The following is a 56,397-nucleotide window of genomic DNA, read 5'->3' on the forward strand; positions in this document are numbered from 1 at the left end:
CAGCGTCTTCGCGGCGGAGCGGGCGAGGCGCGGCGAAAGCTCGAGCGCAAGGACGTAAATCGCGGCGGCGGCGATTGAGAACAGAAGCGTCGCATTCGGGTTGGCCTCGATGCCGCCCGGAAACGGCATCATGCGCTTGCTCCGCCGGTCGCCGGCTTGCGCAGCAGGAGCGACTTCGCGGCGAGCGCCGCCCCGCCGGTGATGAGCACGCAGGCCAAAAGGATGCGGAGCGACGGCTCGGCTACGCCGGCCGCGATCAGCACCAGCGTCGACAAAAGCGGCGCGGCATAGCTTGCCGCCCCCAGCACCTGGATGTTGCCGCGCTTGACGCCGATATCCCAGGCATAGAAGGCGGCCCCCACCGGCATCAGGCCGAGCCCGACGACCGCCAGCCATTGGCCCGGGCCGTCGGGCAGCACGGTTTTTTCGAGCAGCAGGTGGCAGGCGAGCGAAAGCACCGATGTCGCGGCACAGAACCAGGTGACGATGGAGGTCGGCACCGACGGGAAGCGTCGCGACAAGAGCGAATAGGACGACCACAGCAGCGCGCAGACGCCCGCCACCGCATGGCCGAAGGCGTAGCGCGCGTCGAAGGCGAGCCCGCCGCCCTTGGTGACGATGAGGAAAGTGCCGGCAAGGCCGAGCAGCGCGCCGACGACATGGTTCCAGGCGAGCCGCTCGCCCGGCATCAGCGCCGAGCCGAGCACGATGAGCAGCGGCCACAGATAGGCGATCAGGCTCGCCTCGACCGCCGGCGCGTTGCGCAGCGCCGTGAAGTAGAAAAAGTGGTAGCCGAACAGACCGGCAATCCCGATCAGCCACACCTGCGGCGGAATCTTCTGGCTCTTGTCCGGAGCCGGCATCATCAGCCTGGCGGCAAGCCCGACGCAGGTGCCGATGGCGAAGGTGATGGCCGACAGCAGGAACGGCGGCACCTGCCCGGAGGCGTCGGTGAGCAGTGCAAGCAGCGCCCACATGGCGACCGCCGAGAAACCGATCAGTGTTGCGCGCCCCATACTTGTCCCCGGCGGCGCGCCGCGGCGCCCTTAGCAATTCCAGGTGCCTGGCGGTTTTCCGTCCAGAATTGCGTAAAAACAAACTAGTTCACTGCTTCAAACCGTCTCGCGCTTATGGTCAGCGGACCGATCTGGGTCCCGACCGTGGCGCGGATCGGCGCATATACGCCGGATTGGCCGAGCGGTGCAAATGTCACCATCATGCGGCTCTTGTTCTTGAGGAACTCAAGCGCCTTGCGGCCCTTGCGATAGCCCGCCACCGGCTCGAAGCCCATCTTGCAGGTAACGGTGTCGCCCTTGTAGCCGGGCACCGAGATCGAGCCTTTCGAGGCATAGGTCAGCGACAGGTTGGCGCGCATCTCGCCATCGTAGAATTTGACGGTCCGGCCGCAGACCTTGTCCAGGCTGTCGGCATGGATGACGGTGGCCGCCATCGGATCGAGCACCGATTTCAGGTCGCCGGCGCCGACCGGCACCCAGCTCTTGGGATCGCGCTTGCCCGGCCCTGGAAGGACCTTCGTCGAGGAGACGTCGCCACCGGCGAAGCGTATGTCGACCACCGATGCCTTCTTGCCGGAGGTGTAGTCTGCCCGGAAGGCCTGCGGCCGCATCTGCTGGCCCGAAATCGTGCCTTTCGACGAGATCGTGCCCTTGGTGTCGTCGAACAGCTTGGCAATGCCCGCGGCGGAGACCGTGCCGTTGATGGCGTAGTTGTCGCCGTCGTAACGGCTGGAAAAAGTCGCCCTGGCGACCGAAAGGCCAAGGAAAGACACCGTATATTCGCCCTTGAAGGACTGCGGCGAGGCTGCGGCAAAACCCGACGTCGGCACGGTGACGGCAAGCAGGGCGGCAAAGGCTTGGGATGATCGAAGCATGGCGGGCAGTAAGTCCTTGATACGGCCGGAAACGCAAAGGTTCCAGCTTGGCAATCCCTTCGCGAAGGGCTTATAGGGCGAAATCCGGCCTTTATATGGAGCGCGCTTCGCCATCCCGCACTTGCCGGAGCTTGACGCCGTGGCGAAATGCAACTATGGAACGCCAACTTTTCCAAAGGCCGCCTGACCGAGACCGCGCGCCGCCTGGCGCGGGCAGAATGGTTTGGCAGGTTAGAACTGAAGGTTAGACAAGATGTCCCGCACCTGCGAGCTCACTGCCAAGGCAGTCCAGACCGGCAACAATGTGAGCCATGCCAACAACAAGACCAAGCGTCGCTTCCTGCCGAACCTGGTCAATGTGACGCTGATTTCCGAAGTGCTGAACCAGAACGTTCGCCTGCGCATTTCGGCCAACGCGCTGCGTTCGGTCGAGCATCGCGGCGGCCTCGACGCGTTTCTGGCCAAGGCCGACGCCAAGGAGTTGTCGCAGCGCGCCCGCCTGCTCAAGAAGCAGATCGCCAAGAAGCTCGCCGAGCAGTCGGCCGCCTGAAGCGCCCTTTTCAGGCGGGGACGACCGCCTCGAGCACCGGCCCCAAACTGGTGCTCTAATGAGCGAGCGTCGACATGACGCTCAGCTGGTTCCATTACCCAGGATAAAAAAATGACCTTCCTTTCACGATACCTGCCCTTCGTGGCCGCCATGGCGCTCGTTGTCGTGGCGTCGAATATTCTTGTCCAGTTCCCGATGCAGGGCCAGATCGGCGGCCTGTCGCTGGCCGACCTGCTGACCTGGGGCGCCTTCACCTATCCTTTCTCCTTCCTGGTCACCGACCTCACCAATCGCCGCTATGGCCCTGCCGTGGCGCGCAAGGTGGTGTTCGTCGGCTTCATGACAGCGGTGGTCTGCTCGATCCTCGTTCCGCCCTTCCTGTTCCGCCACGGCCTGATCGAATTCGAGACCGCCGCCGACCGGCTGGTGCGCATCGCCGCAGCTTCCGGCGCAGCCTTCCTCTGCGCGCAATTGCTTGACGTGACCGTCTTCAACCGGCTGCGCCGGCAGAGCTGGTGGCGCGCGCCGATCGTCGGCACGCTGGTCGGCTCCGTGTTCGATACGGTGATCTTCTTCGGCGTCGCCTTCTCCGCCGCCTTCGCCTTTGTCGGACCCAATGACAGCTTCGCGCTGGAAACGGCGCCGCTGATGGGCGTGCTGCCTGTCGAGGCCATGCGCTGGGTCTCCTGGGGCCTCGGCGATCTCTCGGTCAAGCTGATCATCGCGGTGGTGGCGCTGATCCCCTACCGGCTACTTGCCGCCCGCTGGAGCCAGCCAGCAGTCGCGGTCTACCCATGATCCCGCAAAGTGAGGCCCGGTTTGCGGAAAAGATCATGGCCAGACAAAGCGCGCGCCCGTGATCCCCTGGGTTCAGCTTGATTCAGCCCGCACGCCCGACGGCGCTCAGGAACTTCGCCTGAAGCGGCGCGGCGCCGAATTCTCGATCATGCTGGGCACCAACGAGCTGATGAACAGCCGCCTCAGCGGCTCCGAGGAGGCACTGGCCAGGCTTTCCTGTGAGCGGATCGCCGGCCGCAGGCAGCCAAAAATCCTGATCGGCGGGCTTGGCATGGGTTTCACGCTGCGCGCCGCTCTTGCCGCGCTTGGCGGCGACGCCGCTGTCACCGTTGCGGAACTGGTCCCAGAGGTCGTCGCCTGGGCGCGCGGCCCGATGGCCGAGATCTTCGACGGCTGCCTTGACGATCCCCGCGTTACCGTTCGCGTGGCCGATGTCGGGCACGCTATCCGCTGGGACGTGTGGGACGCCATCCTGCTCGACGTCGATAACGGTCCGGAAGGCATCGTCTACAAGGGCAATGACGCGCTCTACGGCACGGCCGGCCTGGCTGGTGCCCGCGCGGCACTCAAATCAGGCGGCGTGCTTGCGGTATGGTCGCAGGGACCGGATAGCGGCTTCACGCGGCGGCTGAAGCAGGCGGGCTTCGTGGTCGAGGAGATCAAGACGCGCGCCCACGGCAAGCGTGGCGCTCGTCACGTCATCTGGATCGCCACCAACGGTTAATGCATGTCGCCCAAAAGTGTGCAGCGGTTTTGGGCGACATGCATTAAAACAAAGACTTAAAGCGCGTCGCTCGAATCCGTTTCGACGTGACGCGCTTTAGTCACGGGCGACAGCAGGGCGATAAGCCGCCCGACGCACGTCATTCCAGCGGCTTTACCCTTTGTTACGGCCGATGATGCAGGATCGCCAAAACGATCCAGGACAGCGCCGCCAGCATGACCACCCAGGGCACCGGTTGGAAACATGACCTCCTGCTCGCGCTTTGCGCGACGCTGCTCGTGCTGGCGATCAATGCGGTCTCCGGCTTCCCGACGATCGCGGATCTTGGCGCCGACAACGACAGCATGCTGCGGTTGGTCGAGGTCCGCGACCTGCTGGCCGGCCAGAGCTGGTTCGATCTTCACCAATACCGGATGGGCCTGGCAGGCGGCTTCTCCATGCACTGGTCGCGGCTGGTCGACACGCCGATCGCGCTGATCATCCTCGCCTTCCATGCGCTGGGCGCCAGCACGGCCGCCGCCGAAAGAGCGGCGCAGATCATCTGGCCGCTCTCGCTCCACGGGCTCACCATATTCGTCATCCTGCGCGCCTCGCGGCGCTTTGCCGGCGCCGACGTGGCGATGCCGTCGCTGGTGCTCGCGACCGCGGCGCTGTTCTTTCTCGGCATTTTCAACCCTGGCACGCTCGACCACCACAATGTCCAGCTCCTGCTGACGGCGGCCAGTCTCTGGTTGCTGATGGAGGCTCCCTTCTGGCGGCCAGCCGCCCTTCTGTCCGGCCTGTGCGCGGGCCTCACGCTGGCTGTCGGCATGGAGACCGCGCCTTACGTGGCCGCGCTTGGCGCTTGTGCCGCGGTGCTCTTCATCCTCGACCAACGGGAGCGCCTGATCGCGCGCGGCTTCGGCATCGGATTTGCCGCGACAGGTTCGGTGGTCCTCGTTGCCACCATACCGCCGGCGGCCTGGGGCGTGGCCCAGTGCGACGCCTTCTCGGCCTTCCAATTCGTCATCGCGGCGCTGTCGGGCTTCGGCCTGGCGGCGATTGCCGCTCTGTCCGGGCAATCGACGGCCAGGACACGGTTCGTCTCAATGTCCGTCTTGGCCCTGGCGGTCGGGGCCGTTGCGATCGTGCTCTTCCCGCAATGCCTGGCATCGCCCTATGCCGGCATGGATGAGCGCGTTCGCACCTATTGGCTGAACGACGTCGTCGAGGCGCAGCCCTTCCTCAGTGTGGCCGTCAATCAGCCGAAGCTGATGGCGGCGCGCTATGTGACGCCCTTCATCGCGATCCTGTTGATCGGCCTTCGGCTGCGCGGCCGCCGCCTGCGCCGCGAGGAAGCCCTTGCCGCCGTGCTGTTGATCCTTGCCTTCGTCGTCAGCCTCTGGCAGGTGCGCGGCTCGACCTTCTCGGTCGCCTTGGCTGTGCTGCCGCTCTCGACCTGGATCGCCGGGATCCGCATGCAGGCAAGCGCCGCGCAGTCATGGCGCGTCTCCACCCGCATCGCGGCGGCATGGCTGGTGTCGCTCAACGCGACCTGGGCCGGCGTTGCGGTCGCCGCGCAGTCCGTGGTCCAAAAAGGGCCCAGGGAGATCAACTCCGACGCGGACCATGCGCTGACCTGCGGCAAGGCCGCAGACTTCAGCGAGCTGGCCGCCATGCCTGCAACCACTGTGCTTGCCTCTTCCAATCTGGGCTCCGCCATAGTGATGTTTACCGGCCACAGGGCGTTGGCCGGCCCCTACCATCGCAACGTCGGCGGCAATCTCGCCATGCTCGACGCCTTCATGGGAACGCCGGACGCCGCCCGCGCCATCGTCGAGCGCGAACATGTCGGGCTGGTCGCCATATGCCGCGGCAATTCGGAAGAGCTGTCGCTCGCCGCCGAGGCTCCCACAGGCCTGGCCGCCCGACTGTTGAAGCGGGACGTTCCCGACTGGCTGGAATTGGTGAGCTCTTCGGCGAACAAGCCGGTCGAGATTTACAAGGTCCGCTGAGGATCACGGCAATTTCAGGAAAAGCGTAGCGGTTTTCCGCCCGGAATTGCCCAAAAACCAAGCCTTGCTCAGTCCTGATGCAGGATGAATTCCAGGTAGAGGTTTCGCTGCAGGATCGACTGGTTGTCGTCCGACACCAGCGACACCATCAGCGCACCGTCGTCGCGGGTCCAGACGTCGAGCCCTTCCATATTGTCGATCTGGTAGCCCATATCGGCTTCCATCAGCACCGGGCCGTCGGCGACCGCGCCCTTCTCGACGCTCTCGCCATAGATGCGCCGCAGCCGCATCTTCACCCCGCGCGCCATCGAAAAGCTGCGTTCCAGCAGAAGCAGGTCGCCATCGGGCAGGAAGGCGCCATCGGTGATGTCGAAATCGCCGTTGCGCTTGACCGTGAAGACGCCCCTCCTCGGTCCCTCGATGATGGCGGCATAGATGTTGCCGGCCTTGTCGAGGCTCTTTTCCGAAACCACGACCAGGCCGCCCTCGTGCTGGCCGTGGGGATTGGCATGCGTGACCGTCTCGAAGCCGCGGTTCTGGCGCAGCTCCCGGGCCGGGACAAGATAGTCGAGCGTCTCGAACGGCGCCTTCATGTCGTCGGGGTCGATCTTGAACTGGACGACGCGCTGTTCGCGCTCGAAGCCGACGGTGGCGATGCCGTTCTTCACCGCCAGGCCTTCGGCGTCGACCTCCCATTTCTTGTCGATCGGCTGGCCCGAAGCGTCGACCATTTGCTGCATGCGGAAATTCGACACGCCCGAGGGGCGCTTGTCGGCATCGTGAGTGACGGTGCCGAAGAACCAGAAGCCGGTGTCGGCGACGCCGATGAAGTCGCTGCCGGGCTTGAGGAAGCGGAAAGCCGACAGCGCGCCGAAATCGCGCGACGGCGAGGTCATCTCCAGCCCGCCGACAAACTCAAGCGGCCCGAACTGTTTCTGGTCGCGGCCGACGCGGAACTCTGTGATCGGCCGCGCCGAAATCTCGATTGCCTCGACCGGAGCTCGCTGGGTCGCAATCGCCGGCGAAACAACCGCGCAGGTCAGCACGCTGGCGAAAACCGTCCGCCGGAATCCGCCTCGCGAAAAGGTCATCCGGCGCGCCGCAAGCCGCCGCGCCGCGTGTCGCGCGCGCTCTCCTCGCCGAACAGCGATGCCAATTGCTCGGTCATGGCGCCCGCGAGTTCCTCGGCATCGACGATGGTGACGGCGCGGCGATAGTAGCGGGTGACGTCGTGGCCGATACCGATCGCAAGGAGCTCCACCGGCGAGCGCGTCTCGATGAGATCGATCACCGCGCGCAGGTGCCGCTCCAGATAGTTGCCGGGATTGACCGACAAGGTGGAATCGTCGACCGGCGCGCCGTCCGAGATCATCATCAGAATCTTGCGCTGTTCCGGCCGGCCGATCAGCCGGTTGTGCGCCCAAAGCAGCGCCTCACCGTCGATGTTCTCCTTGAGCAGGCCCTCGCGCATCATCAGGCCGAGATTGCGCCGCGCGCGCCGCCACGGATGGTCGGCGGACTTGTAGATGATGTGGCGCAGATCGTTGAGCCGACCCGGATTCGGCGGCTTGCCATCCTTCAGCCATTTCTCGCGCGCCTGCCCGCCTTTCCAGGCGCGCGTGGTGAAGCCGAGGATTTCCACCGAAACGCCGCAGCGCTCCAGCGTGCGCGCCAGAATGTCGGCGCAGGTCGCGGCAACCGTGATCGGCCGCCCGCGCATCGAGCCCGAATTGTCGAGCACCAGCGACACCACCGTGTCGCGGAACTTGGTGTCGCGCTCCTGCTTGAAGGACAGCGGCTGCATCGGATCGATGACGACGCGCACCAGTCGCGCCGGATCGAGATAGCCTTCCTCCAGGTCGAAATCCCAGGAGCGGTTCTGCTGCGCCATCAGGCGACGCTGCAGCCGGTTGGCCAGGCGGCCAACGACGCCGGAGAGATTGGCGAGCTGCTTGTCGAGGAAGGCGCGCAGCCGGTCGAGCTCCTCTTCCTCGCACAGGTCCTCGGCGCCGACCGTCTCGTCGAAAGCGGTGGTGAAGACCTTGTAGTCGATTTCCTTCGGCAGGTTGAGGAAGGGATTGTCGTTGCGGCGCGCTTCGCCCGGCGTCTCGGCGTCGGAATCGTCCTCGTCGGAGAGATCGTCCGATGTGGCGTCGGTCGCCTCCGTCTCGGCAGAGTCTTCCTCGTCGGCAGAGGCTTCGGCATCTTCGGACTGCGACTGCTCCGAGCCGGAATCGTCCTCGCCGCCTTCCTCGCTCTGCTCCTCGCCCTGCTGCTCGTTTTCCTCGTTGTCCTCGGAGTCTTCCGTCTCCTGGTCGTCGCCGAGTTCCTCGGCCATTTCCATGGAGACTAGCATGTTGCGCACGACGCGCGCGAAGGCCTGCTGGTCGTCGAGCTTGGACGACAGGCCGTCGAGGTCGCCGCTGGCCTTCTCCTCGACCCAGGGGCGCCACAGATCGACCAGCCGCTCGCCACTCTTCGGCACGGCGCGGCCGGTCAGCTTCTCGCGCACCATCAGCGCCACCGCCTCCTCGAGCGGGGCGTCGGCCTTGTCCTTGACGTCGACCAGGTTTGCCTTGGCGTATTTGTCCTCGAGCATCGAGCCGATATTGTCGGCCACGCCCTGCATGGCGCGGCTGCCGATCGCCTCGACGCGCGCCTGCTCGACGGCATCGAAAATAGCTCGCGCGAGCTTGCCTTCCGGCGCCAGCTTGCTGTGGATGCGTTGATCGTGGCAGGCGCGCTTCAGCGCCATGGAATCGCCGATGCCGCGGGTGATCGCGATGTCGTTGCGGGAAGCCTTCTTGGGCAGTTCCGGCAGGCGGGCGCGGTTGCCGGCCAGCGCCGGCCTGTCCTTGGCGAAGCCGACCTCGAGGTCCTTGTCGCCGGCGACGGCGCGCATGCAGACGGTGACGGCGCGCTTGAAGCTGTCCGCTTCAGACCCGTTCTTCGGCTTGTTGCGCGTGTTGTCGCCCGGACCCGCCATCGATCATTCCCTGCGCGTTTTGGCCCGAAAGGCCAAGCCTCCCGGCACGCGCTACCCCAGCACCACGTTGGCGGCGCTCTCCGGCAGGTCTTCGCCAAAGGCGCGCTGATAGAATTCGGCCACCACCGAACGCTCCAGCTCGTCGCACTTGTTGAGGAAGGTCAGCCGGAACGCCATGCCGATATCGCCGAAGATCTCGGCGTTCTCGGCCCAGGTGATGACGGTGCGCGGGCTCATGACGGTCGAGAGATCGCCATTGATGAAGGCCGAGCGCGTCATGTCGGCGACGCGCACCATCTTGTTGACGATCTCCTTGCCCTTGCTGTCGCGATAGTGCTTGGCCTTGGCCAGAACGATCGAGACCTCGTTGTCATGCGGCAGGTAGTTGAGCGTGGTGACGATCGACCAGCGATCCATCTGCGCCTGGTTGATCTGCTGCGTGCCGTGATAGAGGCCGGTGGTGTCGCCGAGGCCGACCGTGTTGGCGGTGGCGAACAGGCGGAAGGCCGGATGCGGACGGATGACGCGGCTCTGGTCGAGCAGCGTCAGCCGGCCCGAGGATTCCAGCACGCGCTGGATGACGAACATCACATCCGGGCGGCCAGCGTCGTACTCGTCGAAGCAGAGCGCCACATTGTGTTGATAGGCCCAGGGCAGGATGCCGTCGCGGAACTCGGTGATCTGCAGGCCTTCCTTGACGACGATGGCGTCCTTGCCGACGAGGTCGATGCGGCTGACATGGCTATCGAGGTTGACGCGCACGCAGGGCCAGTTGAGCCGCGCGGCGACCTGCTCGATATGCGTCGACTTGCCGGTGCCGTGATAGCCCGCCACCATGACGCGGCGGTTGTAGGCGAAGCCGGCAAGGATCGCCAATGTCGTCGCCTTGTCGAACAGATAGTCCGGGTCGATGTCGGGCACATGCTCGGTCGCTGCCGAATAGGCGGGAACCACCATCTTGGAGTCGAAGCCGAATTTCTCCTTCACCGACACGGTCGTATCGGGCAGGTTGGCGATGTCGCGATCGACCTTGTTCATCACTATCAACGTCTCCACGGGCGAAACGCCGCGTTTCGCCGGCAATCGATTTTGTTCGGGGGCGGTCTTAGAGCCTTTTCCAACCTTATGAAAGTTGGAAAACGACACGGACCGTAGGGCCGCTCAGCACAATCCTGCTTGCTTGAGCACGCGATAGGCCTGCAGCACATCGCGGAACCGGTCTTCCGAACCTCTGTCGCCGCCATTCGCATCGGGATGGTGGCGTTTAACCAGTTCCTTATAGCGCGCCTTGATATCCTTGCCAGTCGCCTTTGTATCAAGGCCAAGCGTTTCCAGCGCCTTGGCCTCAAGCGGCTTTGCCTTGCGCTCGCGCACTTCCCGCGTTCCGCCGCCGAACAGGTTGAAGGGGTCGCGCATGCGGTTGTAGTAGCCGGCGCGCCCCGAACGCTGCTGCGCGAAATCGGGCGCCGAACGCATCCCGCCGCCATTGGCACCCATGCGCCAGGTCGGCCGGTGGCCGGTCAGCGCCTCCTTTTGGAAGCGGGCGATCTCGCTGTCCGACACGCCCGAGAAATAATTGAAACCCTTGTTGTATTCGCGCACATGCTCGAAGCAGAAGCGGAAATACTCGCCCTCCTTCAGGCGCCCGACCGGCGCGCGATGCGTGCCGGCCTCGCTGCAACCGTCCCACTGGCAGATCGGGGCGCGCGACTTCAGCTCGGCGTCCTTTTCCGGCCGGATGCGAATTTTCTCGAAATATTTGGGATACGGTTTCATCTCACCCATTTATGGGCTGTTCGCTGGTGCGAAACAAGAATTGACATTTCGCCGATGATCGCTCTAACCGCTGAATCACGGCTTAAAAGCGGTCGAAAGTGCAGATTTTGCGGCGGTGCCGCAGATGTGGTGAAGGAAAGCTCCGATGTCCATACAGTCGACGATGGAAAACAAGCTGAAGGCGGCATTTTCGCCGGAAAGGCTCACCGTCATCAACGAAAGCCATCTTCACGCCGGCCATCACCACGTCGAGCACGGCCACGAGGCCGTCTTCGACGGCACCGGCGAGACGCATTTCCGTGTCCGCATCGTCTCGCCGGATTTTGCCGGCATGAGCCGCATCGAACGCCACCGCGCCGTCAACCGGCTGCTTGCCGACGAACTCAAAGCCGGCGTGCACGCGCTGGCGATCGAGCCGGCCGCGCCTGGCGAAAAGACGCGCTGGTAACTACACGACCGTCGCCTTCAGGAAAGCCATGACCGCGGCGGTCAGCGCGTCGCCGTCCTCGCCGAAGCGGCGGTTGATCGCCATATGCGAATAGGCGCTGCCGTCGAACAGGGTGACCTTGGTGCCCCCTGCCCGTAGCCGGTCCGTTAGATCGCGGGCCGCGGCCGCGCGGATCGGCGCGTTCGAATAGGCGACGAACACGGGCGGATGGTTGGCCGTCCCGATATAGGTCGCGGGCGACAGCGCCCGCCACTGGCCTGGATCCGAAAACGCCTGCGCATAGACCGGACGCAGCTTGCCGCCCTGCGCCTTGGCCAGGGCCTCGATGTCATAGGCCTCGGTATCATCGAGCACCAGCGCGGCAACGCCGGGCAAGCCGCCGCGAAACCCCGTCAGCGCCGCGAGATGGCAACCGGCCGAGTGCCCCATGACCGCGACACGGTCGGGATCGCCGCCATATTTGGCGATATTGGCCCGCACATAGCAGTATGCCTTCTCGACGTCGCTCGCCTGGGTGGCGACATCGGCCGTGGGCAGCATGCGGTAGTCGATCGAGACGAACAGGAAGCCGTTGGCGAGCAGGAAGCCCGGCTTGGCATTGACGTTGTTGCGGTTGCCGAGCCGCCAGGCGCCGCCATGGATGAAGAAGACGACCGGATCGCCCTTGGCGCCCTCGCGCGCGTAGATGTCGAGCTTGGCCGGGCCATAATCGAGCGTCCGCGGCGCCGGCTGGCGCGGGCGCCAGGCCGAGGACGCAGCTGTCGGCAACAGCGCAGCAATGGACGCAAGGACAAAATGCCGCCGATCGATCATGATCATCTCCTGACCGCCCCTCTGCCCGACTGCCCTTCCGCAAAGCCGCCCTTCCGCAAAGAGTGCATGCGAGCGCGGCGGGCGTCCAGTTAAGGATTGTTCATCGGCCGCGCGGTTGGCTCGTCAACGGCGAGCCGGCAACCGCTTTCACGCCGTCAAATGCGCCGGCGCGCAACGCAGCCGCGTCAGCAGGACCATGGAACATTTCCCTGGTCTGGCAGTTTGATTGAGGCCCCGGCCCTGGAGGAAGCCCTCATCCATGCCGGGCGGATTATTAGTCGGACCGGAGAGCCGACGCCCTCGGCCGGCGCCTCCGAAGGGTGACCACCAATGACGATGACGTATCGAGCTCCAGCCGTGCGTGCCAACGGATGCTCAGGCCGTTTGCAGCGGCTGCGCCTGTTCCCGGCAATTGCGCTGGCGGCCTTCCTTTCGGCTCCGGCCGCCGCGCATCAGGCGCCCAAGGGCTGGCAGTATGACAGCTCATGCTGCTCGGGAATGGACTGCTACCAGGCACCTACCGCCGACGTGAAGGAAACGAAATATGGATACCAGCTCTCCACCGGAGAGCTAATTCCCTACTCCGACAGTCGGATCAAGCGCTCGCGTGACGAGTTCTTTCACGAGTGCAAGCCCGGCGGCGACGCGAAGTCTCAGCATTCGTTTTGCCTCTATGTCCCCGACCACGGCATGTAAGCGGGGGAAAAACTAAGATTCTTCTTGAAGCTCTCCCGGCTATCACCACCTTAAAGATTATGGGTGAGCATTCCGTCCGCATCGGGTGCTTTGAGACGTCGATGCCCGATTGCAGGCGCTCTCCTTCATGTGAGGGAACCACAATGCTTTCCGGCAGTTGAATACGAGACGAGCCGACTGGCCGACTGGAAGCCCGAGCGGCTCTGAGGGCAGAATATCATGCGAGAGAACCAATCCGACGTCTTCGATCTGTTTTCGGAGATTTACGCCAACGCGGCCCAGGAAGAGATCAGCCTTCAGCAATATCTGCTAGCCTGCCGCGAGGACAAATCCATGTATGCCTCCGCGCCTGAGCGGATGGTCGAGGCAATAGGCGAGCCGAACCTGGTCGACACCAGCAAGGATGAGCGGCTCGGGCGCATCTTCTCGAACCGTACCATCAAGGTGTACCCCTCCTTCTCCGATTTCTACGGAATGGAGGATACGATCGAGCGCATTGCCGGATATTTCCGCTATGCCTCGCAGGGTCTCGAGGAGCGCAAGCAGATCCTCTATTTGCTCGGGCCGGTCGGCGGCGGCAAGTCCTCGCTTGCCGAACGGCTGAAGAAGCTCATGGAACAGCGCCCGATCTACACGCTGAAGGCCGGCACTCAGATCAGCCCGATTTTCGAATCGCCGCTCGGCCTGTTCCACCCCGATCGGATGGGCGATCTGCTGGAAGACAAGTACGGGATAGCCCGCCGTCGCCTGAATGGGCTCATCTCGCCCTGGGCGGCCAAACGGCTCGACGAACTGTCCGGCGACATTTCCAAATTCAGCGTGGTCAAGCTGTCGCCGTCGCGTCTGCGTCAGATCGCCATCGCCAAGACCGAGCCCGGCGACGAGAACAACCAGGACGTCTCGGCCCTGGTCGGCAAGGTCGACATCAGGCAACTGGAAAATTTCAGCCAATCCGATCCGGATGCCTATTCCTACAGCGGCGGCTTGAACCGGACCACGCAGGGCCTGCTCGAATTCGTCGAAATGTTCAAGGCGCCCATCAAGGTCCTGCACCCGTTGCTGACGGCAACCCAGGAAGGCAGCTACAACGGCACCGAGAATTTCGGCGCCTTCCCCTATCAGGGCATCGTCGTTGCCCACTCCAACGAATCGGAATGGCAGCAGTTCAAGAACAACAAGAACAATGAGGCCTTCCTCGACCGCATCCTCGTGGTCAAGGTTCCGTATTGCCTTCGCATCACTGAAGAAAGGCAAATCTACGAGAAGCTGCTGCGCGAAAGCGATCTGGCAAACAGCCCCTGTGCGCCCGAGGTGCTGGACATTCTCAGCCGTTTTACGGTCTCGACCCGCCTTGCCGAGCACGAGAATTCGCCGCTCTACACCAAGATGCGCGCCTATGACGGCGAGAACCTCAAGGAAATCGACCCGAAGGCGAAATCGGTCCAGGAATATCGCGATGCCGCGGGCGTCGACGAAGGCATGACCGGGGTCAGCACGCGTTTCGCCTTCAAGATCCTGTCGCAGACTTTCAACTACGACACCAAAGAGGTCGCCGCCGATCCCGTGCACCTGATGTACATCCTCGAGGAGGCGATCAAGCGCGAGCAATTCCCCAAGGAAACAGAAGCCGCGTACCTCGAGTTCATCAAATCGGAACTTGCAGCGCGCTACGCCGAGTTCATCGGCCACGAGATCCAGAAGGCCTATCTGGAATCGTATAGCGAGTACGGCCAGAACCTTTTCGACCGCTATATCGCCTACGCCGATGCCTGGATCGAGGACCAGGATTACAAGGATCCCGATACTGGCCAGATCCTCAATCGCGAGGTTCTGGACAAGGAATTGTCGCAGGTCGAAAAGCCGGCCGGCATCGCCAATCCCAAGGATTTCCGCAACGAAGTGGTCAAGTTCACGTTGCGCGCCCGCGCCCGCAATCATGGCCGCAACCCGTCCTGGACGAGCTATGAAAAGCTCCGCGAGGTGATCGAGAAGCGCATGTTCGGCCAGGTCGAGGATCTGTTGCCGGTGATCAGCTTCGGCTCCAAGCAGGACAGCGTCACGGAGAAGCGGCACAACGAATTCGTGCAGCGGATGGCGGAGCGCGGCTATACCCAGCGCCAGGTGCGCCGGCTGGTCGACTGGTATATGCGCGTGAACAAGGCTGGCTGAGCAAAGCCCGAACGGTTCCATGCCGATCTTCATCGACCGCCGCCTGAATCCGAAGGACAAGAGCCTGAGCAATCGTCAGCGCTTCCTCCGGCGCGCCCGGGAAGAGCTCAAGCGCAGCATTCGCGACCATGTCCGGACAGGCCGCATCGCCGAGGTCGACCGCGAGCATGCCGTGCCGATGCCCCGGAAAGGCACCAGCGAACCGACCTTCGGCGACGCCAAGGACAGCGGCCAGCGCCAGCACATCTTGCCCGGCAACAAATCGTTCAGTCCCGGCGATCTGATCCCCAAGCCTGGCGGCGGCGGCGCGGGCTCTTCGGCGCCGGGAACCACGGAATCCGAAGACGATTTTCGCTTTGTGCTGTCGCGCGAGGAAGTGCTCGACCTCTTCTTCGAAGATCTCGAACTGCCCGATCTGGTCAAGCTCAATCTCAAGCAGATACTGAGCTTCAAGCCAAGACGGGCAGGCTTCACGGCAAGCGGGGCGCCGACCAACATCAATGTCGGACGCACGATGCGAAACAGTCACGGGCGCCGCATCGCGCTCAGGCGTCCCAAGCAGGCGGAACTGGACGCGATCGCCAAGCTGATTGCCGAGCTGGAATCGAAGCCGGCAAGCCCGGCAATACGCGAACGCGCCGCGGCTCTACGCAAGGAGCTTGACCTGCTTGAGCGCCGGCGCAAGCGAATTGCCTTTGTCGACCCGGTCGACATCCGTTTCAATCGCTTCGACCCCCAGCCAGTGCCGAATGCGAGCGCGGTCATGTTCTGCCTGATGGACGTCTCTGGGTCGATGGGGGAGCGCGAGAAGGATCTGGCCAAACGCTTCTTCGTGCTGCTGCATCTATTCCTGACGCGACGTTATGAACGCACCGAGATCGTCTTCATTCGCCACACCCACGAGGCCAAGGAGGTGGACGAGCATACGTTCTTCTACCATACCCAAAGCGGCGGCACCGTCGTCTCCACGGCGCTCGAGGAAATGCATCGCATCATCGAGCAGCGCTATCCGGTCGCCGAATGGAATATCTATGCCGCCCAGGCTTCCGACGGCGACAATTTCGCCACCGATTCCGAGCGCTGCATAGAACTCCTCGACCGCAAGCTCATGCGCCTTTGCCAGTATTTCGCCTATGTGGAAATCATCGACGAGCGCGAAAGCCACATTTTCGGCTCGACCGAGAACGGAACGTCGCTCTGGCGCGCCTACAACGCCGTCGACGGGAAATGGCCGAATTTCCAGATGAGGCGCATCGCCGCTCCGGCCGATATCTATCCGGTCTTTCGCGAGCTCTTCGCCAGGCAGCCTGCGCTGCGCAAGAGTGCGTGAGGACACTGGGTCGATGGGATAGGAGCCGATGGTCAGTCAAGCGCGCAAATCCGAACTGCTGTTTTCCGGGTCGGACTGGGATTTTGCGAAACTGTCGCGCGTCTACGAAGAGATCGAGGCGATAGGGGTCGAAGAGCTTCGCCTCGACATCTATCCGGTGCAGATGGAGGTCATTTCCTCCGAGCAGATGCTCGACGCCTATTCCTCGGTCGGCATGCCGCTGATGTATCGGCATTGGTCGTTCGGCAAGCATTTCCTTTACAACGAGTTTCTCTACCGCAAGGGCGCGCGCGGTTTGGCCTATGAACTGGTCATCAACTCCAACCCCTGCATCGTCTACCTGATGGAAGAGAACACCATGGCCTTGCAGGCCCTGGTGACGGCCCATGCCGCGCTTGGCCACAACCATTTCTTCAAGAACAATCATCTCTTCCGGCAATGGACGGACGCGGGAGGCATCCTGAGCTATCTGGACTTTGCCAAAAGCTACATCGCCCGATGCGAGGAACGGCACGGCCTGGCGGCCGTGGAGGCGGTGCTCGATTCCGCCCACGCGCTGATGGAGCAAGGCGTCTTCCGCTACCATCGTCCGCCGAAGCTGTCGTCGGAGCAGCAGCGCGAAGGGCTTCGCGAGCGCCTCGAATATGAGGAGCGCTCCTATAATGATTTGTGGCGCACGCTGCCGCCGTCGCAGGGAAGGAACAAGCCAGAGGCAGCGGACGAAAGCCTTGCCGAGCGGAAGAAATCGCTCAATCTGCCCGAGGAGAACCTGCTCTACTTCCTGGAGAAGAACAGCCTGGTGCTCGAGCCCTGGCAGCGCGAGATCATCCGGATCGTGCGTGTGATTGCGCAATATTTTTACCCGCAGCGGCAGACCCAGGTGATGAACGAGGGCTGCGCCACCTTCGTGCACTACACGCTCATGTACATGCTTTTCGATCGTGGCCGCATCAGCGAAGGCGCCATGCTCGAGATCCTGCGCAATCATTCGAACGTGGTTTTCCAGCCTGCCTTCGACGATCCGCGTTTTTCCGGCATCAATCCCTATGCGCTGGGTCTCGGCATGATGCAGGACATCCAGCGCATCTCGACCGAGCCGACCGCGGAGGACCGCGACTGGTTTCCGGACATCGCCGGCCGCGGCGACTGGCGCGACACCTTGCTCGATGCCTGGGCCAACCACCGTGACGAATCCTTCGTCCGCCAGTATCTGAGCCCCGCCCTGATCCGGAAATGGCGGCTCTTCGTGCTGGCCGACGGCGCGGACGAGCCGCACTACGAAGTCGCCTCGATCCACAACGAGCGCGGCTACAGCAAGATACGGTCCGCGTTGGCCCAGAGCTACGACGTGGGTGCGAGCCGGCCCGATATCCAGGTGGTTGACGTCGACCTTCTGGGAGACCGGCATCTGCGGCTGCGGCACAATGTCAAGGACGGCATCCTGCTCGAGGACGAAAGCCGCGACGCGACCCTGCGCCATATCCGACGCCTATGGGGCTACGACGTCAGCCTGGCGGCAATGGATGCTGAAACCGGCGCGACGCTCAGCGAGCGCTCGACAAAGGAACTTTGAGATGGTTCCCGGTTGCACCAAGGCGCCCGGCAAGTTGCGTCTCAAGGAGCCACCTACAAATTCGTGCAGGCGATCTGCTATCCCGGCTTGACGATTGGCGGATTTGCCGGGATCGGCGGCGTCGTCGCGCTCGCGGTCCTGCTCTACGTGACGCCGCAACCCTCTAAAGGCCGAACGGATAGGTATCGGGAACGCCCGCCACTGCATGCTCCGGTCCAAGCGGCGTTACCGCTTCTGTTTCGTCGAACCAGACGAAGGCATCGAACTGCTGTGCAAGCGACACATCCGCATAATGGCTGCGCAATTCGGTTTCCGACCGATAGATCACGCCAATAAAGCGCTCCAGCCGGCGCTCGAGAAGCCGGCTCCGCAAGGGTTCATCGCGCCTCAGGTCGAGCAGGAAGCGCGCGACGCCGCAATCGTGGCAGAGCCGCTCGTAGCTGTCGCCATGCGAAGGCCGCACTGCTTTCACTTCCATTTCGCCGTCCCAGTCCGAGGCTGCGGCAACGGTCCCGGAATGGGTGCCAAAGCCGATCAGGGCCACCTCGTTGCCGAATTGTTGCCGGCAGAGCTGGCCGATGTTCACCTCGTCCCGGACGATCCCCATTTCGGTGTAGCGGGCATCGCCGATGTGGGAATTGTGTGCCCATACCACCGCCCTGGCATCCGGGCCACGCGCCGCCAGCAGATGCTCCAGCGTCTCGAACATATGCGTATCGCGCAGATTCCACGATTGCGGGCCGCCATAGTACATGATGCGATAGTAACGCTCGGCCGAAGCGATGAGCCGGGCGTTTTGCGTAGCGTCGAACAGATCGGCGCCATCGCGCTCGGCGTGTTCGAGCTGCCTTGCCAGCAGGTCGCGGCACTGTTGCAGCACGGCCTCTTCGCATTTCTGATAGCCTTCGGTCAGCGCGGCGCGGCCATAAGTGGAAGGTTCACTCTGCCACGGCGTCAGGCAGCCATAGCGTTCACGGGCGACGCCTGCCGCTTGCGGATCGACGCGATCGAGGTATTTCAGGACCGCTGCGATGGATCCGCTCATGTTGTAGATATCGAGGCCATAGAAGCCTGCCTGACGGGACGATAGCCTGACGCGGCCGTTGTATTCTCGCTGCCACGCGACAAAGGCCGCGACATCCGTGTTGCGCCACATCCAGGTGGGAAATCTCTGGAATGGCGTATCTGGGCTGGCTGAAGCGGCGCGGTGGCGGACGTAACGGTCGATCGCCGCGGCATCGGGCCAGTCGGCCTCTACGGCCACAACAGTGAAGCCGTGCTTTTCGATGAGTCTGCGGGTAATCGCGGCGCGGGCCCGGTAGAACTCGGACGTACCGTGGCTGGCCTCGCCCAGCAGGACAACGCGCCGATCGGCAAACCGGTCGAACAACGCGCCGAATGCCGGATCATCGAATTCCGGGAGCGGCTCGGCCGCCGCGGCGATCATCTCCGGCAGGCTTCGGGCGCGGGCACGGCCGACAAGATGGCCGGTCGTGGCGAAGTTGCTGCCTTCAGGCCAGCCCTGCTCGCCGATCAGGGGAACAAATCTTACGCCGCCGAAATCCTCTTCGCTGTAAGTCGCGGCTCCTGTTCGCACGACCTTCAGAAGCCGCTGCTCATCCGGCTCGTCGCCGATTGGAATGACCAGCCTGCCGCCGACGTCGAGCTGTTCCTGCAGCGCAAGCGGTGCGCCTGGTCCGCCCGCCGCGACCAGGATGGCATCGAAAGGAGCTGCTTCGGGCCAGCCCTTGGTGCCGTCGCCGGTCCGCACCTCGATATTGCCGTAACCCAGCTTTTTGAACCGTTGCCTAGCCGTTTCAGCCAAGCCGGGGTGACGCTCGATCGTATAGACATGGTCGACGATGCGGCTCATCACGGCGGCCGCATAGCCGGAGCCCGTACCGACCTCAAGGACATGGTCCCCCGGCTCGAGCCCGGCCATGTCGATCATGAAGGCGACAATATAAGGCTGCGATATCGTCTGGCCGTCGGCGATCGGCAATGGCCCGTCTTCATAGGCGAATTCTTCAAAGCCAGGCTCGACGAACGCTTCACGCGGAACCTCGCGCATCGCGTGCAGAATCTCCCGATCGTGGATGCCACGGCGGCTGATGTGGACGTCGACCATTCGATTGCGTTCACGAGAAAGATCGAGCATTTTTTGCCTCCTTGGGGAACGCCGAGGCACTTGACCGCTATGTTTCCCGGGCTTGCGGCGGCGTCTTGAACGCGCTTCTCACGGATTGCCTCTCCAACTCATGCGAGGCCTCATGGTTCCGCGGCGGAGCCAGCGCTTGCCGCGCACCAAATCCGTTGTCGGCTCAATCCGGGGGGCTCAGTTGGACCGGATGATCCTAGCCGGTCGTCAATGAGCTCGTTGCCCTTCGGCAGGCTTTGCGGAAAATGGCGTAACGCAAGGCGAAGATCGCCATTTGCAGGCCGGTATCACCTGAGTATCAACGCGCCTTAACCCTCGCCGGCGGGACGGATCCTCAACCTCGCAATGCGGTTCTTGTCGCGCTTCATCACGACGAAACGCTTGCCGTGGAAGGTGAAGGCCTGCTTTTCCTCGGGGATCGTCTGCGTCTCGTGGATGACGAGGCCGGCGATCGTCGTCGCCTCCTCGTCCGGCAGATCCCAATCGAGCGCCCGGTTGAGGTCGCGGATCGGCACCGTGCCGTCGACGACGACCGAGCCGTCGGCCTCCTGCTTGACGCCTTGCATGTCGACATCGTGCTCGTCGGCAATCTCGCCGACGATCTCCTCGATGATGTCTTCCAGCGTCACCAGCCCTTCCATCTCACCATATTCGTCGACGACGATGGCGAAATGCGCCTTGCGGCGCAGGAAGGCGTTGAGCTGATCCTGCAAGGTGGTGGTGTCGGGCACAAACCATGGCTTCGACGCGATTTTTGTCACGTCGATCTTGGAAAAGTCGTTGCCGACCTCGTTGAGCGCCCTGAGCAGATCCTTGGCGTGCAGCACGCCGACGATGTTGTCGAGCGTGCCTTTCCAGAGTGGCATGCGGGTGTGCGGGCTCTGCAGGATCTCGCGCACCACCATTTCCGGCGGATCGTCGGCGTTGACCGAGCGCATGTTGGTGCGATGGACCATCACGTCCGAAACCTCGAGCTCCTCGAGATCGAACAGCGCGCCCAGCCGGTTGCGGTCCTCGCGCGCCTGCCCGTTGCGGCGGGTGTCGTCGCCGTTCTCGTCCGGCTCATCGTCCTCGGGCGCCGTCGGCTCGATCGGCTGCAGACTGTAGCCGAGCGCCGCGAACAGAGGGGTGCGCAAGAGAAGCGCCAGCACGATGATGGCGGCAAGGACGGCTGCGGCGATCCAGCCGGCGTCGATCATCCGGGATGGCTCGCCTTGAGGAAGGACAGCACTTCCGAGGGCGGCACGTCCTTGGCAATGAAGGCCTGGCCGACGCCGCGCGTCAGGATGAAGGTGAGCGCGCCGCGCGAGACCTTCTTGTCCTGGGTGATGAAGCCAAGCAGCGCCTCGGCATCCGGCAATTCGCCGGATATGTCGGCCATCCGCCAGGGCAGGCCGACGGCGCGAAGATGCGCTTCCACGCGCTCGGCATCGTCAGGGCTAGCCAGATTGAGGCGCGCCGAGAAGCGGTGCGCCAGCGCCATGCCGATGGCGACGCCCTCGCCATGGACGAGACGGGCGCCGTCGTAATTCGTGGCGGCTTCGAGCGCATGGCCGAAAGTGTGGCCGAGATTGAGCAGCGCGCGGTCGCCGGTCTCGAACTCGTCGCGGGCGACCACATCGGCCTTGGCCCGGCAGGCCTCGGCGATGGCTTCGGTCCGCTCCTGGCCGCCGGCGAACACTTTTTGCCAGTTCTCCTCCAGCCAGGCGAAGAAGCCGGGCCGGTCGATCAGCCCGTATTTGGCAAGCTCGGCATAGCCGGCGCGGAACTCGCGGATCGGCAGCGTGTCGAGCACGCCGGTGTCGGCCAACACCAGCTTGGGCTGGTTGAAGACCCCGACCAGGTTCTTGCCGCGTACGCTGTTGATGCCGGTCTTGCCGCCGACCGAAGAATCGACCTGCGCCAGCAGCGAGGTCGGCACCTGCACGAAATTCATCCCGCGCCGCACGATGCCGGCGGCGAAACCGGCAAGATCGCCGATGACGCCGCCGCCGAGTGCTATCACCACGTCGCGCCGTTCGAGCCTGGCGGCGAGCACGCCGTCGACGACCTCTTCGAGGTGGGCGAAGCTCTTGGTCTTTTCGCCGGCCGGCAACGTGATGACGGCGGCCTGGATGCCGCCTTTTTCCAGGCCGGCCCTCAGCGTTTCGAGATGCGCTGCGGCGACATTCTCGTCGGTGACGATGGCCGCCCGTGTGCCGGGAAGGCGGCCCGCGATTTCGGTTCCGGCGCCGGAAAGCAGGCCGGGCCCGATCAGTATGTCATAAGCACGGTCGCCGAGCCCGACCTCGACCTTCACCGGTTCGGCGTGGCTCACGGCTCTACCTCGTCGTCGCTGGTGGCGATTGCCGCGATCCCGAGATAGGCGCAAAGCGCGCACACCACCTCGCCGGCGATGACTTCCTTGCGGTCGTCGCGGGTCGAAACGGTGATGTCGGCCGTGGCATAGACCGGATAGCGCTCGCCCATCAGCTTCTCCAGCACGCCGCGCGGATCGGGATTCTTCAACAGCGGCCGGTTCTGCTTCTTCGAAACCCGCTCCATCAGGAGATCGAGATCGGCCTTCAGCCAGACCGAGACACCATGGCCGGCGACCGCCTCGCGCGTCTGCGCGTTCATGAAGGCACCGCCGCCGGTCGACAGCACCTGCGGACCGTTCTCGAGCAGCCGCAGGATCACCCGCTGCTCCAGCGCCCGGAACTCAGGCTCGCCATAGCGCTCGAACAGCTCCGGCACGGTCATGCGCGATACGCTCTCGATCTCCTGGTCGCTGTCGATGAAGGGCAGCGAAAGCATCGCCGCCACCTTGCGGCCGATCGCCGTCTTGCCGGCGCCCATCAGGCCGACAAAGACGATGGAGCGGCTGCCGAGGCACTCGAGCAGCGCGACACGGCCTTCGTCCGGCGGATTTGCTGGTAGCGCGTTCATGCGGAACCCTCTTTGCGCCGTATCGACATCAAAAGCCTGTTTGCGTCAAGCAGGGCCCCGCAGGCGGGCCTGATCGTGCGGCTTTCCTTCGAGAACCTTCGCCGACAAATCCTTTGCCCAAATCCTTCGTCCTTGAATTGGCCGGATTGGCGTCCCATAAGGGCACAGGGTTTGGAATCGCAGAACAAGAAGACGGGCGAAGATTGAATGCCGACATTGTTTCGGTTTGTCGTGACGCTGGCGGTTCTTGCAGGCGTCACCTATGGCGCGATGTTCGCGCTGGCGATGTTCGTGGAGCCGAAGAAGGCGGAAATGAGCGTGCGCATTCCCGCCGAAAAGCTCAATCCGAAGAAGAACTGACCCAGGCCAGATGAACAGCGCGGCCCGCATCGAAGCCTTTCTGGAGATGATGAGCGCCGAGCGGGGTGCGGCCGAGAATACGCTGTCCTCCTACCGCCGCGACCTGGAAGACGCCTCCGAAGCCATCGGCGGCGGACTGGCGGGAGCGGGAGCGGAGAATATCCGCGCCTATCTCGACGACATCGCCGCGCGCGGCTTCGCCCCGACCTCGCAGGCGCGCAAATTGTCGGCAATCCGCCAGTTCTTCAAGTTCCTTTACGCCGAAGGCCTGCGCGGCGACGACCCGACCGGCACGCTGGACAGTCCGAGGAAGGGCCGGCCGCTGCCGAAGACCATGACCGAAGCCGAGACCGGTCGCATGCTCGACCGTGCGGCGGAGGAGGCGGGCGGCGGCGCGCCGGACGATGATCGGCTGGCGGCGCTACGCCTGCACGCGCTGGTCGAGGTGCTCTATGCCACGGGCCTGCGCGTTTCCGAATTGGTCGGCCTGCCGGTGACGGTCGCGCTGCGCGACGACCGTTTCTTCATGGTGCGCGGCAAGGGCGACAAGGAGCGCATGGTGCCGCTGTCGGCCAAGGCGCGCGCCGCGATGCGGGCATGGCTTTCGGAGCGGGCAACCAGGCCGGCCTTTGCCGACAGCCCCTACCTATTTCCCGCCTCATCTGATAGCGGCCATCTTTCCCGGCAGGTTTTCGCGCGCGATCTCAAAGGTTTGGCGGCGCGGGCCGGCATCGCCTCGGCCAAGATCTCGCCGCATGTTCTGCGCCATGCCTTTGCCAGCCATCTCCTGCAGAACGGCGCCGATCTTAGAGCCGTGCAGCAACTGCTTGGCCATGCCGATATCTCCACCACGCAGATCTACACCCATGTGCTGGAGGAGCGGCTGGTGCGGCTGGTCAACGATCATCATCCGCTTGCCGACTAGGCCTCATATCGCTATGTGAGGGCGACGTTCCACCGCCCGGAGCCAGCATTTCCATGGTTCCGCCAGCCATTGCCTTCCGACGGATCGGTCCGCCCAAGCATGTACAATTACCTCGATTTCGAAAAGCCGGTGCAGGATCTGGAGCTCAAGATCCTTGAGCTGAAGAAGCTCGCGGAGAACGGCGAGGCGGTCGATGTCGCCGACGAGATCAGCAGGCTGGAAAAGCGTTCGCGCGATGCGCTGCGCGACCTCTATAAGGCGCTCACCCCGTGGCAGAAGGTGCAGGTGGCCCGCCATCCGGACCGGCCGCACTGCCTCGACTACATCAAGGGCCTGTTCAGCGATTTCACGCCTTTGGCCGGCGACCGCAATTTCGGCGACGACCAGGCGATCGTCGGCGGCTTCGCGCGCTTCCGCGGCGAGCCGGTGGCGGTGATCGGCCAGGAGAAGGGTTCCGACACGGCAAGCCGCATAAAGCACAATTTCGGCTCGGTGCGGCCTGAAGGCTACCGCAAGGCGGTGCGATTGATGGAGCTTGCCGATCGCTTCAGCATCCCGCTCTTGACGCTGGTGGACACCGCCGGCGCCTATCCCGGCGTCGGCGCCGAGGAGCGCGGCCAGGCCGAGGCCATCGCGCGCTCGACCTCGGCCTGCCTGGCGCTGAAGGTGCCGTCGATCTCCGTCGTCATCGGCGAAGGCGGCTCCGGCGGCGCCATCGCGATCGCCACCGCCAACCGCGTCTACATGCTGGAGCACGCCATCTATTCGGTGATCTCGCCCGAGGGCGCGGCCTCGATCCTTTGGCGCGACACCACCCGTTCCAAGGACGCGGCGACCAACATGAAGATCACCGCCCAGGATCTTCTCGAAATGAAGATCATCGACGCCATCGTTCCCGAGCCGATGGGCGGCGCCCAGCGTGCGCCGGAAACGGTGATTGCCGCCACCGGCGACCTGATCGCCAAGACGATGAGGGACTTTGCCGGCGCCAACGTCGACTTCCGCGAGCAGCGCCGCGAGAAATATCTGGCGATGGGCCGCAGCCTTTAATCGGGCCGCTCGCGGTAAACTGTGGCGGCAACGAACAATTTCGCCACAAAAATGCCGCCGCATTCGGCTCAATGAAAATATCCGTGAGGGGTTGGCCGATGCTTGCGGTAAGGAATTTTCAAGGTTAACGGGCTTACGGTTCATTGGTGTTCAGCCTGCGGGCCAGGCCATGCCGAAGCCGTTGGCCCGAGAGAAAAGACGTAGCCGTATCGATGTTTGCCAAGCTTGCCCGCACCGGAGTCCTGATCGCCGCGATAGGCGTCGCCGGCTGCAATGATTCGTCGATGAAGGATTTTGCGCCGGAGGCCAACAAGCCGCTGCCGGACAAGATCCTTGCCGACATGAGGGCGAAGGGCATGGTGCGCACTTCGTCGGTGATGGCACGCATCTTCAAGGAAGAAGGCAAGCTGGAGATCTGGAAGGCCAAGACCAACGGCCGCTACGATCTCGTCGCCAGCTACGACATCTGCAAATGGTCGGGCAAGCTCGGTCCCAAATACACCGAGGGCGACCGCCAGGCGCCAGAAGGCTTCTACACGGTGCGTCCCTCGCAGATGAATCCGCGCTCGAACTACCACCTGTCCTTCAACATCGGCTTCCCCAACGCCTATGATCGCGCCAACGGCCGCACCGGCGCCAACCTGATGGTGCACGGCGCCTGTTCGTCCTCCGGTTGCTATTCGATGACCGATGCGCAGATCGAGCAGATCTATGCCTTCGGCCGTGATGCTTTCCAGGGCGGCCAGACCGAGTTCCAGATCCAGGCCTTTCCGTTCCGCATGACCGCCGCCAACATGGCGCGCTACCGCAACGACCCGAACTACGAGTTCTGGAAGATGCTGAAGGTCGGCTACGACAATTTCGAGATTACCAAGGTGCCGCCGAAGGTTGACGTCTGCGAGAAACGTTACGTCTTCAACCAGGTCGCGCCCGAAGGCACGACCTTCAACCCGACCGGCCCCTGCCCTGAAACGACGCAGCCCGACTCGCTGAAGACGGCGTATGCCAACTATGAGAAGAGCTACGACGCGGCCTTCAACTCGGCTGTGAAGTCGAGCACCCCGGCACCCAAGCCGACCATTGCCGGTATCAAGGAAGCCAGCATCGTTTCCGATTGGTCGAAGCGCCGCGCCCGCGGCGAGCGCGTGCCGATCGACCCGCCGTCGATGAATTCCGACGGCTCGGTGACGGAGACGACGCGCATGGGCCGCATCGATTCCCCGCTTGGCCGGAAGATGGCGGCGATCGACGCGGAGAAGGAAGCCAAGCGCAAGGCCGAGGAGCAGCGGCTGGCCGCGATCGAGGCGGCCAAGGCCGCCAAGGAAGCTGCCAAGGCGCAGGCTCTGGCCGAAAAGGAAGCCGCCAAGCAGGCGGCTCAGCAGCCGGTGGTCACCGCGGGCGTCGAGGTCGCGCCGGGCCAGCCGGCGGCTGAGACCCAGGCGGCGAGCGCCGACGAAGGCACAGTCTCGAAGCTGAAGAAGAAGCTACTCGGCATGTTCGGCGGCTAGATTTTTCGATCTTGGCCAGATCAACCGCTATCTACGATTTGAAGGGGCTGAACTGCCCGTTGCCGGTGCTCAAGGCGCGCAAACGCCTGGCCGCGATGCGGCCCGGCAGCCGTCTGTGGCTGGAAACCACCGACCCGCTGGCCGTGATCGACATTCCGGCCTTCTGCGCCGATGCCGGTCACCAACTGATCGAGACGGCCACGATTGCCGGCGGCCATCGTTTCCTGGTCGAACGCGGCACGGCGGCCTGAACCAGGTCTTTCGTCTTACAGTCCGGCAATCGCCAGCGGATTGGCCTCCAGCGCCGCCCGGTCGGGCGTGTCGATCGACGGCTTGTTGGTGAAGGCGGCGAACAGCCGCTGGATATAGTCTTGCGGCATATCAAGCGTGATCAGCACCAGCCGGGTGCCGCGCTGCCCGTCCGGCCAGGCCGGCAGCCTTGCCGGCGGATGCAGGACCTTCTGCACGCCGTGGATGACCAGCGGCAGTGACGGATCTTCCATCAGCTCGATGACGCCCTTCATGCGCAGCAGTTTCTCGCCATGCGTCGAGCGCAACAAATCGAGGAACATCTCGATCGCCGAGAACGGCACTGGTCCATTGTGGACGAGCGAGTGGGAATGTACGCGGCTGTCGTGGCGATGGTCGTGATGATGGTGGCTGTGATCGTGGCCATCGTCGTGGTGATTATGATCGTGATCATGCGCTGCCTCTTCGCCGAGCCAGCGCCGCACATCGGCGCTCTTGGTTTCGGGATTGTAGAGGCCGCAATTGAACAACGATGCCGCGTCGGCAGCGGTATCATTGACGTCGAGCAGGACGGCGCTCGGGTTTATCTGATGAAGTCGCGCCCGCAGGGCCTCGACACCGCTTGCCTCCGTGAGATCGGTCTTGGTCAGCACGATGCGATCGGCGACCGCCGCCTGCTTCACCGCTTCCACATGCGCATCGAGCGTGGCCTCGCCGTTGACGGCATCGACCAGCGTGATGACGCCGTCGAGCCGGAAAGCCTGCAGCAGCGCCGGATGCGCCATGATCGACTGCAGCACCGGCGCAGGGTCGGCAAGCCCCGTGGTTTCTACGACGACGCGCGCCAGCTTGGCGATGCGGCCGGTCTGCAGCCGGTCGACGAGATCGGCCAGCGTGTCGACAAGGTCGCCGCGCACCGTGCAGCAGAGGCAGCCGTCGGAAAGCTGGATGATGCCGTCCGAAGCCTGCTCGACCAGAAGATGGTCGATCGCCACCTCGCCGAACTCGTTGATGATGACGGCCGTGTCGGCAAGCGCCGGATCCTTGAGCAGCCGGTTGAGCAGCGTCGTCTTGCCGGCGCCGAGAAAGCCGGTGAGCACCGAGACGGGAATGGGAAAGCCGCCGCGCCTCTGCCCTGTCATCGCTAGTTCGCCGCCTTGGTCGATTGATCTCCCTGCGCCGCGGCGGAAGCGGTGGCGGCGGGTGCGGCGCCGGCCGGCAGCGGCATGTCGGGCCGCCAGGTCGGCAGCGGCACATCGGCATAGTTCTGATCGGCCTGGTCGACGAAGGCCTTGGGCGCCGGTCCGGTCGCACCGCCGAGGCCGACCGCGATCAGCGTCGGATGGTCGAGCTTCACCTGATAGGGCGATTTCGGCTTGTCCTTGGCGGCGACGGTCGGCGCTGCCTCGGATTGCTCTTCCTTCGGCTTCTTCTTGCAGATCTCGTCATGCAAATCGTTGGGCGACAGCGTGTCGCCATAGGGCTTGAGCGCCGCGAGCGTCGTCGCGCCGGCTGCCGGCGCATCAAAACCCTGGTCGAGCAGTTTCGCCGCCGTTTCGGCGCGGCTGATCGCTGATTTTTCGCCGAGCACGACGGCGACCAGCGTGCGGCCATTGCGGGTCGCCGAGCCGATCATGTTGAAGCCCGACGAGCAGACGAAGCCGGTTTTCATGCCGTCGGCGCCCGGATAGCGGCCGATCAGGAGATTGTAGTTGGGAAGCGCCTTCTTGCCGACCGCAAGCCCCTCGATGGAGAACCACGGCGCATATTGCGGAAAATCGTTGCGGAGCGCCGTCACCAGGACGGCAAGGTCGCGCGCGGTCGTGTATTGGTCCGGCGAATAGAGCCCGTTCGGATTGACGAAATGCGTTCCGACCATGCCGAGCCTGGCGGCCTCGGCATTCATGCGGTCGGCGAAGGCCGCCTGCGATCCGCCGATGTTCTCGCCCACCGCCATGGCGATGTCGTTGGCCGACTTGACCAGCATCATCTTCAGCGCATTGTCGAGCCGCATCACCGAGCCCGGCTTGAAGCCCATCTTGCTCGGCGGCTCGCCGGCGGAATGTTTCGTCACCTTGATCGGCGAATCGAGCGCAACTTCGCCGGCTGCGATCGCCCGGAACGTGACATAGGCCGTCATCAGCTTGCTCAGCGAGGCCGGGTACCAGCGCTTGAAGGCGTCCTGGTGCTCCAGAACCTTGCCGCTCTTCAGGTCGAACAGCACCACCGGATTGGCGCGCGCGGCGCCGGAAAGCACCGGCAGTGCCAGCGCCGCCGCAAGCAATAGGTTGAAGAAATGCCTTTGCCGCATAATCAAATCCGAAATCGCCTCTTGCCGTAATCGCCGCTGGCTCCGTAAGATTTCGTTACGCGATAGCCAGCATGGTGCGGACCGACCCTCGACCCCGGACCGCATTATGCGGTGCTATTTACCCTATGTGACGCCAAAATGGCAAAGCGCCAGGCAATCACAATTGCCGGGCAGCGGCCCTGAGCCGCCTGCCCCAACAAAGAGATGGACCGATTATGCCAATTCTCAACCGTGCCGCGGAAATGCAGGAAGAAGTCGCCGGCTGGCGGCGCCATCTGCACCAGACGCCGGAACTGAACTTCGACGTCTTCCAGACCGCCGCCTTCGTCACCGACAAGCTGCAGGCCTTCGACTGCGACGAGGTTGTGACGGGGCTCGGCAAGACCGGCGTCGTCGGCATCATCCGCGGCCGCAAGGGCGAGGGTCCGACCATCGGCCTGCGCGCCGACATGGACGCGCTGCCGATCGCCGAGATCACCGGCAAGCCCTATGCGTCGACCGCCCCGGGCAAGATGCACGCCTGCGGCCATGACGGCCACACCGCCATGCTGCTCGGCGCCGCCAAATATCTTGCCGAGACGCGAAATTTTGCCGGCTCGGTGGCGGTGATCTTCCAGCCGGCCGAGGAAGGCGGCGGCGGCGGCAACGAGATGGTCAAGGACGGCATGATGGAGCGCTTCGGCATCTCGAAGGTGTTCGGCATGCACAACATGCCCGGCCTTCCCGTCGGCGAGTTCGCCATCAAGCCCGGCCCGATCATGGCGGCGACCGCCGAATTCACCATCACCGTCAAGGGGCGCGGCGGCCACGCGGCCATGCCGCACGGCACGATCGACCCGATCGTCATCACCAGCCAGTTGGTCGGCGCGCTGCAGACCATTGCTTCCCGCAGCACCGATCCGGTCGAGGCCGTCGTCGTGTCGGTGACCAAGTTTCACGCCGGCGATGCCTACAACGTCATTCCCGAGAAGGCCGAGATCGCCGGCACGGTGCGCACGTTGAAGAAGGAAGTGGCCAGGAAAGCGGAAGAGCGCATCCGCGCCATCTGCGCCGGCCTGGCGTCGGCCTTCGGCGCGACGATCGAGGTCGACTACGACGCCAACTATCCCGTCACCTTCAACCATGCGGAAGAGACGGTCTTCGCCAGCGACATCGCCGCCGACGTCGCCGGCGACGCCCATGTCCACCGCGCCATCCAGCCGGTGATGGGCGGCGAGGATTTTTCCTACATGCTGGAAGCGCGCCCCGGCGCCTTCATCTTCATCGGTAACGGCGACTCAGCCGGCCTCCACCATCCGGCCTACGACTTCAACGACGAAGTCATCCCGCACGGCATGAGCTACTGGGTGCGGCTGGCCGAGACGGCGCTCGCCGCCTGAGCGCCTCCGCGGCGCGGCGGCGAGATTTGCCTCGCCGCCCACTCGCCCGGCGCCACGGAGCAAAGTGCCGCTCGGCACGCCAGCAACGCCTCTTGGCGAACGGGCCCGAAGCGTTTATGTGTCGGGCCGCGTGGTCCCGTAGCTCAGTAGGATAGAGCGGCAGATTCCTAATCTGTAGGTCACAGGTTCGATTCCTGTCGGGATCACCAATAAAATCAATAGCTTAGGCGGCCATTACTAGGAGATTGGCGGCGCCGAGCTACTAAGCAGATACTAACGGGACGATCCAGAGGTGGCGCGATGCCCGATTTTGATCAGAATCGGGCTGACGGGGCCGCCAGAGCCCTGCCCCAAATTCACTCCCAATAATCCCGTCGACCTGAGATTGAGCCGACCAAATGCTCCTAAAAGATGCCCTTATTGTTTGGACGCCAAACCGCGCTCCCTTCGAGAATCTGCCGACGGCTGGGAAGATTGCTGTAACTACCCTTCCGGAGCCGGACGCTCTAAAAGCTCATCCATCGTCTTATGGGGCGAGTGATATTGAGTGGACCCAGGCTTCCAATGCACAGCGTCATAAGCTGTTGTCCGAAAAGCTAGAGAATATCGCGAAAGATGATCAGCTTGACCCGAGTGATATTCTGGATAGCTTGGGCGGTATAGACGATATAGATACTTTGGTTTTCAAATTTTAAGGGAATTATCCCTTGAGATACGTTTCAAAGAGGCCGCTCGGGAACTTGACGGGGACCAAACTGGCGACGCGTTCGAGAAGGCGATGCGCAGAAGCGCGCCTATCAAGGAGCGAAAATAGGCTCTGTTAAAAGGGCTTAGATTGCGATCGATTTCGGCAGTGTTCTCAGGTAGAATCTGGTCTGATAAGAATCGGATTCGCCAGTATGACCACTAAATCTCTCGACATTGCAGCCGTGGATTTGTTCTGTGGTGCGGCCGGATTATCGCTTGGCCTGAGGGAAAGTGGTATCGCGATCGCTGGTGGCGTCGACCTGGATCCCGCCTGTCGCTATCCGTTCGAGGCAAACATAGGTGCGAAGTTCCTAGAGGGCGACGTGTGCGACCTATCTGCGCAAACTGTGGCCGAAATGTACGGCACTGCCCGTATCCGAGTTCTAGCCGGGTGCGCTCCATGCCAGCCCTTTTCCGGCTACACTACTAAGCGACGCGGGATTGATCCCCGGTGGCAATTGCTGCTGGAATTTCTTCGTATTGTCCAGCAGGCGAAACCGGAAATTGTCACCCTAGAAAATGTCCCACGCCTTGTTCACCTTCCATTGTGGAGTGAATTCGTACTTGGCTTGGAAGAGGTCGGATATTCGGTTTCATGGGACGTGCTTGACGTTTCGAAGTTCGGCGTTCCGCAGCAACGAAGAAGGCTCGTCCTGTTAGCGTCGAGATTAGGGGCGATTCACCTTCCATCGCCTTCGGAAGGCAAGGCTCCGACTGTCAAAAGTGCGATAGGAAAACTGCCGGAAATCAAGGCTGGTTTGAGGAACGCGATTGACCCGCTGCATACCTCTCGCGCTCTCACTCCTAAGAACCTCGATCGGATCAAGGCGTCGAAACCAGCAGGGACTTGGCGCGAGTGGCCGGAAGAAATGCGCGCCGATTGTCACAAAGCAAAATCTGGCAAGACATATCCATCGGTCTACGGCCGCATGTCGTGGGATAAGCCGTCGCCGACTATCACCACCCAATTCTATGGATTCGGCAACGGTCGGTTTGGTCATCCTGAGCAGGATCGAGCCATTACCCTTCGAGAGGGCGCGGTATTGCAGTCGTTCCCGATCGACTTCAAATTTGCGCCATCAGACAGCAAACTGAATTTCAGAGCGATAGGACGGCTCATAGGCAATGCCGTTCCCCCGTCGCTTGCTAAGGCGATCGGCACTACCATTGTCGAGCATGCGCGCGCTTACGCCGCGTAGGCCTCATTATCTAAGAACGCCTCAATGTTGGTCAAAATTTCGAACATGAAACGTGTCGATCTTCGACTGATTTCGACAAGCTCGTTTGCGGTGTAATTTCGGCCAACCTCCTCGAAGGTCTTAAGGCCGTGAGCGAGATCGTTGCGGTTGCTCTTTATCGTCAATAGATCAGCGCCGCCGGCGGTCCTGGAATGATCGGTGTGACACGAGAAGCCATACGTCTTGCCAAGGGCGCGAATGCTCTTGGCATCGACGCTACCCGACATCTTACGTCGTAACTCAACGCAAGAGCAACGAACTCAGCAGGGACATTTTTAAGAGCATAGGCTTGGGGATCAGCCTTGCTTTTGAAAAGCCTCACGAGTTCAAGACGGAGCTCGCCCGACAGCCTGTCGAACGGCGTCGAGGCTTGCGCAATCTCGCCGTGGATGGTCTCGACAGCGCCCCTCAAGGTAGCTTCGATCAGATTATATAGAAGTAGGAAGGTGCCGCCCCGCAATGTCATTAACCGCCTAGATTGGGCCCGCGTTGCGGACCCTATTGGCGCGTTTTTCTCGACAGTCATCACGACCGACAAGTAGTGGCGCACCTGCCGCTTACGCTCCGCAAAGTCAGTCAGGAACTCTTTTGTCATTCGGCGAGCAGCCGATCTCGGACGAATGTTACGCGCCCGACCAAATTCGCCCTATTGTTAGCAGCATCGCTGGTGGTCCAGTCTTTGAACTCATCGCTATCGAGCCAAGAACTTACGTTTGCCGCCGTCAAATCGGGGTTCTGTTCAAGGGCAAGTGCAGTTCCAACGGCGATCGCTTCGAATCGGACGCGTGGCACTTTCCGGCCAGGACCAGACTTCTTGAAGCCGTTTGGATAGTTTGCCTGAACAAACTCAAGCGTTTTCGTCCAGATCGCTTTCATGCTGGCAGCCACGTCAGTGCCGCCGGGCTGTTCGGCGAGTTCTATGTTTTTGTCTTTGACGTATGAAAGCAGGAAGTCCCTGACGACCTTACCTTCCTCACCCAATCCATAGACCTCGAAGCGATCCTTAAATGCGAAAAATCGGGTAACCAACTCCTCATACTCATACCGTTTTGCAAGCGCCTCGGAGACCGGCGCGAGTAAGTGGAGGAGTGGGTCCCCAGCAAGGGCAGTGCAAAGGTCCAAAAACGGACCCTGCTGCATGCCCCGGCGCACTTCTACGGCCTCCAGTGTCACCGAACCGGTGTTTATCCTGTCAAACATTTCGCGGCGGACGTCTTCAGTCACCGCTTCTGTCAATTCGATCAGCCGAAGAGTCGAGCGCTTGAACCGGCGCTGTCTCGACGTGGGTAGGTCCGAGAACTTGAAGCCGTTCAATGCATCGAGTCGACTCAGCCCTGACAGCGTGAGGTCATCGGTCAAAAAGCGGGCGAGGGTACGGATGCGCTGAACGCCATCGACTATCTCAAGCCGGCCCGAACTATCGGGGTCATCATCCTTGCTCACGTCGGCAACAAAGATAAATGGCACAGGGAGCCCGATCAAAAGGGACTCGATAAATCTAGATTGCTTTTTCTCCTGCCAAACCAAATCTCTTTGATAATCTGGTACATATATTTCGTTCTTGTCTTCGCCGCGCCCTTTTAAATATTGTTTCGCGACAACTTCAGCGGGATACTCCCTAACTATGTATCGAACGTCTTTGATGTTTTTGACGATTTGTTCTTCAGCAAGCGCAACCTCGTCTGAAGAGCGCGTCGGCTTTGAGCCTGCTACAGGGAAAGTGTCGTCAACCAACTCAGGATCGTCGTCTGCAATCATATTACCAGCCCCACCAAATCACAGGACTGACTGTACCACCGAAATTGGCTGGTCACGACTCCCGGCGATCGATCGCGAAGCTATCTGACCTTAGTGGGGTACGCAAAGTATAATCGCCAACGGAAATGGGCTACCTGCTCGGTCACCCCTCGCAGCGCTGTGCCAATGGTAATGAACATCCCACGAGACGGCAGCAGCCTTGCTCGAGTGTAGTCGTTCTGGGGGATTCATTCAAACCTTATCCGCTCCACCTCGGACAAGACGATGCTGTCGTCTCGACGGTCGTATAACTGGGTAGTCCGCGTCGATGCGTGGTTTGCCATCTTGGCGGCCTTCTCTAGCGTCCCATTGTTGAGTAGGTAAGCAGTGATGCCCGTTGCGCGAAAAGTGTGATTACAGATGGCCGTTTTGATTCCGGCCTGCTTCGCGCGCCGCTGTACCATAGCGTATGCGTTCGAATGGCAAAGACGGTCGTTACCGAGTGCACTAGATTGACGGTTCCAGCTTCTGAATAGCGCCCGGTCAGGCTGACTCCGTAAATTCGCGGCCTCGATGTACGTCACGAGCCAGGCTTCAAGTTCGTGATGGCAGGGCATGTCATGGAGTTTGCCGCCCTTCTCATGCAATCGAACCCACAGTCGACGGTGTTGAAAATAGACATCGTCGACAACCATGGCGAGAGCCGCACCAATCCGCGCAAACGTATACAGCATCGTTCCAATCAACGCCCGATCCCGGAGTCCGATGACGTTCGCGGGGCTGATTGATTCGATGAGTTGCCGCGCTTCAGACGGGTCAAGTACCGCTGTCTTACCTTTGCGGATGATGTGTCGAGGGCTCTTTACAGAGGCAGCGGGGTTCGTTGGTATAACTTGACCCATCACGAGCCAGTCGAACAACATTTTTAGGGCAGCCAGCTGCTGCTTTACCGAAGGAACAGAATAGCGAAATCCCAACTCTTCGACCCATGCGGCAACGTGAATTGGGCCGATCGAGGTCAGGTCCGACAATCCCGCCCTGTCGGCCCAATTTAAGAAAGCCGCGACAGCGCGGTAGTAGGCGATGCGGGTATTGGGATTGCGGATATTGGCAGCAAAGAATTCCAGAAATCGGGCTTCCGCGCCAAGGCCAGACCGGCGAACGAGGGAAATTAGTTCTTTTTGCCGGGAGCTGGCGAGCAGCAGTTCAAGCATCTGGCGCGCGAGCGAAAATTAGAGCGGAAAGATAGGATTGAGGCGTGATCATGATGAATTTTTGCAGCCGATCGGCGACCGACGAACCCTGAACCTCGACCCTCTTCCATAGGCGAATATCTTCGGCCAACCCCTCGGCGAGCACTTCTGGCATTTCCGTCTTGGCTGCAGCCAGTTCGACAAAACAACGCCGCGCTTGAGCAAGAACCACATAGAAGGCTGCGATCTCACAGCTCAATTCTGGGTCGAACAAACCCATCCGGCGCCTGAATTGACGGAAAATTGGTAACTCGGACGCCTGACAACAGAGGTAAGTGGGGATGGCCATTTTGTTACCGGCCGCCAAGTGCCCCTGATACCCAAATAGTGACCCGACATGATCGCTAGCAATGACAGTTTCCAGCACCGCATTGATCTCAGCACGGAAGAGCCCAGCCGTGCTCCTGGCATCGTTCCAGCGCACCAAGCCGACGAATAAGATAAACACCAGGGTAAAAACGGAGAAAAGCATAAGAGCGGTAAGCAAAGCCAAAGCCTCCAATACAATATAACGTACTTTATATTATACGGAGTTCGGCAAAATCTATAGGATTATCTTCCTTGTCTGGAGAGAATCGGCCTCCGAAGCTTATCGCGCTTGAGCCGAGGACGGCGCTGGCGGACTTCACGCTAGAGTATCCCTTCCTGCTGAGCCTTGCCGAGGATTTCAATAAGAACGGCGCTCTGTTTCTCCGTTGGAATCCTCGCGGGCATCTGTTCCGCAATCTTAAGTACGCCCATCTCCTTTGGCGACAAAAGCCGCCGACTCGAGCCTTCCTTTAGAATGAGCGCCCAATGCGACCGTGGTACCTCAAAAACCTGCTTTTGTGCCTCGATCCCGTTGTCAATCTTCTGCGTTTGGCGTGCGGTCTTTGCTTCATGCCGGTTGTCCTCCGTGGAGGCGAGACCGGCCCAGAACTCGTCGGGCAGAAGCCCGGCGATATCGTCGGCCTGATTGAGAAGCTGCGCCCAGCAGCCCTCCCGCTTGCACCACTCTGAAATGTTGGAGATGCCCTGCGGCGGTCGGATGATATCCTCGTTGACCGTCGTCGCGATGATTGCCATGGCCTGTGAAAGCACGCCATCAACCCCCTGCGCGGCCCAGATGCGTTGATAGTCGACGGCCATCTTCCGGCGCTTGGTGATCTCGCCGAGCATGGAGAGCGTGTAAGCTACGGTGTTGGCACGGTAGCCACCATTGTACCAAGGCTGCGCCGAAACCAGCTTTTCGGTTGCACGGAACAGGATGCCGCGAGCAATCGCGCGCTTGAAATACAGCTCGTTAAAGCCGTCCGACGACTTCTCCCATTCCTTGCCGATCCTGAGAGCATAGCGGGCGAAATTTTTCTGGCTGCCGAGGTTCACCCATCTCGGGTGATCGTCGAATACGTTCTCGAACTTGGCGAGGTCAGTCTTCGTGAACATCTGCGTCTTCGGATATTCCGCCCTGAAGCGCTTCTGTTCACCCGCCGTTAGCTTCGCCTGTGCGTCTACATACTGGCCGCGCGCGCGCTCATAGAACCATTTAGTCTCGCGCTGTGCGCCTTGCTGGGCTGGAGCCCATATGCGGCGCGAGAATTCCGCCATGCGGACATGGAAGGGGTGGTTGGAGAAGAAGTCGGCTGCGTTCACCCGATTCTGCGTGTTGGCATATTCCGAAATGCGGGGAACGACCATCTCGCTCTGTTCGCTATCGATCACCGACAGCTTCATCTGAACGAAGATGCCGGACAGATCGGCCTTATCGCGTCGCTGGGTGTGGAACAGTGATGCGGTGGTCTGGCCGCCGTTCACGATCTGAAGATCAGTCATGCGGGCGATCTGGAGCCCTGAGTTGGTCACTCGCGTCTCTACCTCTTGGGCGGTCGCGGTAATGCCGTTGTTGTAGGCGAAGAACATCTGCGGCTCGTTGAGGATCGTCGCCCGGATGCCTTTGTTCACCTGTGCTCGGGCCTGAAGGAAGGTCCGTACGTTCTGCTCCAGCAGGCGCGCGCTGTATCTGTCGTAGAGTGCGGCGAGGATCGGCGCCGGCATGACGATCAGATAGGACCGATAGGAGTCCGACCCGAGATTGGCGGGCAGACATGCGATGCCGTCCCCGAACAGCTCCACAAAATCGATGTCGAGCGGCTCTTTGTGCCCGCGCGAACTGCGCTGGCGTTGGAACCTCGCCATGTCCCAGATATGATAGCTGGCGCGTATACCGCCGACCTCGCCATCCGGAAATGCCTGAAAACGGTCGCTGAGCACCCGTTCGGAAGTCAGGTAGAAATTGACTAGGCGCAGCATCGCCCGGCGGTCGGCAATCTGACGGACGAGACCATACTCAGGCGTAGTCAGGTCGGGCTCGAGCGTACCCTGGAGGCTCGCCTCGAAGAAGTTGACGGCCCGCTTGAAGGCGGCGTCCACGTCGGTCCGGGTGAGCGTCTCCAGCTCGCGGCGGCAATCGAAATCGGCCACGAACACATCGAGTGCGCCCTCGTCGTTGAACCAGTAGCCGTCGACACGCATACCGCGCGGGGCACGGTAGTGGCAGTGCTCGAAGCCTTCGACGAAACCGGTCTCGATCAGCTCGGTGGAGACGGCCTCCATGAAGGCCTCAAGCTGATAAGTGCTGTTAGCTTCTGCTCCAGCCAACATCTCCTGGCGGAAATCGTGAAAAAACTCCTCGACCGTCTGCTCCATCAATTTCTCCCGAAAACGGCCTCGCCATCGCATTCATATGGCGCGATGGTTTCCAGCCTGATGTCGTAGGCGACCCTATCGATACCGGTTGGCAGTTGCGACCGCATCAGGCGCGGGAATTCGTCACTGACACGATAGCTGCGTGCGTCACTGACGACGAGGCGCGGTCCGTCATAGTCGGGGAGCGGCGCGTAGCCGTAGGCTACCAGCTTCCGATCGAACGCCTCGACAGCCTCTGCCTCTCCGAGCCGTCCTTGGATTGTGGCGATAATCTCATTGAGCGAGCGGGCGCCGACCGCATCGGGCAGGCTGCTCAGCCGATAGATGCGTAGGAAAAGCGCATCGTTGAGGGACTCAAGCTGGTCCTCCGAGGAGATTCGGACCGTGCTGCGTTCGCTCCCAGAGAGTGATTTGATCTCCACCGCCGTGTTGCCGAAGATGAAATCCTGATGAGACTTCTCCGGGCCGAGCCAGGCTTCGATGGCAGTGGTGGTTGATGCCTCGCGGTCGATCAGCTCAAGCAGGAAGGTGAGTTCGGCGAAGAGGCCGCGGACCTCCTCAGCCGACAGGAGCTGGCTGCGGCCGGACAGGAAGGTCTTCCACCGCCGGATATGCGCGAGCGCGACCGCGAGCGAGCTCGCGGAGTCGGTAGCTCGCTCCAGCGCGAACGCGAGCGTGCGGCACAATCCCTCGAAAAGGTCACGGTCGACCTGTTTCTCAAGGGTGAGAACCAAGCGCTGCAGTACCGGGCCGCCGCTGCGAAGATCAACGTCGATGCCGTGCACCGTGACCACATTCTTGCGGTACTGGACCGTGTGGTTGCCCTGAAGCTCCACGATGAACAAACATGCGCCGGCCGTGTCACGTCCCCAGAAGCAGGGCACAGCGGTTTCGCCCGAAACCTGACGGACATTGAAGTCCGCGCCCGGGACGGAAATGTCATCCCACGGCGAGGACTCAGCCATCGTAGTCCTCTTCCTCGTCCGGGTCGTCAGCATAGCCCTGCATCTGCTGGAGCCAGATCTTGTTCACGACGACATTGATGGTCGTCGAATAGTCCCCGTAGGGAAAACTGACCCCGAAGGCGGTGATCGGCCCCGCCACGGCCTCACCCCTAGGCTCAAGGCTGTGGATCATGAGAAGCGGCTTGTTCCGGACCATCCGATAGTGCGTGTCGGACACCGCGCCAGTTCCATCCTCGCTGCCGGCCAGCCTCTCGGCCTCCAGACGCTGAGAGTCGCTGAGGCCGAGCTTCTCATCGCCGCGGGAGGCTACGCGATCCTTGTTCAAGCGCCACGAGGTTCCGTTCGGCTGACCTTTGCCGACAACGCGCACCTGATTGTTCAGGGTGAAGGGTTTCTCGCCGCCCGAAGCGCCCGAGGGTGAGATAAGCAGGACGTCGGTCAGCGGCCGCCGCTCGGCAATCCGCTCCAGATAGGCCACCACGTCTGATTTCTGACCGGCAAAGGTCGAGTGAGATTCGAACCTGGTGAGGAAGTCCTCGACCACCGCCACCGGCACGTCTCCGAAGAAGAAGCCCTTTCCGGTAGGCTCCGCCGAGCGTCCTCCAAAACCGTTCTGCCAGTGTTCGGCGATCAGTTTGAAGTTCCGGGTATTCACGTCAGGATCTGTCGAGACGATGTAGCTCTCCCGCAGCCGGCCGCTGAAGCTCTGCTCGACCGTGATCTCCTCGCCGGAGCGCATCTTGTTCGCAGCGGTGATCAGTAGGCTGTCCGGATGGGAGCAGACATAGAGGCCGAAATCCTTCGGGCTCAGGCCGTCCCGTCTCATCCGCTTGACCTGCTGGGTAAGCTCCTCGGCGGCCTCGGCGATATGGGAGTACCAATTGATGGAATCGCGTGAGAGGTGGACTCGGCAGAGGTCTTCAAAGCCGGGCCGGTAGCCGAACCAGCGGCCCATCTGCATGAGCGTGTCGTACATCTTCGTGTTGCGGTACATGTAGCTGACGGTCAGACCCTCGATGGTCAGGCCGCGCGACAGGCTGAGGCCGCCGACCGCGATCGCGGTGAGCCCGACGCCCTCCTTCTCATATTTCGTATAATCGAGAACCTCGTCGCTCTTGCTGTTGATGACGTAGAGATGGAGGTGATCGAACACACCGTTCAAGGCAGCCTTGACCTCGGACCAGGTAAAGCCGACCCCGGCATATTCCGCCTCGAAAGCCTGCTTCAGGCTCTGCATATACACGTTGGCGGACGAGACGGATTCCGGCATGAGGTAATTGGCCCGGACCGCCTCGCTAATCTTTTTCTCGCGGAGGCTGATGAAGTCGCGCACGGCCTTCTGCACTGGAACGAAGCGCGACACATTGATCATCATGGAGCAATGCTTGCCGGTCTGACCGCGAAGATTACGGATGGCACGGGCGACAATAAATTCGTCGAGCGCCCGGTAGAGACTCGGCGGCAGTTCGGGCACCGGGTCGTCGCGCTTGTGCGCGTATGGGATGAAGTCCTCGCAGTCATCGATCGGCTTCACGATCGACTGGCTGGTGTCGTCATTGAGGAACACCTTCTCAGCGCCGAAATAGGTGGTGGGCGCATCCAGACAATAGATGAAGTCGCGGGGGAACAATTCTTCGCGCACGTCATCGTCATAGGCGTCGGGATTGATGAAGATATTGGCGAATGGTGTTGCCGTATAGCCAACATAGCAGGATTTCGCGAACAGCCCGAGAATGCGCCGGATCATGGCATTCGTGCGGGTCGGGTCGAGATCCTCCTTGTTGGTATTGATCGAGGCGTTGTCGGCCTCGTCGTCGATCAATAGCATCGGCACGTCGGAAATTCGGCCATCCCCCTGCGCGTTAAGCGCCTTCAGCCATTTATGAAGCGCTGCGAGCGTCGTGACGTTTTTCTTGATGACGAGGATAATCGGCTTGCTGAAATCGTTGATCTTCCATCCGCTTTTGGCCGCCGTATTCTTATTGAAGTCCTCGTTGATGTTGGTGAGCGTCGCAGGGTGCGGATAACCAGAGTCGAGACCAACGCCGATCGATCTGCGGTCCTCGGGATCGCTCGACCGGCCGATGAAGGCCTCATCGATACGCTGCTGCGTCTGTTTGCGCAGGTTGTTATGAATGCCGGCGATGACGATGATGAATTTGTAGCCGGTGTCTGCGGCCCGCGCGATCAGGCCGGTGTAATTAGCGGTCTTGCCAGACTGGACATGGCCGATGACGAGACCTCGGCGATTCCAGGTTGTACCCTCACTCAGAGGGTCTTGGAGATGTCCTAGGATACGACCGGTTACGTCGCTCAGCGACTGCACCATCCGAGGCGGCCAGCCGTCCTTCAGAAGAAATTTCTCGTAGGCGCTGGCGTAGGTCCAAGTGATATCTTCGCGCTTGCGAACCCACTGGTCGTCATGCTTCGCGGTAACATCGACCAGCGAGACGCCGGCTCCCATGCGAGTGTCGACTGAGATCATCGCTTCGGTGACGATATTGCGGAGATCGCCAGTGTAGCCGAAGATGGCGGCGATCTGTTTCGCCTTTTCCTCCACCTGCTCGCGCGTCGGCGCTTCGCTCAGGTTGGCGAGGCCCGAGATGAGCGCGTTGGCGATATTCCGCTCTTCCGTGATGATTGTGGCGCTCATGCGAAGGTCTCGCTGATAAATTTCTCGGCCGTCTCGATCTGGCCATCGAAGAGGCGAGTCGAGCGCACGATATGCAGAAAAGCATTAGGATCGCCCGGTCCGTCGCCGTAGAGAACCTGCTTGAGACTCCTCAGGCGATCCAGTGTCTGGTTCTCGTCAACGGTTGTCTGGCTTACCTCACGCGGATGCGTTGAGTAATCCGAGTAGATCATCTCGACTGGCAGGGCGGCGGCGATCGAATCGAGAAGCACGCTGAGCGATACCGCATCTTCAGGCGAAAGCTTCGCGATCAGCGATATGATGAGTGGATGCTGTTCATTGATCGCGAAACGGATGCCGCCGTGATCGGCGTAGCGTTCCCAGAGCGGAGCCTGGTTCTCTTGAAACAGCCTCTGGCCCCGACCACGATGCACGGTCACACTGCGGGCCGTGATCTTGGCGATGATCTGGCGCAGGCGCTCCCGCACGACTTGCGGTGGGCGAGCGCGCGATTTCTTGATGTCGATGGTCCAAGCTTCGTCCAGGCTGTTGGGGAAATCGATCTGGACCCGGGCGAGCTTCGTGGCCTCGCCTTTGGGAACGAGCCGGAACCAGTCACCCCACGCCATTAGACGCCCGTTTCGATAGATGTAGGCGCCTTGATTGGAGATGAAGTCGCTGCGGTCCTGATAATAGTCGTACTCCGATGCGGACAGTCTGCTGTGGTGCGGCAGTATGTAAGGCTGCATCGAAACAGCCACGTCATCGACCCAGACAGTTTCCTCGGGGAGGACCTGTGTTGCCGCATTCTTCCGGCAGAAAGGATCGAAGGGTGTGATTGGATGACCGTTGATGCGGATCGTCAGTTTCCGTCGACCCTTCACTTCACCTGCGAGGAAGCGGTGGAATACCAGCGATAGGTGTCGCTCGACGACGGCCAGCTTCTCGTTGACAATCTCATCCCGCTTCTGCCCAGTCTCATCTTCGAAAAGTCGGTCAAGGTCGCGCCAGATGACCAGCGTGCCAGTATCACCCAGCGCTTCTAAGAAGGGCTGCGCCGCGATCTCGGCCGGCTCGAGAATGGAGACGAACCAGTCATCGTCCTCCTCGACCTGGGCGAGATTCCATTCTGCGCCAGCGCGTTCGCCATTCACAGAGCTCACAACGGTGAGCCGACGGCATTGCGAGAAGGACGCGGTCTTAAGTCCGAGGCCGAAACGTCCGAGATCCTTCGGTCCGCGCTTCTTGCGAGGGTCAATCGCGCCGTGGCGCATGGCTGCTATCACCTCGGCTTCCCTCATGCCCCGCCCGTTGTCTGCGATGACGAGGACGGGCGTGCTGCGGCTCATGTCGCAGAAAAGGTGAATCTCAGTTGCGTCGGCTGAAATGCTGTTGTCGATCAGGTCCGCAACTGCAGTTTCGAGCGAGTAGCCAAGATCGCGGAGAGATGCCGTCAGGCTGGAGGCGCTCGGCGGCAGATGATGAGGTCGCGCCATCAGCCGTCCTTCCGCAATTCGCCTGCCAGACGGCGGGCGACGCCTTCCGCATCCGCCTTCAGTTCGCATTCCCACACGGTCAGGACGGTCCACCTGGCCGATTCGAGCGCTTCTTGGTTGCGCGCGTCGCGGCTGACGTTGCTATCGAATTTCTCCTGCCAGAATGCCCATCGCGTCGATGGCGTGGTCGCGTTTCGGCAACCTGGATGCCTATGCCAGAAGCAGCCGTGAACGAAAATCACGGTCCGGTATTTTGGCAGGACGACGTCGGGACGGCCGGGAAGCTGCTTCGCATGAAGCCGGAACCGGAACCCTGCGCGGTGCAGCAGCGAGCGCAACAGTAGTTCAGGGCTGGTGTTCCGGCCTTTGATCCTTGACATGTTCCAGCTTCTGCGCTCGCTGGTCAACGTGTCTGCCATCATCGACCACTCCGGATGGAGTCAAGCACTTGGGCGATGATTTCCGCGATCTGCTTTGCTAGCTGCGGCGGCACCGCATTGCCGACTTGGTGATATTGTGCAGTTCGTGGCCCTGCGAAATGATAGTTGTCCGGGAACGTCTGGAGGCGCGCCGCCTCGCGCACGGTAAGGCTTCGACACTGCGCCGGATCGTAGTGGATGAAGTAATGGCCATCCTTCGAAATGTGTGACGTGATCGTGGACGACACCTGCTCGGCAAGCTGCACTCGGAATCGGTCAGAGAACATTTTACCGGTACGGCCTTCCTCGACGTTTTGATGGTCGGGAAGAAGAGCGGCAGGAAAGTCAGCAAGTTTCGGACTGCGCCCGGTTTCCTGCGCAAAGGTCGCAGCATAGAGATAGCGGCGAAGGTCGGACGCCATGTGACTGCGCGCCTCGTGCAACGTCAGGATCGGCAATCGATCATCAAATAGGCTGCGCAGAACATTATGATTCGGGCGCCGAAGCTTGTAGCGCGTAGAGGATGTAACACGCGGCGACTGCATCTCGATCAGATTTTCGAACCTGAGGCCGCGTGCGACGGGACCGGCGTATGTGGCGCCGTTCAGCTCACGTCGGACATTCATGCTCGAAATCTGGCGGATCTCTCGCAGCCACGCCGTCGGACTGTCCTCCCCCCGCGACAACCCGCTTCGGATCGCAGGAAGTGAACCTATTGTGTCACGGACCGTCGGCGCTCCCATCCTCCTAAGCAACGTCGGTCTCGCTTTCAGGTCGCCTCGGATGCCGACGATGAACATACGATGCCGTGCCTGGGGAATGCCGTGATCCTCAGCTCGAACCAGAAAGAGGCGGGGATCGACTTCGCCCTCAGCTACTTCCTCCTGCGTAAGCGAATAAAGTCTGTAGGAGAGGTCAGCCGGCGCACCAGGGATTGCGGTACCGGGCCACGCGAGATCCTGGACGATACGGGAAATGGCAGACTTGCCGTCGATCGTCGCTGAAAGCAGGCCCTTTACATTCTCCATGACGAAGACGGGGGGACGGTGATCCGCTATGATCCTGAGATATTCGAGATAGAGGGTGTGTCGCTCGTCTTGTTCGAACCCCGGCCGTCCCATCATGCGGGAGCGGCCGGCTAGAGAATATGCCTGGCAGGGCGGGCCTCCAACCAGTGCCCATGGCTCGTTGGCTTCGAGGCGATCTTGGATAATGTTGCGCACCTCCGCGTGAGTTTCGCGACCGAGCGAGATTCGCAGTGCGCTGCGCATGGCATGGGCATGGGCGGCAGGGTGCCGAGCAAATAATTCAGACTCCGAAATCCGACCTGCTAGAAACTCGTAATAATCCTCCGGAACTTCCCCTTCGCGAAAATGTCGAAAGAAATGACGGAGTAGGAGTGTCTGATGCGAGAATGCATCCCGTTCAATCGATACGACACTGCGGAACCGACGACGCGACTTATCGTCGAGTGCGGAGGCAAATCCTTCCCCTAGTCCGCCCGGGCCGGCGAAGACGTCTACGACAGGGTATCCGGCTATTGGCTCGCCCGCGACATTGGTGTCATTCGAAGCCGATCGCGTTTGTGTATTAAGCTTCCGCTGTCCCAGCATTCTCAACGACCGACCTTCACCGTTTTCTGCGCCGTGTCATCTGGCCGCTTCGACGGCTCATTCAAACGCTGACAAATACTCCACGCTCATCACAACGACGACAGGCCTGCCGTGCTTTTCGACTTGGACCAGCGCAGCATGGGCATAGCCGAGAAGCATCCCGAAACTGTTTTTCGGGTCCTTCGCGGCCATCGTTCTCATCGCGGCACCGCATTTATAAAGTGCTGTTTTAGCTACTCGGGAGAAGGATGCAACACGCAAACGATCTGGTCGGGAGAGCGGCGTGCCAACAGGAGCAACATGCGGCCGAAACAAGCACGTGGCGTCAGTGTCGATGAGGATCGCAATCAAGAGTATTGTCTTATTGAGGAGAGTTTTCGAGGGCTACCGCGTAACCATAGTTCTCATCTCGTTCCAGCCCGTACCGCGAATCCGCTTCGGCGGCTTATCACGACATTTCATTGAAACGGGCCATTGTCAAAGGCCCTTCATCTCGCATTTGGTGTGAGAACGTCACATAAAAACGTTGGTCACGTGATGTTGCGCGGGCGCGATAGATGCAATCGCGGCCAGCGTGATGGAAGCCTCCTAATAAGAGGTAGGTTCGGCGTCGCGGTACAGATCGGCAGCATGCCCTAGCGAGCCGCGTGTCGTCACGCCGAGGATAGAGACTTCTTCGTTTGACTGCTCGATTAGACGCTTCTTCTCAAGTACCTGAAGCAACCCTGTTAATTCGTGGCGGGGGTTTAGACCCGATGCGGCTGCAATCGCTTGAACCTCTTTTTTTGGGAGGCTGATCTGATTCGTCTGGCCGAGCTTTGTTAGAAGCGTCGCAGCCCTCATCGATAGCGGGAAATTCCGCAGGACCATTTGCGTCCAATACAAGCTTTCGACCGCGGTGAATGACCCACGCCCCCTGGCGGCGAACGCGCATGCAGTGAGCTACCGCTTCTGCTCCGTAAGCGGACCAAAATGCCTCATGGACTGAATGTCCCTTGCAGGGTCGACATGTCTATGAGAACCAGACGACGGATTGTCAAAACGGCTTGTCGGGCTGCCTCAAGTTGTCAGAAACATACGAGCTGACCAACATCATTTCGGTCTGGCAGGTTTTATGAAAATTTTCGTACGTATCCAGCCCAATTAATGGTGCCAGGTTTGTCATCTTCGCTGCCATCTCGTCCCACTTCTGCTTAACAACCTCTGGCGAACCAACACGTAGCTCCACTTTCTTTGCCGCCTTGCCCAACGCCTCTAGCGATTGGGCATCAAAAACGACTCCGTACTTTGCGCATATCGAGCCCATGTGATAGTGCCAGTAGATATTGGAAAGCTCCGTCACATCTTCCGGCCGAATTCCTGCAGCAGCTAACGATTTGGACTCCTTCTCGGCTTCGATCAAATTGTCGATCCAGCCATTTCGCCCCGGGAAGATGATGCCGTGGGCGACCATATAGACAGCATCCTTATTGGATGGGTTGCTCGAAAAGCGCTGAACAAAACCGATGGAAGTATCCCCATTTTGCTCTTTTTGGAAGTAGACGCGCGAGCAGCCAATATCGAAGAAAAGGTCCATACGGATACCTTCGGTAGATTTGCTATATGGGCAAATTTCCCAATGCCCCTGAACGAGTTTTTCATCGTCGTCCAAGCTCATATAGTAGTTGCCGTTTGGGTCAAAATACACCTTCGCCGCACTCCGATAATCGGTCTGCCTAAGAAACACCGACTTGTCGGAAAGGAACTCCCTCAAATTATTGGACTGGGCCGCGTATCCGCCTAACCTCGCGCCCGCCGCAGTCACCATATACTTCTGAACCTTGGCGTCCGTGGATTGGGCACCTGCGGGGTGAACGGCTGCCGCCAAGGAAAATCCAACAAGGAATAATAGACCCAAACCTGCGTGATATCTCAAAAGTACCCCCTACCTGCGATGGCACAGCCAAATAGGGGTTTTATAATACGTGGTTTCAAAAAAGACTAGGTGATCGCTTCCTCTCATGGAAGTTAGGTCCCGCGTCGGATGGAATTTGCGCAGATTGCGAGTGGCCCAAGGGATCTCTCAGGATGACCTTGGACTCGCGGCTGGATTGGAACGCGCATACATTGGCCATCTCGAACGAGGGACCAAGAACCCAACAATTCTGACTCTCCAAAAGCTAGCAACCGCATTGGGTTGCGACGTTTCGGAGTTGCTGAGACTAGTGCCGAAAGGAAGCGAAGGTTTGGCACCTCTAAGGGCAGGCCGCAGGAAGAGCTAAGACGCTGCTCGATCAACGAGCTTTGACGGTGTTCCATGAAACTCGATCGCTAAGCGCTCGATCTCCCCTTGACGTCCTTCGGATCGCCTGCCTCATTCTGTCCAGTATCTTATTTCTCCAAGCATATCTGTGAGAGGCTTGATACGGTTCGCCTGACTCATTTCGGTTAGGATAGATACGAAATAACTCTCCATTGAGAGGCAGCTTCTCAGACTTAATCCAAGTCTTGGAGACATAAGTGCCCAGCCTTCCTGCTCTCGCTTTCTCGACGATGTATGGTTCGAATTCGATCGCATCAGCAGGCATCGAGTTGAGGAATTTCAGCCTGAGAAGTGGGCCATATACGAAGCGCTTGAATCTGGCGATTTCCTTAGGGTGGATTAGCCAGATCGCATGAATATGGACGTTCTTGGGTGAAGCTGGCACCACGGACGCAAAGCGCGAACCTTCGAAATCTAAGCACACGATGACCTTGGGAAGGCTCTGCGCGAACTTCTCTCTCCTCCAACCCTTCCCAAAGGTGAAGGATGCCAGAGCATTGTACAGCATATGGAAACTGTCCAACTCTATCGAGAAATCATGGTTCATAAGCCCGAGCCTGAGCTTTTCTTTGAAGACATCGCCGGCAGCGAACGTCATCGTCATGAAGAATGCACATTCTCTCAGATATGCATCTTCTGAATCGTATACGGATCTTCCGGCAGATTCGTAGTAGTTATGAACCAGGTCGGAGAACCATTTTTCATAGTAATCGGACTTATTAAATTTCGATCGATCGTTATCAGGTGTAGTAAAATTTTCAGTTATCATGTTTTGCCTCACTTTCATTTAGATAATAAAATATTACCTCCAGGCGAAACATTCGCCAGAGTTTCAATTTGCGAATCTTCATGTTTTGCGAAGTCGGTGTTCCGCCCAACGCAACAGTTCATGAAAAAATATTTGGATGTTTTTATGGACTGTCAGCTAAATGCCAAAAGCCCATTGGTTTACCATAGCTAAAATTGACTATCAGGTAAAGTATTTTAATGATATTCAGATGTCGATCCGAACGAATGTTTATCTAGATACTCGGTCAAGGTCGATTTTTTGTATAACACGCGTCTGCCGAACTTGTGAAATACGGGGCCATTCCCTTTTTGCCGCATTGCTTCCAACGTCTTCGTAGAAATCTTCAGGTATTTTGCAACTTCCGCTTGTGTCAATAGTTCTGATTCACCCATCCCATCGCGCCTCCTTTTGCCGCCGCCGATGGTTGGTTTTAGCTCGCCTCCGATCGGATTTGAACGATTCGTGAAATTATATCTCGCGCCTTTTTCGGCATCGGGGGATTGTTAGGCTAAAGCCGTTCGGGGCACTGAAGCGCGATCCAACGCATCTCCGACCGATTGGCTTGCCTTCCGAAGGTGATCATCGGTTAAGTGAGCATAGCGCTGGGTCGTGGCGGAGTTCTTGTGCCCCATCATTTTCCCGATCGTCAGCAGGTCGATACCCTCGGCGGCGGCGATGGATGCGAAGCTGTGACGAAGGTCATGAATACGCACATCGTCCAAACCGACAGCGCTTCTGATTTTCATCCATGGCTTTCGAATGTTCTGGAGATGCTTTCCGTCCTTCCCGCCAATGATGACGTATGGATTTCCTGTCACTTTGGGAAGGCCACGCAGGAGTTTCACAGCCTGCTTGGACAGGAGTATGGACTTGCGGTCTGTTTTTGAATCCGGAAGGTTCAACCACCCGCCATCGATATCGACCATAGACCACTTCAACGTCTGGATCTCGCCACACCGGGCACCCGTCATCATCAGGAGCCGGATCAGGGCGACTGGGAATTGCATTCCAAGCTCACCCTCATCCTCCAACTTATCTAGATGGGTGGTAAGCCGATTAATCTCGTCAACGGTAAGAAAGCGCTCTTTAGCGCGCTCCTTGAACTTCGTTACACCAGAAACCGGATTCGACTTTTTAGGGCGCAACCCCCAGGTCTCGGCCAGGTTGAACATCTTGGACAGAAGTGCCAGGCATCGGTTTGCGACGCCCGTTCCGCCCTTTACTGGGGAGCCGCCCCGTTGACGTTTCTGAACAGCCTTCGGGTCATCCGGAGCAGTCTTGCCTGATTTGACAGCTAACTTGAACGTCTCGATGTCCGCGGACGTCACGTCCGATACTGCCATCTTACCGAGAAGCGGCTGGACATGGTTGTTGATATTCGCCTGATCCATGTGCGCACTGCCCGCTTTTTTCATAACGGATGCATGCTTCTCCATGTACTCGGCGCAGAGGGCCTCAACCGTAACGCCCACGACCTGCTTGACGGTCGCGGGGTCTTCACCTGACTGCTGTTGTGCCTTGTAAATCAGAGCTTGCTTGCGAGCCTGATCCACCGTCAATGGGCTGCCATGGACTCCAATCGTCAGCATGCGCTGACGGCCCTTGTGATAATATTTCAGTTTGTACGACTTCGAATGTGCGTTTGCCACAACCCCGAACCCAGAGATTTCGGAATCCCAGAGCTGGGTGCCGGGAGAGAGAGCATCGACCTTCATTTTTGTAATTCGTATTTGGCTGCGTTTCGGCATTTGTCCCTCCGAATCGTTTATAGCGGTATTTAGTATTCCGCGCTACTAACCCAATACGATAGGAGGTAGAAAGCCTAGGGGGTCTCTGGTATCAGATGGGGGCTAACCGCTTGAAAAATAGCGAAATATAGGATTTATGAGTGACTGCTGGGGCGTAGGAACTCGGATTCCTAATCTGTAGGTCACAGGTTCGATTCCTGTCGGGATCACCAAAGTTTTCAATGACTTAGCGGGTGGTCCGCCGTACTTTTTCTGAAGATTAGTACGGCGATTTGGGTGAATGTGAGCATCAGACCTTCTATCGCTGATACAGACGCGGTTGCGGCGCTGTGATTTGGCAGGTCAACCTCTAACGCCCGAAAGGTTACAACAGGCTCGAAGAGCATGCCAAAACTTGATTTAATTGACTTTTTGCGGGGTCGGAATCGAACCCGAGTCTGAACACTCCTGCGCAGCACCGCCGGCATTTTCAACAATGCGATCTCAACCGGCACACCTACAACTTCCCTCTTTGAATGCGCGCTCGATCTGATCGATCAAGGGTTTCACGAGATGGACAGCACGTGCGGTTGCCGGCGTTGGTAAACGCTCGAAAAGTGGAATGATGCGGTTGGGCTGCGATTCATTCGCGTCGCTGAAGTCAGAACCAGAAGACCTTGAAGGCACCCGCATCCGCTTGTGCATCAACGTCGGTGATCAGCATATGCCCTGGCGATACTGTGATCGAGATCGCGAGTTCGGCGCGGGCGAGAGCGTCTTGCGCGGTTAGGCTGCTGGCCCAGAACACCGGGACTTCCCCGTCCATGATTTCGACGGCATCGCCCCAGTCGGGAGCCATCAGATCTCTTATTCCGATAATGGATGGCTCCCCGACATGGATAGGAGAGCCGTGGGCAAGCGGGAAGCGTGCGGTGAGGGCGCGAGCTTTGTCGACATCGCACCGTCTTATGGGACGCATGGAGACGACCATCTCGCCGCCAAACGGTCCTGCGCCGCATGTCATGATGCTGGTCCGAAACTTGGGGAGGGCCTTGCCGTTGCCGATGCTGCGAAGTTTGACCCCCTTTTCGATGAGGGCCGCTTCGACGGTAAGCGAACTGCCGAGCGCGAAAGCGGCAAAATCATCCCGCCACAGGTCGATGATATCTGTCTTCTGACGGATCACTTCCCCGAAGTAGTAGATGTTGTACTGGGGAGCATCGGTACGGATATCGATATCACCCAGCGCTGGAAGCAATGGGCTGCCGGCACGGCTTACCCCCACCAATGGACAGGCTTTGGGATTGCGGACGCAAAACCGGTGGAAATCGCCAGCAAAGCGACGGGGCACAATCACAACATTTGCCTGGAGCTTGCCGCTCGCAAGCCCTCCCGTATGCCCTTCATAAGCGCCCATCCTAACCAGTCTGCGCAGCTTATCCGCACCGACCAGTCGCAAATTGTCATAGAACAATGAAGTGGTCTGGCGAGGCATGGCTTCCGGGAGTATGCACGTTTCACAGACACGTCGAAAGAGCGCAAGATCATCGGCAGGATAGCCGCTTGTCAAATTGTCAGAATCTTTCCTCTTCGATAAATTGTATTTATTGGTTAGGCGGCGAACGATCGACTATTAGCATTTTTGCATAGACATACTGACTCTCACTGACAACTCAGGCAGCCGATCGCTTCTATCTGACGGCCTGCCTCCCGTAGGAAACCGAGGTCACGGTTCATGTAGGAGAGCAGGAAAGCCGCGTAGAGGACAAAGACGAGGCTGAAGACCAGCGTCTTGACGACCAGCGAAAGCGCAAAAACATTGAGGTGCGGCGAGGCGCGCGCCAGGAAGGCCAGCACGATGTCGGACAAGAGCATGCTGATGATGAGCGGGAAAACGAGTGTCAGCGCCATCACCAGAATGCGGTTCAGCAGACCGAGAAAGATTCCGGCCGCGTCCTTGCTGAACACCGGCAGAAGTTGGTCGATCGGCCAAAGGCCATAGCTGTCGTAGAGACCGGTCAGGGAAAGTTGCAGGCCGCCGGCTGCGAGGTAGATCGTGACCATGATCACGGCGAGCAAGGTGCCTGTGGCCCCCGTCTCATGGGTCATCATCGGATCGATCAGCGTCCCCATCGTGGAACCGCGCTGCAAATCCAGGATATCGCCCGCGGCCTCCGCCGCCCAGAACGGTATGCCCATCGCCAGCCCGAGTGTTGTCCCGACCACGACCTCCTTGAGCATGTAGAGCACGATCATCGTCGTCTGGAGATCGGTGCTCGTCAGCTTGTTCACGATCATCGGAAAGACCGGAACCGCCAGCGCCAGCGCCACACCGCTGCGCAGAAGCCCAGACAGCGGCACGCGCGAAAAGAGCGGCATCAGGAGCATGAACCCGGTCATGCGTGCGAGCGCGAAAGCGCCAGCCAGGAGGTAGAACTGAAGTTCCTTGACCGAGGTGAAGATTGGTTCGACCGGCATCCGCGTGCCTCAACGCGTGACGACGGGGAACTCGTCCAGCGCCGTCGAGGCCTGTTGCGCGATCTGCTGGCCAAGCAGCGGACCGAAGACGATGATGACCAGCAGGATCACCACGAGCTTGATGGTCTGCGGCAGCGATTGGTCCTGAATCTGCGTCAGCGCCTGGGCAAGGCCGACGAGGATGCCGACGGCCAGCGCCGCGATGATCGCCGGGCTTGAAGCGAGCAGCACCGTCAGAAGCGCGCTCTGGACCTTCGCCAGGATGAAGTCGTTGCTCATGCAAAACCTCCAGCGGCGTTAGCCGTAGCTCAGGATGAGGCCATGCATCAGCCGCGACCAGCCGTCTATGGCGACGAAAAGAAACAGTTTCAGCGGGATCGAAATGAGGACCGGCGAAACCATGATCATGCCGAGCGTCATCAGGACGTTCGCAACGACGATATCGATGATCAGGAAAGGCAGATAAAGCAGAAAGCCGATCTCGAAGGCTCGGGTAAGCTCGGATGCGACAAAGGCGGGGACAAGGATCGACAGATCGTCGTCTTTGAGATTCTGCCGCGCCTGTTCCGGCCACAGGCGGTTCGTTCCATCGAGAAAGAACTGCCGCTCTTGCGGCTGGGTGAATTTCATGAGGTGGCGCTGCAATGGTTCCCTGACCAGTTGAGCCGCCCTGGCGAGGTCATCGGTGGTCTGGAACTGGACCTGCCCCTCCTGAAGCCGGCCCGACATTTCGCTCAGCAATGGCGTGGTGACATAGACCGTCAACACGAGCGCTATGCCATAGAGCACCAGGTTGGGCGGCATTTGCTGGACGCCAAGCGCGTTGCGGATGAGAAACAGCACGACCGAAATCTTCAAGAAGCCCGTCATCGTGACGACGGCAAGCGGCAGCAACCCCACCACACCGACGGCGATCAGAATTCCAAGCAGGTTGGGCGAGTTCTCAAGCATTGTCGAACATTCGGACGATCCGCACTCCCACGCTTTCTCCGATCCGCACGATCTCGCCACGACCGATGCGCCTGCCGTTGGCGAGGATGTCGACACTCGCCCCGGCTACATCTGCGAGTGGAACGATGGCGCCGGGTGCAAGCTGCCTCACTTCTCCGAGCGGCATTGCGGCGCGGCCTACCTCGAAGGCAAGCGCTACCGGCAGCTCGTCGATCGTTGACTCTTCCAGGGTTTGCCCGGCTGGCTGCTGCGCGTTCTGGTTCATGGTCCACTCCCAATTCGATCCAGCGATAGCGGCCGGCGCGGCAAGCAATTGCGGGCCGTCGGCCGTCAGGGTCACCGGCGCATAAAGGCGCTCGGCAATGACGAGCGCCGCCATGCGCTCCTCAGTCGCATCGCTGAAAAGCACCACATCGTCAGTCTGCAAGCTTTGAAGCTCGCCAAGGGTGAGCACAAGCGGGCCGCGCCGAAGGTAGACCGGCAGCGGAAATTCGGCCGGGATCGGCGCCTTGGTCTTGCCGAGCTCGTCGAGAACGCGACCGATCCGCACCGCCAGAGCGGCATCGTTCGCGGTCAAGACGCAGCCTATCGTTTCATCCTTGCCGGTCAGGACAAAAGCGAATGGAGTTTCGCCCGAGATGGCATTCCCTCGCGCGACCGAGGTGATCGAGATCCCCTCACCCAGCTTGCCCTCGATCCATTCGAGATCGTCTTCGAACGCAGCCTCCAACAGCAGGGCGGCATGACCGGGCGCCAGTCGTTCCATGTCGATCACCTCGACGGCGCTGGCCAAACCTCGGTCGACAACGGCAAACGGCAGGCGCAAGCTGCCAATCGTGTCTCCGATCGTGAACGCGATGGTGCATACCAGATCGTCATCAGGCTGCTGCGCCGGCCAGACGGTCGCAATCGCCGTGGCCTTTCCTGCAACCGTGATCTCCGCGGGCGCGCGCCGGCGGTAGAAAGCGCTCAATGCGTGGACGTCCCCCGGCGCGACGGATTCCAACGGCAGCGGTCCGACGACGCCCGACCGTGTCGCCGGTTTCACCCGCGCTTTCCTTTTCGCCGACGCGAAGGCTTGTGGCATCACATCCATATTCACGATCACGGATTGGGCTAGCGTTCTGTGGACAGGCGCGGTTGCCCGCGCTCCTCTTCCTCTGAAAGCTCGGCAAAGGCCTGGCGACGACGAGCGCTGCGTCCGGTCAGTTGCTCCGATAGCCTGTCCAGCTTGGCCACTGCCCTCATACTCGCCTTGTGGTCATGGCGGGCAGCCGACAATTCCGCTTGCCGTCGCTGCTCGGTGAGCGCTGCCGTCTTCGCGTTCTCCCGCAACTGCTCGGTTTTCCTCGCGTCGCCCTCGAAGCGTCCCTGGAGCCGGCGAAGGCTGGCCACCTTTACAGTCTGTCCGACAAGCGCATCGAAGGCTGCATTTTCGGCGTTGACGGCGCGCTCGAGGTGATCCGTCACCGCTGCGGCCGCCTCGCGGCCTTGCCTTGCCGCCCGGTGCGCAGCCGCGTGGCTTCTGATCACGTCTTCCCTTGCGCGTTCTTCACGGCGGCGCCTGAGGTCGCGCAATCGGTCGATCATGTCACGCTCCTTCATCGACGATCTCCCGCATCAATTGGCGAGTCCTGCCGATGCTCTCGTGCGTGGCGGACGGCTGACATAGGAAGGCGTTGATGGCGTCGATCTTCGCCACCGCTGCGTCCGCCACGGCGTCGCTGCCCTTTTTGTACTCGCCGACACGCAAGAGAAGTTCGATGTCGGCGTAGCGAGCGAGCAATTCGCGCAGACGGCTGGCGTCGGCCCGATGCGTAGACGGCATGACGGCATCCATCAGGCGACTCCTGCTGCGCAGGACGTCGATGGCAGGGAAATGGTTCCGCTGCGCAAGTTCGTTCGACAGGAAGACATGGCCGTCGAGAAGCGCCTGGATTTCCTCGGCAACCGGATCCAGCGTGCCGTCGCCTTCCAGAAGGACGCTGTAGAGACTTGTGATGGATCCCACGCGACCGAGCCCGGAGCGCTCGAGCAGGCGCGGCAAGACCGCAAATAGCGAAGACGGAAAACCGCGCCGCGTCGGGGGCTCGCCCGAGGCCAGGCCAATTTCACGCTGTGCACGGGCAAACCGGGTTATGTTGTCCATCGCAAGCAGCACATGCTTGCCCTGGTCGCGAAAAAATTCGGCGATGCTGGTCGCCACATAAGCGGCCTTGACGCGCTCGATGGCGGGTCGGTCCGAAGTCGCGACGACGACGATCGCCCGCTCCCGGCCTTCCGGTCCAAGGTGGTGTTCGAGGAATTCGCGCACCTCACGCCCGCGCTCGCCGACGAGGGCGACCACGGCAACATCCGCGTCGGTGCCGCTGACGATGTCGGAAAGCAGGATCGACTTGCCGACACCAGGCTCGCCGAAGATGCCCACGCGCTGCCCGCGCGCGCAGGTGAGCAGGCCATCAAGAGCGCGGATCCCAAGCTGGATCGGCTCGGAAATCAGGCTCCGCTCCAGCGGGGATGGCGGATAGGCATTGACCGGATAGCTGCCGACAATGCCGTCAGGCGAAAGCGGCCTGCCATCCAAGGGCTCGCCGAACGCGCTGATCACCCGGCCCAGAAGGCCGGGTCCGACGGGCACCAGCTGATCCTTTCCGGTTGCAACGACCTCGGTCAGGTTTGAAAGGCCGGTCAGATCGCCCAGCGGAACAAGGATGGCCATCTCATCCATGAGTCCGACGACTTCCGCCT

Annotated in this window: 55 protein-coding genes and 1 tRNA gene (1 of these 56 only partly in view); 19 read left to right on the forward strand and 37 right to left on the reverse strand. The window is 60.7% G+C overall.

From position 1 onward, the window contains the following. Positions 1-128: 128 nt before the first annotated feature. Entirely contained in the window at positions 129-1,016 is an 888-nt protein-coding gene (gene yddG / locus DH10_RS32180; protein ID WP_192251554.1) for an aromatic amino acid exporter YddG, read from the reverse strand. An 83-nt stretch (positions 1,017-1,099) separates the two neighbouring features. Next, positions 1,100-1,891: a DUF3108 domain-containing protein gene (locus tag DH10_RS32185; RefSeq protein ID WP_192251557.1), complete on the reverse strand. Its 792-nt coding sequence runs from the start codon at positions 1,889-1,891 to the stop codon at positions 1,100-1,102. Positions 1,892-2,144: 253 nt separating this feature from the next. Here DH10_RS32185 and rpmB point away from each other — a divergent pair, with 253 nt between their 5' ends. The 4 genes from rpmB (at position 2,145) to DH10_RS32205 (ending at position 5,957) form a co-directional block, all read left to right on the forward strand. After that, positions 2,145-2,441, forward strand: coding sequence for a 50S ribosomal protein L28 (gene rpmB, locus DH10_RS32190; RefSeq protein WP_192251560.1), 297 nt, complete (start codon positions 2,145-2,147; stop codon positions 2,439-2,441). A gap of 111 nt (positions 2,442-2,552) precedes the next feature. Beyond that, positions 2,553-3,239, forward strand: a complete 687-nt coding sequence (locus tag DH10_RS32195) for a queuosine precursor transporter (RefSeq protein WP_192251563.1) — start codon at positions 2,553-2,555, stop codon at positions 3,237-3,239. A gap of 58 nt (positions 3,240-3,297) precedes the next feature. Beyond that, complete coding sequence (locus DH10_RS32200; RefSeq protein ID WP_192251566.1) at positions 3,298-3,963, forward strand: spermidine synthase family protein; 666 nt, start codon at positions 3,298-3,300, stop codon at positions 3,961-3,963. Between the two features lie 215 nt (positions 3,964-4,178). Beyond that, the gene (locus DH10_RS32205; RefSeq protein ID WP_192251569.1) at positions 4,179-5,957 is read left to right on the forward strand and encodes a GtrA family protein; all 1,779 of its coding nucleotides are present in this window, start codon (positions 4,179-4,181) and stop codon (positions 5,955-5,957) included. A gap of 68 nt (positions 5,958-6,025) precedes the next feature. Here the strand turns inward: DH10_RS32205 and DH10_RS32210 are convergent, their stop codons facing one another. The 4 genes from DH10_RS32210 to DH10_RS32225 all read right to left on the reverse strand — a co-directional run bounded on the left by DH10_RS32210 (position 6,026) and on the right by DH10_RS32225 (position 10,728). Continuing rightward, entirely contained in the window at positions 6,026-7,048 is a 1,023-nt protein-coding gene (locus tag DH10_RS32210) for an esterase-like activity of phytase family protein (protein WP_192251572.1), read from the reverse strand. Continuing rightward, positions 7,045-8,943: a cobaltochelatase subunit CobT gene (gene cobT / locus DH10_RS32215; protein WP_192251591.1), complete on the reverse strand. Its 1,899-nt coding sequence runs from the start codon at positions 8,941-8,943 to the stop codon at positions 7,045-7,047. The genes DH10_RS32210 and cobT overlap by 4 nt, the downstream gene beginning before the upstream one ends. Positions 8,944-8,994: 51 nt before the next feature. Next, positions 8,995-9,981 carry a cobaltochelatase subunit CobS gene (cobS, locus tag DH10_RS32220; RefSeq protein ID WP_192251607.1) on the reverse strand — a complete coding sequence of 329 codons (987 nt, stop codon included), beginning with the start codon at positions 9,979-9,981 and terminating at the stop codon, positions 8,995-8,997. A gap of 123 nt (positions 9,982-10,104) precedes the next feature. Continuing rightward, positions 10,105-10,728, reverse strand: coding sequence for a J domain-containing protein (locus DH10_RS32225; RefSeq protein ID WP_126097644.1), 624 nt, complete (start codon positions 10,726-10,728; stop codon positions 10,105-10,107). A 136-nt stretch (positions 10,729-10,864) separates the two neighbouring features. Here DH10_RS32225 and DH10_RS32230 point away from each other — a divergent pair, with 136 nt between their 5' ends. Further along, a complete protein-coding gene (locus tag DH10_RS32230) occupies positions 10,865-11,167 on the forward strand; it encodes a BolA family protein (protein ID WP_192251610.1) in 303 nt (100 codons plus the stop codon). Here DH10_RS32230 and DH10_RS32235 read toward each other — a convergent pair whose 3' ends face one another. After that, positions 11,168-11,980, reverse strand: coding sequence for an alpha/beta hydrolase (locus tag DH10_RS32235; protein WP_192251613.1), 813 nt, complete (start codon positions 11,978-11,980; stop codon positions 11,168-11,170). Positions 11,981-12,310: 330 nt separating this feature from the next. Here DH10_RS32235 and DH10_RS32240 point away from each other — a divergent pair, with 330 nt between their 5' ends. From DH10_RS32240 to DH10_RS32255, 4 genes are all read left to right on the forward strand, one after another. After that, positions 12,311-12,676: a hypothetical protein gene (locus DH10_RS32240; protein WP_192251616.1), complete on the forward strand. Its 366-nt coding sequence runs from the start codon at positions 12,311-12,313 to the stop codon at positions 12,674-12,676. A 219-nt stretch (positions 12,677-12,895) separates the two neighbouring features. After that, positions 12,896-14,845: a PrkA family serine protein kinase gene (locus tag DH10_RS32245; protein ID WP_192251619.1), complete on the forward strand. Its 1,950-nt coding sequence runs from the start codon at positions 12,896-12,898 to the stop codon at positions 14,843-14,845. A gap of 19 nt (positions 14,846-14,864) precedes the next feature. Next, positions 14,865-16,175, forward strand: coding sequence for a YeaH/YhbH family protein (locus DH10_RS32250; RefSeq protein ID WP_192251622.1), 1,311 nt, complete (start codon positions 14,865-14,867; stop codon positions 16,173-16,175). A gap of 28 nt (positions 16,176-16,203) precedes the next feature. Beyond that, the gene (locus tag DH10_RS32255; RefSeq protein ID WP_192385752.1) at positions 16,204-17,748 is read left to right on the forward strand and encodes a SpoVR family protein; all 1,545 of its coding nucleotides are present in this window, start codon (positions 16,204-16,206) and stop codon (positions 17,746-17,748) included. A 163-nt stretch (positions 17,749-17,911) separates the two neighbouring features. Here DH10_RS32255 and DH10_RS32260 read toward each other — a convergent pair whose 3' ends face one another. From DH10_RS32260 to DH10_RS32275, 4 genes are all read right to left on the reverse strand, one after another. Further along, positions 17,912-19,906: a protein-L-isoaspartate(D-aspartate) O-methyltransferase gene (locus DH10_RS32260; protein WP_192385753.1), complete on the reverse strand. Its 1,995-nt coding sequence runs from the start codon at positions 19,904-19,906 to the stop codon at positions 17,912-17,914. A 308-nt stretch (positions 19,907-20,214) separates the two neighbouring features. Next, positions 20,215-21,105: an HlyC/CorC family transporter gene (locus tag DH10_RS32265; RefSeq protein ID WP_192251636.1), complete on the reverse strand. Its 891-nt coding sequence runs from the start codon at positions 21,103-21,105 to the stop codon at positions 20,215-20,217. Beyond that, entirely contained in the window at positions 21,102-22,223 is a 1,122-nt protein-coding gene (gene aroB, locus DH10_RS32270; RefSeq protein WP_192385755.1) for a 3-dehydroquinate synthase, read from the reverse strand. Before aroB ends, DH10_RS32265 begins: the two co-directional genes overlap by 4 nt. After that, positions 22,220-22,834, reverse strand: coding sequence for a shikimate kinase (locus DH10_RS32275; RefSeq protein ID WP_192251642.1), 615 nt, complete (start codon positions 22,832-22,834; stop codon positions 22,220-22,222). Before DH10_RS32275 ends, aroB begins: the two co-directional genes overlap by 4 nt. Positions 22,835-23,041: 207 nt before the next feature. On the opposite strand from DH10_RS32275, the gene DH10_RS32280 reads away from it, so the two are divergent. From DH10_RS32280 to DH10_RS32300, 5 genes are all read left to right on the forward strand, one after another. Continuing rightward, complete coding sequence (locus tag DH10_RS32280) at positions 23,042-23,194, forward strand: histidine kinase (protein ID WP_192251645.1); 153 nt, start codon at positions 23,042-23,044, stop codon at positions 23,192-23,194. 10 nt (positions 23,195-23,204) lie between these two features. Continuing rightward, positions 23,205-24,119 (forward strand): site-specific tyrosine recombinase XerD, encoded by a 915-nt coding sequence (locus DH10_RS32285; protein ID WP_192385757.1) that lies wholly within the window; start codon positions 23,205-23,207, stop codon positions 24,117-24,119. 99 nt (positions 24,120-24,218) lie between these two features. Continuing rightward, on the forward strand, positions 24,219-25,169 hold the full coding sequence (locus DH10_RS32290; RefSeq protein WP_192251651.1) for an acetyl-CoA carboxylase carboxyltransferase subunit alpha: 951 nt from the start codon (positions 24,219-24,221) through the stop codon (positions 25,167-25,169). A gap of 212 nt (positions 25,170-25,381) precedes the next feature. Then, positions 25,382-26,677 (forward strand): L,D-transpeptidase family protein, encoded by a 1,296-nt coding sequence (locus tag DH10_RS32295; protein WP_192251656.1) that lies wholly within the window; start codon positions 25,382-25,384, stop codon positions 26,675-26,677. A gap of 11 nt (positions 26,678-26,688) precedes the next feature. Then, positions 26,689-26,928, forward strand: a complete 240-nt coding sequence (locus tag DH10_RS32300; RefSeq protein ID WP_192251659.1) for a sulfurtransferase TusA family protein — start codon at positions 26,689-26,691, stop codon at positions 26,926-26,928. A 15-nt stretch (positions 26,929-26,943) separates the two neighbouring features. Here DH10_RS32300 and DH10_RS32305 read toward each other — a convergent pair whose 3' ends face one another. Beyond that, complete coding sequence (locus DH10_RS32305) at positions 26,944-28,068, reverse strand: CobW family GTP-binding protein (protein ID WP_192251662.1); 1,125 nt, start codon at positions 28,066-28,068, stop codon at positions 26,944-26,946. A gap of 2 nt (positions 28,069-28,070) precedes the next feature. Continuing rightward, the gene (locus DH10_RS32310; RefSeq protein WP_192251665.1) at positions 28,071-29,237 is read right to left on the reverse strand and encodes a D-alanyl-D-alanine carboxypeptidase family protein; all 1,167 of its coding nucleotides are present in this window, start codon (positions 29,235-29,237) and stop codon (positions 28,071-28,073) included. 215 nt (positions 29,238-29,452) lie between these two features. On the opposite strand from DH10_RS32310, the gene DH10_RS32315 reads away from it, so the two are divergent. The 4 genes from DH10_RS32315 to DH10_RS32330 all read left to right on the forward strand — a co-directional run bounded on the left by DH10_RS32315 (position 29,453) and on the right by DH10_RS32330 (position 32,562). Then, positions 29,453-30,616, forward strand: coding sequence for a M20 aminoacylase family protein (locus DH10_RS32315; protein WP_192251668.1), 1,164 nt, complete (start codon positions 29,453-29,455; stop codon positions 30,614-30,616). A gap of 132 nt (positions 30,617-30,748) precedes the next feature. Beyond that, positions 30,749-30,825, forward strand: a tRNA-Arg gene (locus DH10_RS32320). A gap of 189 nt (positions 30,826-31,014) precedes the next feature. Further along, positions 31,015-31,311 carry a hypothetical protein gene (locus tag DH10_RS32325; protein ID WP_192385759.1) on the forward strand — a complete coding sequence of 99 codons (297 nt, stop codon included), beginning with the start codon at positions 31,015-31,017 and terminating at the stop codon, positions 31,309-31,311. Between the two features lie 204 nt (positions 31,312-31,515). Beyond that, complete coding sequence (locus tag DH10_RS32330; RefSeq protein WP_192385760.1) at positions 31,516-32,562, forward strand: DNA cytosine methyltransferase; 1,047 nt, start codon at positions 31,516-31,518, stop codon at positions 32,560-32,562. Here the strand turns inward: DH10_RS32330 and DH10_RS38365 are convergent. From DH10_RS38365 to DH10_RS32400, 14 genes are all read right to left on the reverse strand, one after another. Further along, the gene (locus tag DH10_RS38365) at positions 32,550-32,828 is read right to left on the reverse strand and encodes an MAE_28990/MAE_18760 family HEPN-like nuclease (RefSeq protein WP_192385762.1); all 279 of its coding nucleotides are present in this window, start codon (positions 32,826-32,828) and stop codon (positions 32,550-32,552) included. The two genes, DH10_RS32330 and DH10_RS38365, sit on opposite strands and share 13 nt — an antisense overlap. Further along, a complete protein-coding gene (locus DH10_RS32340; RefSeq protein ID WP_192385764.1) occupies positions 32,723-33,196 on the reverse strand; it encodes an MAE_28990/MAE_18760 family HEPN-like nuclease in 474 nt (157 codons plus the stop codon). The genes DH10_RS38365 and DH10_RS32340 overlap by 106 nt, the downstream gene beginning before the upstream one ends. Next, entirely contained in the window at positions 33,193-34,359 is a 1,167-nt protein-coding gene (locus DH10_RS32345; protein ID WP_192385766.1) for a DUF262 domain-containing protein, read from the reverse strand. Before DH10_RS32345 ends, DH10_RS32340 begins: the two co-directional genes overlap by 4 nt. Before the next feature lie 227 nt (positions 34,360-34,586). Next, entirely contained in the window at positions 34,587-35,552 is a 966-nt protein-coding gene (locus tag DH10_RS32350; RefSeq protein WP_192385768.1) for a tyrosine-type recombinase/integrase, read from the reverse strand. Beyond that, the gene (locus DH10_RS32355; RefSeq protein ID WP_192385769.1) at positions 35,545-36,084 is read right to left on the reverse strand and encodes a hypothetical protein; all 540 of its coding nucleotides are present in this window, start codon (positions 36,082-36,084) and stop codon (positions 35,545-35,547) included. The genes DH10_RS32350 and DH10_RS32355 overlap by 8 nt, the downstream gene beginning before the upstream one ends. A 137-nt stretch (positions 36,085-36,221) precedes the next feature. Beyond that, a complete protein-coding gene (locus tag DH10_RS32360) occupies positions 36,222-38,276 on the reverse strand; it encodes an AIPR family protein (RefSeq protein ID WP_192385771.1) in 2,055 nt (684 codons plus the stop codon). Beyond that, complete coding sequence (locus DH10_RS32365) at positions 38,276-39,241, reverse strand: PD-(D/E)XK motif protein (protein ID WP_192385773.1); 966 nt, start codon at positions 39,239-39,241, stop codon at positions 38,276-38,278. Before DH10_RS32365 ends, DH10_RS32360 begins: the two co-directional genes overlap by 1 nt. Further along, entirely contained in the window at positions 39,234-41,801 is a 2,568-nt protein-coding gene (locus DH10_RS32370) for a Z1 domain-containing protein (RefSeq protein ID WP_343221657.1), read from the reverse strand. Before DH10_RS32370 ends, DH10_RS32365 begins: the two co-directional genes overlap by 8 nt. 89 nt (positions 41,802-41,890) lie before the next feature. Then, positions 41,891-43,369 (reverse strand): ATP-binding protein, encoded by a 1,479-nt coding sequence (locus DH10_RS32375; RefSeq protein WP_192385775.1) that lies wholly within the window; start codon positions 43,367-43,369, stop codon positions 41,891-41,893. Beyond that, complete coding sequence (locus DH10_RS32380; protein ID WP_343221658.1) at positions 43,369-43,791, reverse strand: very short patch repair endonuclease; 423 nt, start codon at positions 43,789-43,791, stop codon at positions 43,369-43,371. Before DH10_RS32380 ends, DH10_RS32375 begins: the two co-directional genes overlap by 1 nt. Further along, the gene (locus DH10_RS32385; RefSeq protein WP_192385776.1) at positions 43,788-45,401 is read right to left on the reverse strand and encodes a DNA cytosine methyltransferase; all 1,614 of its coding nucleotides are present in this window, start codon (positions 45,399-45,401) and stop codon (positions 43,788-43,790) included. The genes DH10_RS32380 and DH10_RS32385 overlap by 4 nt, the downstream gene beginning before the upstream one ends. 57 nt (positions 45,402-45,458) lie before the next feature. Then, entirely contained in the window at positions 45,459-45,752 is a 294-nt protein-coding gene (locus DH10_RS36415; RefSeq protein ID WP_210327882.1) for a hypothetical protein, read from the reverse strand. Between the two features lie 237 nt (positions 45,753-45,989). Then, the gene (locus DH10_RS32395) at positions 45,990-46,271 is read right to left on the reverse strand and encodes a hypothetical protein (RefSeq protein ID WP_192385777.1); all 282 of its coding nucleotides are present in this window, start codon (positions 46,269-46,271) and stop codon (positions 45,990-45,992) included. Between the two features lie 166 nt (positions 46,272-46,437). Further along, a complete protein-coding gene (locus tag DH10_RS32400) occupies positions 46,438-47,268 on the reverse strand; it encodes a hypothetical protein (protein WP_192385778.1) in 831 nt (276 codons plus the stop codon). A gap of 133 nt (positions 47,269-47,401) precedes the next feature. Between DH10_RS32400 and DH10_RS32405 the strand changes: the two genes are divergently transcribed. Next, positions 47,402-47,662: a helix-turn-helix domain-containing protein gene (locus DH10_RS32405; protein ID WP_192385779.1), complete on the forward strand. Its 261-nt coding sequence runs from the start codon at positions 47,402-47,404 to the stop codon at positions 47,660-47,662. 12 nt (positions 47,663-47,674) lie between these two features. Here DH10_RS32405 and DH10_RS32410 read toward each other — a convergent pair whose 3' ends face one another. The 10 genes from DH10_RS32410 to DH10_RS32455 all read right to left on the reverse strand — a co-directional run. Next, positions 47,675-48,472 (reverse strand): hypothetical protein, encoded by a 798-nt coding sequence (locus DH10_RS32410; RefSeq protein ID WP_192385780.1) that lies wholly within the window; start codon positions 48,470-48,472, stop codon positions 47,675-47,677. Positions 48,473-48,687: 215 nt separating this feature from the next. Beyond that, complete coding sequence (locus DH10_RS37765) at positions 48,688-48,885, reverse strand: helix-turn-helix transcriptional regulator (RefSeq protein WP_192385781.1); 198 nt, start codon at positions 48,883-48,885, stop codon at positions 48,688-48,690. Between the two features lie 111 nt (positions 48,886-48,996). Continuing rightward, positions 48,997-50,241 (reverse strand): tyrosine-type recombinase/integrase, encoded by a 1,245-nt coding sequence (locus tag DH10_RS32420; protein WP_192385782.1) that lies wholly within the window; start codon positions 50,239-50,241, stop codon positions 48,997-48,999. A gap of 640 nt (positions 50,242-50,881) precedes the next feature. Further along, positions 50,882-51,715 (reverse strand): D-glutamate cyclase family protein, encoded by an 834-nt coding sequence (locus DH10_RS32425; RefSeq protein ID WP_192251671.1) that lies wholly within the window; start codon positions 51,713-51,715, stop codon positions 50,882-50,884. Positions 51,716-51,882: 167 nt separating this feature from the next. Continuing rightward, complete coding sequence (gene sctT, locus DH10_RS32430; RefSeq protein WP_192251674.1) at positions 51,883-52,698, reverse strand: type III secretion system export apparatus subunit SctT; 816 nt, start codon at positions 52,696-52,698, stop codon at positions 51,883-51,885. A gap of 9 nt (positions 52,699-52,707) precedes the next feature. Next, positions 52,708-52,977 carry an EscS/YscS/HrcS family type III secretion system export apparatus protein gene (locus DH10_RS32435; protein ID WP_192251677.1) on the reverse strand — a complete coding sequence of 90 codons (270 nt, stop codon included), beginning with the start codon at positions 52,975-52,977 and terminating at the stop codon, positions 52,708-52,710. 18 nt (positions 52,978-52,995) lie between these two features. After that, positions 52,996-53,649, reverse strand: a complete 654-nt coding sequence (sctR, locus tag DH10_RS32440; RefSeq protein ID WP_192251680.1) for a type III secretion system export apparatus subunit SctR — start codon at positions 53,647-53,649, stop codon at positions 52,996-52,998. Continuing rightward, on the reverse strand, positions 53,642-54,655 hold the full coding sequence (sctQ, locus tag DH10_RS32445) for a type III secretion system cytoplasmic ring protein SctQ (protein ID WP_192251683.1): 1,014 nt from the start codon (positions 54,653-54,655) through the stop codon (positions 53,642-53,644). The genes sctR and sctQ overlap by 8 nt, the downstream gene beginning before the upstream one ends. 110 nt (positions 54,656-54,765) lie before the next feature. Further along, positions 54,766-55,254 (reverse strand): hypothetical protein, encoded by a 489-nt coding sequence (locus tag DH10_RS32450; protein ID WP_192251686.1) that lies wholly within the window; start codon positions 55,252-55,254, stop codon positions 54,766-54,768. Next, positions 55,241-56,397 carry the 3' portion of a FliI/YscN family ATPase gene (locus tag DH10_RS32455; protein ID WP_192251689.1) on the reverse strand. 202 nt of this gene lie beyond the right edge of the window, so only the last 1,157 of its 1,359 coding nucleotides appear in the window; its start codon lies off the right edge, out of view; its stop codon occupies positions 55,241-55,243. The genes DH10_RS32450 and DH10_RS32455 overlap by 14 nt, the downstream gene beginning before the upstream one ends.

Source organism: Mesorhizobium silamurunense (genome assembly GCF_014843825.1).
Taxonomy (GTDB): domain Bacteria; phylum Pseudomonadota; class Alphaproteobacteria; order Rhizobiales; family Rhizobiaceae; genus Mesorhizobium; species Mesorhizobium silamurunense.

Excerpts from the sequence above, each read along its gene's own strand:
- yddG (WP_192251554.1), bottom strand. The coding sequence starts at position 1,016 with ATGGGGCGCGCAACACTGATCGGTTTCTCGGCGGTCGCCATGTGGGCG.
- DH10_RS32185 (WP_192251557.1), bottom strand. The coding sequence starts at position 1,891 with ATGCTTCGATCATCCCAAGCCTTTGCCGCCCTGCTTGCCGTCACCGTG.
- rpmB (WP_192251560.1), top strand. The coding sequence starts at position 2,145 with ATGTCCCGCACCTGCGAGCTCACTGCCAAGGCAGTCCAGACCGGCAAC.
- DH10_RS32195 (WP_192251563.1), top strand. The coding sequence starts at position 2,553 with ATGACCTTCCTTTCACGATACCTGCCCTTCGTGGCCGCCATGGCGCTC.
- DH10_RS32205 (WP_192251569.1), top strand. The coding sequence starts at position 4,179 with ATGACCACCCAGGGCACCGGTTGGAAACATGACCTCCTGCTCGCGCTT.
- DH10_RS32210 (WP_192251572.1), bottom strand. The coding sequence starts at position 7,048 with ATGACCTTTTCGCGAGGCGGATTCCGGCGGACGGTTTTCGCCAGCGTG.
- cobT (WP_192251591.1), bottom strand. The coding sequence starts at position 8,943 with ATGGCGGGTCCGGGCGACAACACGCGCAACAAGCCGAAGAACGGGTCT.
- cobS (WP_192251607.1), bottom strand. The coding sequence starts at position 9,981 with ATGAACAAGGTCGATCGCGACATCGCCAACCTGCCCGATACGACCGTG.
- DH10_RS32225 (WP_126097644.1), bottom strand. The coding sequence starts at position 10,728 with ATGGGTGAGATGAAACCGTATCCCAAATATTTCGAGAAAATTCGCATC.
- DH10_RS32230 (WP_192251610.1), top strand. The coding sequence starts at position 10,865 with ATGTCCATACAGTCGACGATGGAAAACAAGCTGAAGGCGGCATTTTCG.
- DH10_RS32235 (WP_192251613.1), bottom strand. The coding sequence starts at position 11,980 with ATGATCGATCGGCGGCATTTTGTCCTTGCGTCCATTGCTGCGCTGTTG.
- DH10_RS32240 (WP_192251616.1), top strand. The coding sequence starts at position 12,311 with ATGACGATGACGTATCGAGCTCCAGCCGTGCGTGCCAACGGATGCTCA.
- DH10_RS32245 (WP_192251619.1), top strand. The coding sequence starts at position 12,896 with ATGCGAGAGAACCAATCCGACGTCTTCGATCTGTTTTCGGAGATTTAC.
- DH10_RS32250 (WP_192251622.1), top strand. The coding sequence starts at position 14,865 with ATGCCGATCTTCATCGACCGCCGCCTGAATCCGAAGGACAAGAGCCTG.
- DH10_RS32255 (WP_192385752.1), top strand. The coding sequence starts at position 16,204 with ATGGTCAGTCAAGCGCGCAAATCCGAACTGCTGTTTTCCGGGTCGGAC.
- DH10_RS32260 (WP_192385753.1), bottom strand. The coding sequence starts at position 19,906 with ATGCTCGATCTTTCTCGTGAACGCAATCGAATGGTCGACGTCCACATC.
- DH10_RS32265 (WP_192251636.1), bottom strand. The coding sequence starts at position 21,105 with ATGATCGACGCCGGCTGGATCGCCGCAGCCGTCCTTGCCGCCATCATC.
- DH10_RS32275 (WP_192251642.1), bottom strand. The coding sequence starts at position 22,834 with ATGAACGCGCTACCAGCAAATCCGCCGGACGAAGGCCGTGTCGCGCTG.
- DH10_RS32280 (WP_192251645.1), top strand. The coding sequence starts at position 23,042 with ATGCCGACATTGTTTCGGTTTGTCGTGACGCTGGCGGTTCTTGCAGGC.
- DH10_RS32285 (WP_192385757.1), top strand. The coding sequence starts at position 23,205 with ATGAACAGCGCGGCCCGCATCGAAGCCTTTCTGGAGATGATGAGCGCC.
- DH10_RS32290 (WP_192251651.1), top strand. The coding sequence starts at position 24,219 with ATGTACAATTACCTCGATTTCGAAAAGCCGGTGCAGGATCTGGAGCTC.
- DH10_RS32295 (WP_192251656.1), top strand. The coding sequence starts at position 25,382 with ATGTTTGCCAAGCTTGCCCGCACCGGAGTCCTGATCGCCGCGATAGGC.
- DH10_RS32305 (WP_192251662.1), bottom strand. The coding sequence starts at position 28,068 with ATGACAGGGCAGAGGCGCGGCGGCTTTCCCATTCCCGTCTCGGTGCTC.
- DH10_RS32310 (WP_192251665.1), bottom strand. The coding sequence starts at position 29,237 with ATGCGGCAAAGGCATTTCTTCAACCTATTGCTTGCGGCGGCGCTGGCA.
- DH10_RS32315 (WP_192251668.1), top strand. The coding sequence starts at position 29,453 with ATGCCAATTCTCAACCGTGCCGCGGAAATGCAGGAAGAAGTCGCCGGC.
- DH10_RS32325 (WP_192385759.1), top strand. The coding sequence starts at position 31,015 with ATGCTCCTAAAAGATGCCCTTATTGTTTGGACGCCAAACCGCGCTCCC.
- DH10_RS32330 (WP_192385760.1), top strand. The coding sequence starts at position 31,516 with ATGACCACTAAATCTCTCGACATTGCAGCCGTGGATTTGTTCTGTGGT.
- DH10_RS38365 (WP_192385762.1), bottom strand. The coding sequence starts at position 32,828 with ATGTCGGGTAGCGTCGATGCCAAGAGCATTCGCGCCCTTGGCAAGACG.
- DH10_RS32340 (WP_192385764.1), bottom strand. The coding sequence starts at position 33,196 with ATGACAAAAGAGTTCCTGACTGACTTTGCGGAGCGTAAGCGGCAGGTG.
- DH10_RS32345 (WP_192385766.1), bottom strand. The coding sequence starts at position 34,359 with ATGATTGCAGACGACGATCCTGAGTTGGTTGACGACACTTTCCCTGTA.
- DH10_RS32350 (WP_192385768.1), bottom strand. The coding sequence starts at position 35,552 with ATGCTTGAACTGCTGCTCGCCAGCTCCCGGCAAAAAGAACTAATTTCC.
- DH10_RS32360 (WP_192385771.1), bottom strand. The coding sequence starts at position 38,276 with ATGGAGCAGACGGTCGAGGAGTTTTTTCACGATTTCCGCCAGGAGATG.
- DH10_RS32365 (WP_192385773.1), bottom strand. The coding sequence starts at position 39,241 with ATGGCTGAGTCCTCGCCGTGGGATGACATTTCCGTCCCGGGCGCGGAC.
- DH10_RS32375 (WP_192385775.1), bottom strand. The coding sequence starts at position 43,369 with ATGGCGCGACCTCATCATCTGCCGCCGAGCGCCTCCAGCCTGACGGCA.
- DH10_RS32380 (WP_343221658.1), bottom strand. The coding sequence starts at position 43,791 with ATGATGGCAGACACGTTGACCAGCGAGCGCAGAAGCTGGAACATGTCA.
- DH10_RS32385 (WP_192385776.1), bottom strand. The coding sequence starts at position 45,401 with ATGCTGGGACAGCGGAAGCTTAATACACAAACGCGATCGGCTTCGAAT.
- DH10_RS32395 (WP_192385777.1), bottom strand. The coding sequence starts at position 46,271 with ATGGTCCTGCGGAATTTCCCGCTATCGATGAGGGCTGCGACGCTTCTA.
- DH10_RS32405 (WP_192385779.1), top strand. The coding sequence starts at position 47,402 with ATGGAAGTTAGGTCCCGCGTCGGATGGAATTTGCGCAGATTGCGAGTG.
- DH10_RS32410 (WP_192385780.1), bottom strand. The coding sequence starts at position 48,472 with ATGATAACTGAAAATTTTACTACACCTGATAACGATCGATCGAAATTT.
- DH10_RS37765 (WP_192385781.1), bottom strand. The coding sequence starts at position 48,885 with ATGGGTGAATCAGAACTATTGACACAAGCGGAAGTTGCAAAATACCTG.
- DH10_RS32420 (WP_192385782.1), bottom strand. The coding sequence starts at position 50,241 with ATGCCGAAACGCAGCCAAATACGAATTACAAAAATGAAGGTCGATGCT.
- DH10_RS32425 (WP_192251671.1), bottom strand. The coding sequence starts at position 51,715 with ATGCCTCGCCAGACCACTTCATTGTTCTATGACAATTTGCGACTGGTC.
- sctT (WP_192251674.1), bottom strand. The coding sequence starts at position 52,698 with ATGCCGGTCGAACCAATCTTCACCTCGGTCAAGGAACTTCAGTTCTAC.
- DH10_RS32435 (WP_192251677.1), bottom strand. The coding sequence starts at position 52,977 with ATGAGCAACGACTTCATCCTGGCGAAGGTCCAGAGCGCGCTTCTGACG.
- sctR (WP_192251680.1), bottom strand. The coding sequence starts at position 53,649 with ATGCTTGAGAACTCGCCCAACCTGCTTGGAATTCTGATCGCCGTCGGT.
- DH10_RS32450 (WP_192251686.1), bottom strand. The coding sequence starts at position 55,254 with ATGAAGGAGCGTGACATGATCGACCGATTGCGCGACCTCAGGCGCCGC.